Below are 57,671 nucleotides of genomic sequence, written 5' to 3'. Positions count from 1 at the left end.
CCGCAGACCAAGGCGATCGACATCGGGGCCGGGCAGGGCAGGCATTCGTTCGAGATGTTCCGACGCGGCGCCGACGTGATCGCCTTCGATCAGTCCGAGTCCGACATGGCCGATGTGGCCGAGATGTTCGACGCGATGATGGCCGAGGGGCACGTACCCGCCGAGGCGAAGGCCCGCGCCGAGGTCGGTGACGCGCTCCGACTTCCCTACGCCGACAACAGCTTCGACGTCGTGTTGATGTCGGAGATCCTCGAGCACATACCGACCGACGAAGGTGCCATCGCCGAGATGGTGCGGGTGCTGCGGCCCGGCGGCGTCGCCGCGGTGACCGTGCCGCGATACTGGCCGGAAAAGGTGTGTTGGGCGCTGTCGGACGCGTACCACGAGGTCGAGGGCGGTCACGTTCGTATCTACAAGGCCTCCGAACTGGCCGGCAAGCTCGAGGCCGCCGGCCTCGAGGTCACCGGCACCGACCACGCCCACGCCCTGCACGCGCCGTACTGGTGGCTCAAGTGCGCGGTCGGCGTCGAGAACAATGACAACCTGCTGGTCAAGGGCTACCACCAACTGTTGGTGTGGGACATGATGAGCAAGCCGTGGCTGACGCGGGTCGGCGAGCAGGTGTTGAACCCGGTCATCGGTAAGTCGGTCGCCCTGTATCTGCGCAAGCCGGAATGAGTCGGGCCACACCGGCGATCGCCGGTGTGCTGACGGCCGAGCAGGTCACCGCGACCGGGGCGGCCATCGTCGGCATGCAGGAGGACTCCGGCGCGCTGCCGTGGTTCCCCGGCGGACAGACCGATCCCTGGGATCACATCGAGTCGGCGATGGCGTTGAGCGTCACCGGCTTCCTGGCCGAGGCCGAGGCGGCCTACGACTGGTCACGGCGTCATCAACGGCCCGACGGATCGTGGCCGATCCGGACGGTGCGCGGGACGGTGACCGACCACGGTATCGATTCCAACTTCTGCGCCTACATCGCGGTCGGCGTCTGGCATCACTACATGATCACCGGCGACACCGCGTTCCTCGATCGGATGTGGCCGACGGTGTGGTCGGCGATCGACCTCGTCTGTCGCTTCCAGCGGCCCGACGGCGCCTTCCGGTGGGGCGGTGACCACCGCACGCACGCGATGTTCGACGAAGCCCTCGTCACCGGCAACGCGAGCATCCACCACGCCCTCGACTGCGCGATCAGGATCGCCGCGGAGATCGACCAGCCCGACGACGAGTGGGTGCGTGCGTTCGAGGCGCTCGGGGAGGCATTCCGCGAGCGGATCGAGGTCTTCGAGGACCCGTCGGAGCATTCGATGGACTGGTATTACCCGGTGCTCGGCGGTGCACTGCGCGGACGAGCCGGCCAAGAACTCATCGCTCGGCGGTGGGACGAGTTCGTGGTGCCCGGCAAGGGTGTGCGCTGCGTCGACCACCGGCCGTGGGTGACCGGGGCCGAGACCTCGGAGCTGGCCCTGGCCCTCGACGCGCTCGGCGACACCGCCGACGCCGTCGAACTGATCGCCTCGATCCAGCACCTGCGCGATCCCGACGGCTCGTACTGGACCGGCCTGGTCTTCGCCGACGGGAAACGCTGGCCGGTCGAGAAGAGTTGCTGGACCTCGGCGGCCGTGATCCTCGCCGCCGACGCGGTCAGCCGGGCGTCGGCGGCCAACGGGATCTTCCGCGACGTCGGCAGCTGGATGGCCGCTCGACGCTGAGGCGGTTCGCCCCCGAGGGGGTTGGCCCAGAGGCGTTTGCCCGGAGGGGTCCGCCCTGAGCGGACTGCCGCCTTCTCTCGAATGCGCTCTCGCCGCCGCCCCACGTCGGCGACGAGAGCGCATCCCCCGACACTCGACCCGGTGGTCGTGACACCGACCGGGGAGTGCCCTCAGTCAAATGGATTGCGCTGGGTCCATGCCACCCGCAGACCGGATATCGCCCGAAAACCGCTGCTAGAGTCATCGCACGAATATTCCGGACCGGAAAACCGGCACCGGATCGGCGGGCGTGACCAAACTCTGATTTGTCCTGTGCGTACCTGGTTCGTAGATTCGCAGGGAACCCGAGACCGGGGGAGGGGGAAGCACCAATGACGACGCGTCTGTCGGACGCATCCGCGGTCGACGGCCCCGGACGCTTCGGTTCCCAACTGCACGCGTTGTTCACCGCGGCCGGATCGCCGACACTGGCCGCGACCATCGCGGGCGCTGCCCGCATCGCCCCCGGGCGTGGTGAGGTGTCGGTGCAGCGCCTCTCGGACTGGCGTCGCGGACGTCACCTCCCGGCCCGGTTCGAGACCCTCGAACCCGTCCTCGCGTGGCTCATCCTGCAAGCGCAGTCGCGGGGTGCCGACACACCGTCGCTGAGTGACTGGCGACGCTGGTGGTCGGCGGCCAATGGCACCCGCACCCGTGACGCGGGTCCGTCGAAGCGGCGCACCGCCGAGCCGATCCCGACGCTCGCCTGCCCGTACCCCGGCCTCGGGGTGATGACCGCCGACGACCGCGACGTCTTCTTCGGCCGCGACCGCGTCCTCGACGAACTCGCGGCACTCATCGGTGCCGCCGACCGCGACCGCGAGCTCTCGCCGGCGATGGTGCTCGTCACCGGCGTCTCGGGGGCGGGCAAGTCGTCGTTGCTACGCGCGGGCCTCGCCCGGCTCGCCGAACGTCCGGAGAACCGCTGGGAAGTGCGTGCGCGCCCGGCCGTCGCGCTGCTCGACGACGCCGATGGCCAGGGTGCCGAGGGTGCGGGAGGCGACGAGCCCGCCGAACAACCCAACGCCGAAGAATCCAGTACCGATCATCCCGGCGCCGACCCCGACACCGGACTCGATGATCACGCCGCCGCGCCGACGCTGACCGTGCAGGTGGTCGACCAGCTCGAGCAGGTGCTCGTCGGGCAGTCGCGTCGCGCCCCGCGCGTACAGCAGCTGATGGAGGCGTTGGGCGGGCTCGCATCGGAGCCGGGAACCGTGGTCGTGGTCGGGGCCCGCGCCGACATGTACGAGATGGCGTCCACGCTCGAGCCGGTCGCCTCGGCGTGGCAACACCGATCTATCGTGGTGCCGCCGATGACCGACACCGAACTCGAGGAGGTCATCGCCGCGCCCGCACGGGTGTCGGGAATCCGCGTCGACAAGGGCCTCGCCCCGACCATCCTGTCTGATTTGCGCGGCCTGACCGGGCGGCGCGGCCCGGTCGAGGACCGCGCCGGGCAGCTCCCGCTGGTGGCCCACGTGCTGTCGGTGATGTGGGCGACCCGTGCGGGCGCCACGCTCACGGTCAGCGGCTATCACGCGGCGGGTGGGGTCTCCTCGGCCATCGCCGAATCCGCAGAGGCCATGTGGCAGGCCCTGACACCGGCCCACCGCGTCACCGCGCAGCGGCTGCTGCTGTCGCTGATCCACATCTCCGACGGGGTGACCGCGCGCCGGCCGCGCCCACTCGCCGACCTCGTCGCCCTCGGTGACGATCGCGCGGGCACGGTCGCGGTGATCGAAGCGCTGTCGGAGTCACGCCTCGTCACCGTCTCCGACCAGCAGGTCCAGATCATCCACGACGTCGTGCTCAGTGCCTGGCCGCGACTGAGCGAACTCATCGAACGCACCCGTGACAGCGCTCCGGTTCTCGAGCGCGTCACCTCCGATGCCACCGAGTGGGACCGTCAGGGCCGCGACACGTCGTTGCTCTACAACTCGACGCGCTACGAGTGGGCCGCGCAGGTGGCCGACGACCCGGTGCTCGGCTCGGTGGCTCGCGACTTCCTCGACACCGGCCGCCACCACATCGACACCCAACGCCGCCGCCGGCGATGGGCGATCGCCGCGGTCTCGCTGCTCGCGGTGATCTCGGTGGTCGCCGCGGGGGTGGCCATCTTCTCCAACGTCGCGCTGGCACGCGAGAGTGACAATGCGCGGTTCTCGGCGCTGCTGTCGTCGGCGGGGCGGCTGGCCCAGACCGATCCGGGCCTCGCCGCCCAACTCGCGGTGGGCGCGTGGCGCATCCACCCCGACAACCCGCTGGCGCGGATGCGGGTGCTGCAGACCCAACAGCTTCCGCTGCCGATCTCGGCGCGACAGGGCCACCAGGGGTCGGTGTACGACCTGGGCCTGACCTCCGGCGGCGCCGGTGGCACGGGTTCGGGGGGCAGATTGCTCGCGACGGCCAGTTACGACCGCTCGGTACGCCTTTGGCGGGCCGACAACCCCCGCGACATCGTGGCAGCCGGTCCGGCCCTGCGCGGGTACGGTTCCTTTGTCACCTCGGTCGATTTCCGGCCCGGCTCGCCGACCCTGGCCTCGGCCGACGGAGAGGGCAAGATCGCGGTGTGGGACATCGCCGACGTCACCCACCCGGTGCGGACTCAGACGTTGCAGTCGCCGTACGGCACCGGGACGTCGTACATCCTGCGCTACGACCGCACCGGCCGGGTGCTCGCGACCACCCATGACAATGGGGTCGTCACCTTGTGGGACACCACCGCACCCGGCGGGTATCGCGCGGTGTCGGCGATCCGTGATCACACCGGTCCGGTCCGCACGGTTGCGCTGTCGCCGACCCGACCGGTGCTCGTCGCCGGTTCCGACGACGGCACCATCAGTCTCTCCGACATCGCCGATCCGGCTGCGCCGGTGCATCTCTCGGACCTGCGGGACGGTATCGACAGTGGGTGGCATTCGGTGGCGATCTCACCCGACGGCACGCTACTGGCGGCCGGCCGGGACGACGGGACGGTCGCGGTGTGGAACATCGCCGATCCGCGCTCGCCGATCGCGTTGGGTCGCGTTCGGGCGCACGGCGCGGCGATCTGGTCGGTCGGATTCTCCGCGGATGGGCGGTCGTTGATCTCGGCCGGTCTCGACGGGTTCGCACGCCGTTGGGACGTCGGCACCGACGGGACATCGGCGTCGGCCGATCTGCTCACCGAACTCGGCGTGCCGATGCGGACCTCCGGCGGCGCGTTCTTCACCGCCCGCGAGATCGCGCCACAGGTCGTCCTCACCGCCGGTGGCGCAGGGACGATCCAGGCCTGGGCCATCCCGGCCTCACCGCAGCCCGCGCACTCGCTGCCCATCACCCAGACCTCGGTCAGCCCCGACGGAACGACCTTGGCCACCAGCGCCGCCGACCAGACGATCGCGCTGTGGAACCTGCCGCGCGGGCGGGCGCCGACAGAGCTGTCCCGCATCTCCGCGCAACCGCGACCCAGTGGTGGGTATGTGACCGCGTTCAACCGGACGGGCACCATTCTCGCCAGCGCGTTCACCGGCGGTGGTGAGGTGGATCTCTACGACATCTCCGATCGCCGGGCGCCGCGTCGTCTGGTGACGCTGCCGGTGCAGACCCGGCACACCTTCCCGCTGGCCTTCGACCCGACGAGGGATCTGCTGGTCACCGGCAGCAGCGACAACTCGGTCCAGCTGTGGGACGTCGCCGACCCGCATGCGCCACGGATGCTCGGACAGCCGTTCGCCACGGCGGACGGCTTCATCGAGGACGTCCAATTCGGTCCCGACGGTGGTGACCTCGTCGTCGCCGATGCCGCACATCGCATCACCCGGTGGGACATCGACGACCCGCGCAATCCCCTCCTGGCACAACAGATGACCTCGCACACGAGTGCGGTCAATGCGGCGGTGTTCAGTCCCGACGGGCGGTTCATCTACGGCGGCGCCGACGACCAGACCATCTCGGTGACCGCGGTCGGTTCCGAATCGGCTGCGCGCGTGCGTGTTCCGGCCGGGGTTCGGGTGACGTCGCTGTCGGTCTCGGCCGACGGCACAACCCTGGTGGTCGGCGCCGACCTGAGCGTGCAGCTCTGGGACATCTCGAAACCCGATGCGCCCAAACCGATCGCACGCGACGAGTCGATCACCGCAGAGTCCGTATACGTCCGCGAACCGATGATCGCTCCCAACGACGTCATCTACGCCGGTGGCCGTTCCGATCTGCAGTGGTGGACGATCGACGCCGGAGCCGTGGCGAGCCGCGTCTGCGCGGCCGACAATCACATCGATCGCGGCACGTGGGACGAGTTCGCCGAGGGGGTCCGGTACCCCGACATCTGCCCCGGCTGAGGCATGACGGGAACTCGGATAAAACGAGAACTTGTTCTAGACAGGTGTCCAGGCCTGTGTCTAAGGTGAGGGCATGGATTTCGGGATCGTTCAGTTCACCAGCGACCGCGGACTGACGCCGCAGGTTCTGGCCCCGCTCATCGAAGAGGCCGGGTTCGCGTCGTATTTCGTGCCCGAGCACGGGCACATCCCGACCCGCCGCGATACGGCCCATCCGCGGACCGGTGATTCCTCGCTGCCCGACGATCGCTACATGCGCACCCTCGACCCCTGGACCACGCTGGCCGCGGCCGCGGCGGTCACCGAGCGGATTCGGCTCGCCACGGCGGTCGCGCTACCGGTGCAGTCCGATCCGATCACCCTCGCCAAGACCCTGGCCACCCTCGATCACCTGTCCGGCGGACGGCTGACGCTCGGTGTCGGATTCGGTTGGAACCTCGACGAATTGGCCGATCACAAGGTGCCGCCGAAGCTGCGACGGACAATGTTGCGCGAATACCTCGAGGCGATGCGCGCACTGTGGACCGACGAGGAAGCCGAATACCACGGTGACTTCGTCGATTTCGGGCCCAGCTGGGCATGGCCCAAGCCGCAGGCGCACATCCCCACGCTCGTCGGCGCCGCAGGCAACGAGAAGAACTTCCGATGGATCGCCCGCAGCGCCGACGGCTGGATCACCACGCCGGGCGAAGAAGACATCGAGGGCTCGGTGGGCCTACTGCACCGGATCTGGTCCGACGCCGGCCGTGACGGCGCGCCGGAGATCGTCGTCCTCGACTTCAAGCCGGTCGCCGAGAAGCTGGAGAAGTGGCGCGAGATCGGCGTCACCACGGTCCTCTACGGGCTTCCCGACGACTCGGTGGAGCGTGCCCGCGGCTACCTCGCCAAACTCGCCGGCAAGCTCGGTCTCGCCCCTGCGGTGGTGTGACCCTCCCACGCCGACAGCGCTCGTCCCATCGCCGACAGCGCTCGTCTCGACGCCGACAGCGCCTTTGAGCGCTCCGGCTACGGCGCGGCCGCGAGCCCCGGAATGACGAAGCGCTCCACCTGTCGTCGCACCGACGCCGGGTCGTCGGCGTCGACGGTGGTGCCGGGAACGGTGCCGAGGCTGATGAGAATGCGTGCCACCCACTCCGATACCTCGACGGCGTCGTGATCGGGGTGTACCTGTCCGGTCTCGATCGCCGCATCGACGAATGGTCTCCAGAAAAGTGCGAGGTCGGGGACGAGGGCGCTGACGCCCACGCCCGCGCACGCGGCGAATTCCTCCGGCTCTTCCGTGCGCAGCCGCAGTAGTAACGTCCCGGGGTCGTCGTAGGCGCCGCGGCCGATCCGGACGCCTGCCACGAGTTGCTCGGTGAAGCCCCCAAGGGTTTCGAGTTCGACGCGCGCATCGTTCCAGAACGAATCGGTGAGCCGGACGATCGTCGCCCCGACCATCGACTGCTTGTCGGGGAAGTGTCGGTAGAGCCACGCGCGCGACACCCCGGCGACATCGGCGACCTGCTGCATCGTCGTGGCCCGAATACCCTTGTCGGCGAGCAACTTCTCGGCCGCATCGAGCAGGCGGTCGGCGACGCTCGTGGTCGGGGCGGGTGTCATGGACACCAACTCTAACAACCGGGCTGGACAGTTCCGTGAAAGTGTTCACTCCGAGCTCTTTCGTGCGGTAGACAGATTCAGAGATCTGTCAACTATCCAAAGGGGCTCCCATGCGCGATCTGCCGCGTACCGCCATCATCGGCGCCGGAATCAGCGGTCTGACATCGGGAAAGATGCTCACCGACTACGGCGTCCCGTACACCTGTTTCGAGAGTTCCGATCGGGTCGGCGGCAACTGGGCGTTCGGCAATCCCAACGGGCACTCAAGCGCCTATCGGTCGCTGCACATCGACACGTCCAAACATCAACTCTCGTTCCGGGATTTCCCGATGCCGTCGGAATACCCGGATTTCCCGCACCACACCCAGATCAAGCAGTACCTCGACGACTACACCGACGCCTTCGGGCTGCGCGAGAACATCGAGTTCGGCAATGGCGTGACCCACGCCCGCCGAGTCGACGGCGGCGGGTGGGAGCTGTCGACCCAGCGCGGCGAGACGCGCCGCGTCGACCTGCTGGTGGTGGCCAACGGGCATCACTGGGATCCGCGGTGGCCGGATTTCCCGGGCGAATTCGCCGGCGACGAGATCCACTCCCATTCCTATATCGACCCGCGCACCCCGCTGGACTTCGCCGGCAAACGAATCCTGGTGGTGGGCTTGGGCAACAGTGCCGCCGATATCGCCGTCGAACTGTCGTCCAAGGCGCTCGACACCACGGTCACCATCTCGACCCGGTCGAGTGCCTGGATCGTCCCCAAGTACTTCGCGGGTAAACCGGCCGACAAGTACTACCACACCTCGCCTTATATTCCGTTCTCGTGGCAGCGTAAGTTCACCCAGATCATGCAGCCGATGACCGCAGGGCGCCCCGAGGATTACGGCCTACCGACCCCGAATCACAAGTTCTTCGAAGCACATCCGACGCAGTCGGTCGAGCTGCCGCTGCGACTCGGCTCGGGTGACGTCACCGCCAAGGGCAACATCGAGCGACTCGACGGCCACACCGTGCACTTCGTCGACGGAACGAGCGCCGACTTCGACGTGATCATCTACGCCACGGGATACAACATCACCTTCCCGTTCTTCGACCCGGACGTCATCGGCGCCCCCGACAACCACATCGACCTGTACAAGCGCATCTTCTATCCCGGCATCGACGACGTCGTGTTCGCCGGGTTCGCCCAGTCCACGCCGACGCTGTTTCCGTTCGTGGAATGTCAGGCCCGGGTCATCGGTGCCTATGCGGTCGGACAGTACCGACCGCCGTCGGTGCCGCAGATGCGCGAGACCATTGCCTCCGACCAGCAGTACTTCACCGGGCACATGCTGCACACGGCAAGGCACACACAGCAACTCGACCACTATCTCTACGAACACAACATCCGCACCAAAGAACTGCCCGCTGGGCGTGCGCGTGCCGCCGAGCAAGGGCCCGTCCGCTGGGCGGGCGTCGACACCGCGCCACTGCAGGAGGCACGATGACCACCGCCGACACCGACCGTCGCACAGTACGTTTCGAGTCCGGGGGAACGAACTGTGACGCATGGTTCTTCACACCCACCGGGAACGCATTCACCACCGACGCAGGAGTGCCGGTGGTGGTGATGGCCCACGGCTTCTGTGGTACCAAGGATTCCGGGCTCGAGCCGTTCGCGCGACGCCTGGCCGACGCCGGTCTGGCGGTGTTCGCGTTCGACTACCGGAACTTCGGACTCTCCGATGGTGAACCGCGCCAACGGGTCTCGATGTCCGGTCAGGCCGCCGACTACCATGCCGCCATCGACGCCGCCGGCCGTCAGCCCGGTGTGGACGCCTCCCGGATCGTCCTGTGGGGGCTGTCGCAATCCGGCGGGCACGTGTTGATCGTGGCAGCCGAACGTGCACGGACGGGACGCGACGACGTGGCCGCCGTCATCTCGGCGGTGCCTCTCGTCAACGGACTGGCCGCGGGGGTTCTCCACTACCCGCAGGTGGGTGCGGTCTCGATGTTGCGATCCACAGCTGTTGGCATCGGAAGTGCTCTGGGCGCCAGACTTGGGCGTGACCCGGTGATGATGCCGGTCGTCGGCAAGCCCGGTGACAAGGCCGCGTTGACCAGCGACGGCTACCTGGAGAGTTACCTCGCGATCGCCGGCCCGAGCTGGCGCAACGAGGTCGATGCGTCGATCGGTCTGGAGCTCGGCTCATTTCGCGCCGACAAGGCCGCGCCGGATGTGGCGGCGCCGGTCCTCATGCAGATCGCCGACCTCGATCGGGGAGCGCCGCCCCACGCGGCGGCCAAGGCCGGATTCGCCGCGCGCGCCGAGGTCCGGCATTACCCGTGTGACCACTTCGGGATCTTCGCCGAGGTGGCGGATTCGTGGTTCGAGCCGGTCGTGTCCCACCAGATCCTGTTCCTGACACGCCATCTCGCCACCTTGGCGGTGACCGCGTGAGCACGGCACTGGTGGTCGGCGGTGCGTCGGGCATCGGAAAGGCCACAGCGCGAATGCTGCACGAGGAGGGCCATCGCGTGGTCGTCGCCGACGTCAATGCCGATGCCGCGGCGGCGGTTGTCGCCGAACTGGGCGGCACCGCGACCGCGGTGCACCTCGATGTCACCGACGAGGCTTCTGTCGCTGCAGGATTCGACGGTCTGGACGACCTCACGACCGTCGTCAACTGCGCAGGGCTGTCGATGCCCGGAGCGCTCACCGAACTGGAGTTGTCGGCGTGGCAGACAACCGTCGATGTCTGCCTGACCGGCACCTTCCTCGTGCTCAAGTATGCGGGACGCCATGTCGCCCAGGGTGGTTCGATCGTCTGTGTGGCCTCGCTGAACGGTCGCCAGCCCGGTGCCGGGATGGGGTCCTACTGTGCGGCGAAGGCCGGGGTGCTGATGCTCGTCGAGGTGGCCGCCCTCGAACTCGCCGAACGCGGTGTTCGCGTCAACGCCGTTTCGCCCGGACTCGTCGACACCCCGCTGACCGCCGGAATCGCCTTCGTCCCCGGGCTGACCGAGGAGTACATCGAGAACACGCCGTTGGGTCGGGCGGGTACTCCCGAGGACATCGCCGCGACGATCGCGTTCCTCACCTCCCCGGCGTCGGGGTGGATGACCGGTGCCGCAATCGATCTCAACGGCGGCGCGCACCTGCAGCGCTATCCGGACGTGTTGGGTAAGGTGCGGGCACTCGCAGGCGGGTAGATCCGGTGTTCGGCGACGGTCAACCCCGCGGCAACGGGGCCCCGACCTCGCCGGAGTCGCGTCGCAGGACGCGCAACGAACCCTCCGCGCGGACCTCGGTGAACTGTCCGGTCTCCAAGGCCTGGCAGTAGATCTCGTAGGGGGGACGGCCGCCGTCGGCGGGATCGGGGAACACGTCGTGGATCAGCAGCGCGCCACCGATGCGCACCCACGGTGCCCACCCGTCGAGGTCGTTCTGCGCGGCCTCCATCGAATGGCCGCCGTCGATGAACACGAAGTCGGCGGGTTTGCCCCAGGCCCGGGCCGCGACGGTCGACGGTGCGAGCATTCCGATCACGGTCTGCTCGAGGCCGGCGTCGAACATCGTGCGCCGAAAGCGGGCCGAGGTGTCCAGCGTGCCCGAATGCGGATCGACGAGAGACTCGTCGTGGTACTCCCAGCCGGGCTGGTGTTCCTCGGAGCCGCGGTGGTGATCGACGGTGACGATCACCGCCCCTGCCGCCTCGGCCGCCGAGCCGAGGAATACCGTCGACTTGCCGCAATAGGTGCCGATCTCCACGCCGACCTTTGTCGAATCCGGTTGTGTCAGATACTCACCGGCGATCTCGAACAGGGTTTGCGCCTCGTCGAGCGGCATGAAGCCCGGCGCGTCGTCGGCGACCTGACGACGTTCGGGTGAGGGAGCGGAGAGCGGCTGCGATGCCGGCGAGGCGGTCATGAAAACCGATCCTAGGGCATCTCTGCGGTTACCGACCGAGCGATTGTTCTCCCCGGCGTAGGGTGGACAACCATGAAAGCTCAGGTGCTCACCGCAGAGTCCGGACCGTCCGCCCTCGAACTGACCGACGTCCCCGATCCGACGCCCGCCGAGGGCCAGGTCCTCGTCGACATCAAGTCGTGCGGGATCTGTTTCCCCGACCTGCTGATGAGTCAGGGAAAGTACCAGCTCCGCATGCCGACGCCGTTCACGCCCGGCACCGAGGTCGCAGGCGTGGTGCGCCAGGCTCCCGAGGGGTCGTCGGTGAAGGTGGGCGACAAGGTTCTCGTCGCGTCCATCGTCGGCGGCTTCGCCGAACAGCTGGCCGCCTCGCCCGAGCAGCTGCTGCCCCTCCCCGAGGGGCTGACCTTCGATCAGGGTGCCGCGCTGGGCATCAACTATCAGACCGCGCTGTTCGCGCTGAAGTTGCGCGCACAGACCGCGCCCGGTGAGGTCGTCGGGGTGCTCGGTGCTGCGGGTGGCGTGGGGACCGCGTCGATCATGGTCGCCAAGGCGATGGGCGCCAAGGTCATCGCGATCGTGCACCGCAAGGGTGCCGAGGAATTGCTGCGCAGCGCAGGCGCCGACGAGGTTGTCCAGCTCGAAGAGGGTTGGGGAGCCGAACTGAAGAAGATCGCGCCCGAGGGTGTCGACGTGATGATCGACCCGTCCGGTGGCGAGGTGTTCGACGAGGCGCTGCGTCAGGTCGCTCCCGACGGTCGGTACGTGGTCATCGGCTTCGCGGCCGGTGGTATCCCGACCGTCAAGCTGAACCGCGTGCTGTTTCGCAACATCGCCGTCGTCGGCGCCGCCTGGGGTGAGTATGTGCGCACGCACCCGGGCGTGCCGGAGCTGCTGCACGACGAGCTGACCGAGATGATTGCGGCGGGGCTGAACCCGCAGGTCAACACCACCTACACCCTTGATCAGCTGCCGACCGCATTGACCGATCTCGCCGAGGGGCGGATCCTGGGGAAAGCCGTCGTCCACATCGCCGATTGAGAGGTCACCTCATGTGCCGCAACATCACCGAACTGCGCGGACTCGAACCCGCGGCGACCGAGGAAGAAATCGAGGCAGCCGCGCGCCAATACGTTCGCAAGGTGAGCGGCATCCGTCATCCGTCGGCAGCCAACGCCGAGGTGTTCGAGGCGGCGGTCATCGCGGTGACCGCCGCCACGCGCACCCTGCTCGATGAGCTCCCGGAGCGTCGCAAGCCGCCGAAAACCGTACCGCCGCTGCGGCGTCCGGAGGTCCGGGCGCGGATCGCGGCGCGGGGGTAGGGCTGCGGCGCAGTGATCGGAGACGGCGCGAGGTGATGATCAGGTGGATACCCCCACTCAACGAGGTAGGGGTCCGGGTACCGCTCGACGGCGTGATCAATCGTTGCGCCGACGTGGTGGTCTGGATTAACCAGACAGTGGCGTACACCACCGGGGTCGAGATGACCGTCGAGGTTCGAATCCGCAAGGACGCGATGACTTTTGACGGCGGACTGTGGTTCGGGCGCGATGGTCACCGCAGCTCCGTGGTTCCGTTGCTGGTCGGGTTCGAATGGGCCGACGGGACGACCTCGTCCAATCTGCCGTCGCCGGAGTTGAATGCGGGTGGACTCGGGCGGTTCCGCGGCACAGCCGGCGCCCACAACGCCTCCTTCGCCTTCGGCCTCGACCACCTGCCGCCTCGCGGCGAGTCTGTACTCGTCACTGCGGCACCTTTCCTCCGACTTTCGGAACGAAAGATCACGTTCGACGCGGGAATCATCCTCGACGCCGCATCCCGTGTGGAGGTGCTCTGGCCCGATGATCGCCGCCCGATCCCGTGTGAGCGCGGTGACCGCGACGCGGTCCCGCGAATCCCGTCGACCGGATGGTTCGCTGATCACTACGTGCAGGCGCCACCGAGGCCGGCGGGTGGGTATGCCGCCGTCGTCACACCGGCAAAAGGTGCGCCGAGGTATCCGGACGACTGGGTCGACGGCGCGCCGACCAACAGCACCGACCAGCCATGCGCAATCTGCGGAAGCGTCAATGTCGTCTGGGTACATCCACTCGACATCGACAGGACCAGCTATCGCGTTTATGGCAAAGGGCATTCGCTCCCCTCGTTTTGGGCATTGTGCGAGGACTGCGAACAGATGTACCGCGCAGGCAATGACGACGCCGTGGTCGCCGTCATGGAAAAGTACTGGATATTCCAAGACACCGACGAACAGCTTCATCAGGCGCTGACCGTGTTTCGCCGGGCAGACAAGGGAGCTCGTCGTTTCTCGAGTTGAGTCTTCCGAGAGGGGCTCAGTTCACACCGAACAACCCCGCCGCATTTCGATAGAGGACCCCGCGTACCCAGTCGTCGCCCAGATCCAGCCGCACGATCGCGTCGAGGGCGTGGGTGTAGGTGTAGGGGATGTTCGGGAAGTCGCTGCCGAACAAGATCTTTGGTCCCAGGTCGGCCAGCCGGGGTCGGAGCTCGGGTGGGTACGGTGCGTCGGCCTCGGAGAAGTCGGTGAACGACATCGTGGTGTCGAGTCGCACATTCTCGAATCGTTCGGCGAGGCCGAGGAATTGCTCGTATTCCGGTGTGCCCATGTGCGCGATGATGAGCGGCAACGACGGGAATCGCTTGAGGAGCCGGGCGATGGGCTCGGGCCCGGTGTAGGTGCCCGGTGCCGGTCCGGAGCCGCAGTGGATGATCACCGGGACCTGCCCGTCGGCGATCTGCGACCACACTCCGTCGAGCAGCGGATCGAGTGGTGAAAAGGCGCCGACTTGGATGTGGCACTTGAAGACCCGGGTGCCCGCGGCGATGGCCTTCGAGACGTAGGCGGTCGCCGGCTCCTCGGGGTAGAAGGTTGCGGTGTGCAGACAGTCGGGGTGGTGCGCGGCGAAGTCGGCGGCCCATCCGTTGAGCCACTCGGCCATGTTCGGCTTGTGTGGATACACGAGTGAGGAATACGCGCGAATGCCGAACGCCTGCAACGCAGCCACCCGGACGTCCTCGTCGGCTCGGTAGGTGATCGGCCATTCGCGTCCGACGAGCGGGCCTGCCGAGTCGAAGTACGCCCACACCTTGTCCATCACCGACCTCGGCATGAAGTGCGTGTGGACGTCGATCAGACCCGGCAGTCCCAACGTGCCCCAGATCGAGCGGACCCGTTGTGCCTCAGCCTCGCTGAACGGTGTCGGCGCGGAGGGATCTTGCTCGGGAACGACGCTGTTCATGCGTCGACGGTACCGCGCGTGACGCCACGGGTCACGGAGAGCCGATCACCGTGCGTTCCCCATCGAGGTGACCGCGGTTCGCAATGTCAGTCCTGCGTGTGAGCGGAGGAGTGGTCCTTGGACGCGCGCGGCATGCGCCCGGTCCAGTCGCGGGGAACGATGAACACGCCCTCGGCCTCGACGGTGACCCCCTCGGCGTCGGCGAGAGTGCCCCGGACGGTCTTCTTACGGCCGTCGCGACCGACGATCGACGCGCGTGCGGTCAGCGGCCCCAGTGGCGTCGGGCGCACGTAGCGCAGCGAGATCGTCCCGGTGTAGCACGGCACGCTGTCGACGCTGGCGGCCTCGCCGAGTACCTGATCGAGGATCATCGCGGCCACTCCGCCGTGCACATGGTCACCGGGACCCTCATAGGCGGCACCGAGGGTGAACTCGGCAGACACCTCGTGCCCGTCGTGGCGGGTCCGCAGAGGCGGCGCGATGGCATTACGCACGCCGACAACCGAATTGCCCCAAGGCATTCCGACGAAATCCGGCGTGTACCGAACGCCGTACGGACCGTCGATCTGCTCGGCGCGCAGGGTGTCGACGATGTCTTCGATCCGCTCGCGCGCCGCGGCCACCACGTCGTCGGGGACCTCGGTGCGAATCACCGCATCGATGAGCTGGCGCACGGAGTCGGTCAGCGGTTCGTAGATCGCGCGGCGGCGGGCGATCTCGTCGTCGGAGATGTCCTCGAGGGTGAACTGCATGCGGCGACTCCCGGGTCGTGCCGGCCGTGGTGAACCGCGGACCGAAACCAGACTAGAACGTGTTCTAATCTAGCGGAAGGCGTCGGCGTCGGCCACCAGATCGGTGCGGGCATCGGCGAGCACTTCGGAACGGTCGTCCGGGCGGACGAAGCCGGCCTCGATCGCCGTGTCGGCCGCCTCGGCGTAACGCTTGAGGTAGGTGTCCTGGTCCGGGTAGAGATCGGCGATGACCGTCGGCGGCAGGGGCGTCGTGACGCCGAACAGCACACAAATGCGGGGCACGTCGTCCTCGACCACGCCACTGAGGATCTGGGTCGGTACGTCCACGCACGGAGTGCGCACGCCGTCGCGCGCATTGCCCACCTGGTCGAGTTCGAACCGGTGGCCGTCCCCGGCGTCGACGACCAGCAGCGGGTCCGCGACCGGGGGCTCCGACTCCTCGTCGACCCACGACCGCAAATGGTGCAACGCCGAACGCAGCACAAAGCGCTGCTGACCGCGGTTCACCGGCGCCGGACAACCGAGCATCGACTCGTACTCGCCGATCTGAGCGAAATCGGCATGCGACGTCCCGGCCATCTCCCATACGCGCAGCAGAGACGAATCCGGTTGTCGGGCTTGCACATACTGAAAGTTGGTGAGAACGTCGGTCTCGGTTTGCACGACGAAGACCGGAACGGTCAGATCGTTGGATATCCGCACAGGTAACCCGCGATAGGCTTCGGTGATGTCGGCGGGGCCGTCGGCCTCGCCGAGCGGCAGAGCGCCAAGAGATCGGCTGTGAATCAGAATCCCGTGAAAGACGTTGTGTAGGTTGGCGAAATGATTCACGTAGGTCGTCAGTGCCATGGCCGATTGGGATTCCCCCGCGGCCAGTAGTCGGCGCACGGTGAGTCCGGCCAGTGGGTGGCCTTGAGTGTGGTTCGCGGCGAGTGCGCCACCGATGGCGCCGAAGATGTCGTAGCTGTAACCGTCACCCGGGTGGCGTAGTGACCCATATCGATCGGGGTCCTTGTCGGCGAGACGCGTGGGCGTGTCACCGTCGTCCATTCCGACAGATCCGGCACCGCCCTCGATGCCGGTGTACTGCGCCGAAACCCCCACCCAGGCACACCCCGATCGGACGATCTCCGGCGCGAGGTACGTGTACTCGGGTGCGGCGTCGGTTCCGCTGGACACGTTGAACCACTCGACGACGACGTATCCGTTGAAATCGGAGTCATTCTCGGGGCGCCGCACCAGGATTCGGGTGGTGAACTCCGCGGAGACGGCTTCGGCAACGTCTCCGGACGAGGTGCTCTCGAATCGGCGGGCTCGTCCGACAGCAGCATATTCGCGCTCGTCATATCGGTGGGCTGTCAGGTTCGGACCGGGGCTGGCGCTGAGGATGTTGTGACCTTTTCCGCCGGTCAGTTCGATGAAGGTCACTCGTGACGACATCTTTCGACCTTAACCCTCGTCCGCCGTTCGACGTGGTCTTCCTGATGTTTGACGTCGACGTCCTCGAGACGTCTTCCCCCGATGGTCGAGCAACTCGCCCTGCCCGATAGCCGGAACCTTCCCCGATGTCCCAGGCACCGGGCCTTCCCCCCCGATGGTCGCAACCCCCCGACAATCGAAGACCTTTCCTCCCGATGGTCGAGGTGCGAGCCGCGTGCGGCGAGCCTCGAGACTCGGCGAGACAACCAGCCTCCCAACCACATCCACCAACCACAGCGAAACCCGCACCCCTACCACACCCCACCGACAGAAAACCTCAGCCAGCCCACCAACGAAACCCGTTGTCCACAAGCACCTTTCCCTCCACAGAATAATCGAACACCCTTGCGCTACTCTGTATGTTCGAGTAGAGTGGAGTCATCTCACCGATCAGCCACCGGGGAGGGGCCCATGATCGACACCACTACAGTCCTCGACGCGGAAACCGTTGACGCCGAAGCAGTCTTCGCCACCATCGTCACCCAACTCAGCGACCTGCAATGGAATCCGGACATGACCGGACCACAAGCCTTCGGCGCGATGAAACAAGTCCTGTTGTTGCGGAACCTGGTTGATCATCACGCGACCACCCTCACCGGAGAGATGGATCGGCTGGGCGTGGCCGATCACAAGACCACGCGGCTACGGGAGTTGTTGATCAGCATGGGTTGCGCACCCGCCGTCGCAGGTCGGTATGTGCGGATTGCTGCCACCGGCGACATCGATCTGTTGTTGGCGCATGCCGCTGACGGGTCCATCTCGTCCGAACACACCGACGCCATCGTGCGCGGGTTGGCGCACATCGACACCCGATGCCCCGAACCCCTCGACACCGTCCAACGCTGTGAATACCTGCGGAAACTCCTGTCGCACTACTTCGCCGGCTTCACCCCCGCCGAGATCAACCTCTACGCACGACAGTTGGGCAACGAACTGGCCGCGGAGACTCCTGGCGGTTTACCTGCCGCCGAAGACAAGAGAATCAACTCCTACACCGACCGCATCACCGACGACGGCCGGTTGGAGATCTCGGCGAACCTCGACATCATCGCCGGGGAGAAAACCAGAACTCTGATGGAAACCTTGTCGACGCCCAAGCCCCAGCCCGACGGATCCCCGGATCCGCGGACACCCGAACAAATCTGCGCCGCCGCATTCGAAACGATCGTGGAGTTGGCGGCACAAGGATTGGCCGACACCACCTTCTCAGCCAAGCCCACCAACGGACTGTTGTGGACCTGGTCAGCCGACAACCCCGCACTCGGCGGCGATTTGCAGAACATGGGTGCCATCACCGAAGCCGCCGCCCGGATGTTGTCGTGTGACACCACCATCACCAAGATCATCCTCAACACCGATGGCGTACCCCTCGACGTCGGACGCCAGGAACGATTGTTCACTCCCGGCCAACGCAAAGCGTTGTTGGTGCGTGATCGTGGGTGTATCAAGTGCGGCGCCCACGCCGGACGCTGCCAAGGACACCACGTGCACCACTGGAGTGAGGGTGGTCCTACCGACCTCGACAACGGCTGCCTGCTGTGCAGTAGTTGTCATGATGATGTGCACCACCACGGTTGGGACATCATCATGGGATTCGACCGACATCCGTGGCTCGTTCCGCCCGCCAGCGTCGATCCGAAACGACAACCAGTGCCGTCGTATCACCGGCGGACTATGCGACTCGACGACGCCGCAGCCTGACCTGCGCTGCCCCACTGCCTGATTCCCTGCACCCGGCATCGTCGGAACCGCATCTGTTGTTTGAGAACTCCATAGAGATAATTCCCACCCGATGGTCGAGGTGATCGCGTGCCCGTGGACCGGATACCCATCGGTGCAACGGGTCTCGAGGCCCGGCGCCAGGGGCGCCGGACACCTCGACCATCGGGTGGGGAGGGTCCGAGTACCCGATCATCGGGCGGGAAAGCGTCAGCATCCTTCCGTGGCGAGTCGTCACCCCCCGATGGTCGAGGTGCGAGCCGCGTGCGGCGAGCCTCGAGACTGCCTGCGGCAGAGCTGGAACCGGATCACGGAGGACCGGATGCCGATCTTTGCAACGGGTCTCGAGGCCTCGTCCATCGGGATGGGAACACCGTCGGGCGGGAGGGCGTCAGCGCCCTTCGATGGTCGGCTATTCCTTCTGGGACTTTCGATGGTTGTCGATCACCTTGCCGAACATGAAGTGCATCTTGGTGCCCAGGGGCCAGCCGACGTAGTAGCAGAGGAACAGGGAGATCTCCTCCAGCTGTTCCGGAGTCAATTCGCCATTGGCCAGCGCAGAGGACGCCTGGATCTCGGCGACGTCGATCTGGCCGGACTGTGCAAGGGCACCGAGGAGTAGGAGTCGGCGGTCGCGGATGGAAAGCCCTTCGCGGGACCAGACTTCGCCGAACACCTGATCGGCGGTGTGGGCGAAGTAGTCGCCGGGTCCGTCGGACATCTCCCAGCCGTAGACTTTCGACATCATGTCGAGCGACTTCTGGCGCTGCTCGGACGTCATGAGAGCTCTCCTTCGTGGTGGGGGACGCCGAGCGCCTGGGCAAGGTCGCGGCGTGCCAACCGACCGAGCGGAAGGTCGACGCCCAAGTGATCGGCAAGGGCTAACGCCAGCGTGAGATCTTTCTCGCCCAGGGTTCGAACCGATGTGAAGATGTCGTACCAGAAATCGTCCGGTGCGATCTCGGCGGTGTTGTCGCGCAGCATGATTGCGCCGGCGCCACCGGTGATGGCATCGGTGTGGCGGACCACTTTTCCGAGTTTCACCAGGTCGATACCTGCTGCCTCGGCAAGGCGGGCGGCCTCGGTGGTGGCGGTGAACGAGATGAAGTGGAGTAGGTTTCGCGCGAGCTTCATCTTCGTGCCCGCACCGACGTCCGAGCCGGCGTGGACCACCATGTCGGAGGTGAGCGCGAATGGTTCCTTTATTCTCTCGTAGGCGTCGCGCGGGCCGCCGACCATGATCGCCAAACGGCCTTCGGCGGCGCCGGCCGCGCCACCGGAGATCGGGGCGTCGAGCACTGTCACGCCGCGCTCGGCGGCCGCGGCAGCGAGATCGACTGCCGTCTCCGGAGCGATCGTCGAGTGCACGGTGATGATCGTCCCCGGAGCCGCGGTGCTCAACAGCCCGCCGTCGCCGCTGACGACTGTGCGGACCTGCTCGTCGTTGAGCACGCAGACCCCGATGACGTCGGTGCGAGAAGCCAGGTCCGACAGCGATTCCGCGCGATCGGCCCCCTGATCGACGAGCTTGGCGACGGCGTCCTCGGACAAGTCGAACACCGTCATCCCGCCGGCCCACTTGGCGAGGCTGCCGGCCATCGGGCCACCGATGTTTCCCAGCCCGACATACCCGAGCCGCAGAGAGCCGGCAGCGTCGGTGCTCACGACCGGATCACCTGCCCGCCGTCGACATTGAAGATCTGGCCGGTGATCCAGCCGGCCTCGTCGGACAACAGGAACAGGCACATGCCCACCAGATCCTCGGGTGTACCGAAGCGCTTGAGGGGCAGGCGGTTCACGATGTCGTCGACCATCTCCTTCGGTGTGGTGCTGCGCGTCGCCTCGGTGTCGATGGGGCCGGGCGCAATGGCGTTGACCCGGATGTTCTGACCGCCGAGCTCGGTGGCCAACTGTTGGGTGAGCCCGTTGACGCCAACCTTCGCGAGGCCGTAGAAGCCGCTGTACAACCATGCCGCGGTGGAGGATTGATTCACGATCGCACCACCATCGGTCATGTGCGAGTACACCGCGCGGGTGACGTTGAGCGCGCCGTCGAGATTCACGCTCATGAACTTCTTGTAGTAGTCCCATGGGACGGTGATCAAGAAGTCCAGCTTCATCCCGCCGTAGATCGCTGCGTTGTTGACCAGACCGTCGATCCGGCCGTACGTGTCCACGGTGGCCTGCGCGAGTGCGGCCGCCGAGTCGGGGTCGGAGACGTCGGTGTGGACGTAGCGTCCACCGATGTCGGCGGCGACCTTCTCGCCGGCCTCGTCGTTGAGATCGGCGACGACCACATTGGCGCCCTCGCCGGCCAGTGCTCGTGCGTAGGCCTCGCCGATGCCTCCGGCGGCGCCGGTGACGATGACGGTCTTGTCGGTGAATCGTGAAGAAGTCATGTGCTGCTGCTCTTTTCGTTGAATGATGAGGTCAGGCGGGTCGGGCGACGGCCTTGGTCTGCAGATACTCCTCGAAGCCGGCGACGCCCATCTCGCGGCCGATACCCGACGCCTTGTAGCCGCCGAAGGGCACGTCGGCGGAGTACCAGATGCCGCCGTTGACGGACATGGTTCCGGTGCGAATGCCGTTGACAACCTTGTTGATCCGATCCTCGTCGGTACCCCACACCGCTCCGGAGAGTCCGTACGGAGAATCGTTGGCGATGCGGATGGCGTCGTCGTCGCCGTCGTGGGGGAGGATCACCAACACCGGCCCGAAGATCTCCTCCTGCGCGACCCGGGACGAATTATCAACCCCGGAGATCAACGTGGGTTCGACGAAGAATCCGGTGGGCTTGTCGGTGGGTCGTCCGCCGCCGATCTCGATGGTGCCACCCTCCGCACGTGCGAGTTCGATGTAGGACTCCACACGCTGACGTTGTCGAGCAGAGATCAAGGGCCCGCAGATGGTTCCGGCGTCGGCCGGGTCGCCCGCGGCGAGTCCGGCGAGGCTGTCGCGGGTGGCGGAGATCGCCTCGTCGAGTCGCTCACGGGGGACGAGCAGTCGGGTGGTGATGGCGCATCCCTGCCCGGCGTGGGTGACCACGGCGAACGCGGCCATCGAGCACGCGGCCGCGAGATCGGCGTCGTCGAGGACGATGAACGCCGACTTCCCGCCGAGTTCGAGGAAGACCTTGGTGAGCGATTCCGCGGCAGCGGCCATCACCTTCTTGCCGGTGGCGGTGGACCCGGTGAAGGACAAGACGTCCACGCGCGGGTCGCTGCCGAGTTGGGCGCCCACTGCGTGATCGCTGGAGGTGACGATGTTGACGACGCCGGGCGGGAAGTCTGTTTCCTCGGCGATCACCTTGCCGACCAGTGCCGCACACCATGGGGTGTCGGGGGCGGGCTTGAGGACGACCGTGCATCCGGCGGCAAGTGCCGGCCCGATCTTGGCGAAGTTGATCTGGTGCGGAAAGTTCCACGGCGTGATCGCGCCGACGACGCCGGCCGCCTCGCTGCGCACCTCGCGATGGTTCTTCAGTCCCATCGGCTTGGCCTCGCCGAGATCGGTGGTCCACGAATAATTCTCGGCGAGGTCTGCGAAGTAGCCGAGGTCGTTGATGGGTCCTTCCAGCTGCGGCCCGTGCGTCAGGAACACCGGGCAACCAACTTCGGCGACGGTGATCTCACGGAGTTCGTCGACGTGCGCGAGCAGGGCGTCGCGCAGCTGCCGGAGGCAACGCGCGCGAAATGAGTGGTCCCGGGACCACGGTGTTTCGTCGAAGGCGCGTCGAGCGGCGGCGATCGCGGCATCCATGTCGTCGGCGTCGGCGTCGGCCGCCTTGCCGATCACGGCCTCGGTGGCGGGGTTGATGACATCGAAAGTGCCACCCCCGCCGGGGATCAGCTTGCCGTCGATGAGTAGATCCGAGGCGGATACGGGTCTGAGTGACATGAACTGGAACTCCATCTGGACAGGTGTCTGGACTCAAGTTCAAACCTAGTGTAGCGTCGGTCACATGTCCAGCCCCGTATCCCAGGAATCGACCCGACGGCGACTCTCCGCCCAGCAGGCCGAAACCGTTGCCCGGCTGACCGACGCCGCGGTCGACGTGCTCAACGACGAGGGCTTCGACGGGTTGACGGTTCGGGTGGTCGCCAAGCGGGCCGGTGTCGCACCCGCCACCGCCTACACCTACTTCTCGTCGAAGAGTCACCTTGTGGCCGAGGTGTTCTGGCGCCGACTTGCCGACGGCGTGCCCGACCCCGACCCGGCCCTCGATCCGGCCGACCGGGTGGCCGCCGTGCTGCGGGATGTCTCCCTGGTGGTCGCCGGCGAGGGCCAACTCGGCGGCGCTGTCACCGTCGCGCTGTTGGGTACCGACCCTGACGTCGAACACCTGCGTCTGCGCATCGGCGGATTCATCCGCCAACGTCTGGCCCAGGCGCTCGAGGTGGACCCGGAGAACCCGGGGCCGGTCGTCGACGCGCTGGAGATGTTGTACGCCGGCGGGCTCGTGCACGCCGGGATGGGCCACCTCAGCTACGAGCAGACCTCCGAACGTCTGGTCGCCGCCGCCCACCTGCTGATGGAGAAGCAATCGTGATGATGGAGCACACCCGATGACCGACGCCGTTGCCGTGGCCGGGATGCAGGAGCACATTCCGTTCGATCCGTACGCCTATGGCTTTCATGAGGATCCGTATCCCACCTATGCTCGCCTGCGCCGCGAGGCGCCGGTGTATTACAACTCCGAGTTGGATTTCTGGGCGCTGGCCCGGCACGCCGACGTGCGCAGTGCGTTTCGTGACTCGGTGAACCTGTCCAACGCCTGGGGTGTGTCGATGGACCCGGCGTCGTACGGTCCGGACGCACACAAGTCGATGTCGTTTCTGGCACTCGACGACCCCAAACACATGCGCATCCGCAAACTGGTGAGCAAGGGCTTCACCCCGCGCCGCGTCAACGACCTCTCCGGCCGGATCACCGCCCTGACCCACGAACACTGGAGCCGGTGCCTCGACAAGGGCGAATTCGACTACGTCGCCGACTTCGCCGGGCTGCTCCCGATGGACGTCGTGTCGGAGTTGCTCGGCGTCCCCGAGAGTGACCGGGCGTTCCTGCGCAAGCAGTCGGATCTGCTGCTGCATCGCGAGGAGGGGGTGCTCGACGTCCCCGAAGCGGCCGTGTACGCGTATATCGAACTGCACAAATATTATTCGGCGTTGATCGCCGAACGCCGCACCAACCTCGGCGACGACCTCGTCTCGGCACTGCTCACCGCCGAGATCGACGACGAGTCGGGGGCCAAGACGGCGCTGTCCGACGACGAGATCGTCGGATTCATGGTGCTGATGGTGGTGGCCGGCAACGAGACGACCACCAAACTGCTTGCGAATGCCCTGTATTGGGCCTGGGGCAATCCCGACGAGATGGCGCGTGTCATCGCCGACCCCGACCTGGTGCCCGACTGGACCGAGGAGACGCTGCGCTACGACAACTCGACGCAGATGGTGCTGCGCCGGGTCGCCGCCGACGTCGACTACGGCGAGCACACCATCGCCGCCGGTCAACGGGTGTTGCTGCTGGTCGGATCGGCCAATCGCGACGAGGACGTCTTCGACGACCCCGACCGCTACCGGATCGGCCGGGACTGCGGTCAGGCGCTGATGAGCTTCGGCATGGGCACCCATTTCTGCCTCGGCGCCCACCTGGCGAGGTTGGAGGCCAACATCGGGCTGACCGAGGTGGCCCGGTCGATCCGATCGGTCGACATCGACATCGAGAACGCGGTGCGTGTGCACTCGGTGAACGTCCGCGGCTTCGCCGAACTCCCGGTACGAGTGACGGTGCGCTGATGGCCTTCCTCCCGCATCCCGCCCGACGCCCGGTCCTGGTGGCCGGCGCATCCTCCGGCATCGGCGCAGCCACCGCCGGATGGTTGGCGGCTCAGGGGCATCCGGTGGCCCTGGCCGCGCGCCGAGTCGACCGTCTCCAAGAACTCGCCGACAAGATCACCACCGCGGGCGGGGAAGCCGTCGCGGTGCCCCTCGACGTCACCGACGAGGCATCGGTCTTCGAGTGTGTCGCCAAGTCGCAGGCCGCGATCGGTGACCTCGAGATCGTCGTCGCCGGCGCCGGTGACCTCGCCGTCGGCCTGTCGTACGAGACCTCGTCGGCGGAGTTCGCCGATCAGATCAACATCCACCTCACCGGCGCCTACCGCCTCTACCGCGCTGTCATCGGCGGCATGATCGCGCGGACGCGCGGGGACTTCGTGTTCATCGGATCCGATGTGGCACTGCACCCACGGCCGTGGTCGTCGGCGTATGTGGCCGCCAAGTCCGGCATCGACGGTCTCGTCGCGACCATCCAACTCGAACTCGAGGGCACCGGCGTGCGCGCCGGGGTGGTGCGACCGGGCCAGACCCTCACCGGCATGGGCATGAATCTCGACCAGAAGACCACCGAGAACATGCTCAACGACTGGATCACGCACGGATTGGCGCGGCACGGCAATTTCCTTGCCCCGGAACACATTGCGCAGGCGGTCGCGGCCATGGTCGCGATGCCGCGCGGCGCGCACATGCGCAGCGTCGAGGTGGAGGCCGAAGGCGCCATCCCCAAGAGCAAACTCCCCCCGAAAGGATCCGATCAATGACCACCCTCACGACCCCGAAACGCGTGTCCGGCGGCGACGGTGAACACGGTCATCTCGACGAGCTCGCCACCGACCCGATCGGCCTGTTCTGGCGGGTTCGCGAGGAGTGCGGTGACGTCGGGCAGTTCCAGCTCGCCGACCGTGAGGTGGTGCTCGTCTCCGGTGCCGCGGCCAACGAGGAGTTCTTCCGCGCACCGGAGGAGGATCTCGACCAGGCGGCCGCATACCCGTTCATGACACCGGTTTTCGGTGAAGGCGTGGTGTTCGACGCGAGTCCCGAGGAGCGCTCCAAGGCGATTCACAACTCGGCGCTCAAGGGCACGCACATGAAGCAACATGCGGTGACGATTCCCCACGAGGCCGAGCGCATCATCGCCGGATGGGGCGATGAGGGTGAGATCGATCTACTCGAGTTCTTCGGCGAGCTGACCCTCTACACCTCCTCGGCGTGCCTGATCGGCCGCAAATTCCGCGAGCAGCTCGACAAGCACGTCTCCGAACTGTTCCACGACCTGGAGAAGGGCACCGACCCCATCGCCTACGTCGATGCCCACGCCGACATCGAGAGTTTCCGACGCCGCGACGCCGCACGCGCCGAACTCGTCGAGTACATCCAGGGCGTGATGGAAGAGCGCGTTGCGAACCCGGTGGCGGACAAAGAAGATCGGGACCTGATGGATGTCCTGATCCAGGTCGGCTTCGATGCCGACACCATCACCGGCATGTTCATCTCGATGATGTTCGCCGGCCACCACACCACCCAGGGCACGGCAGCGTGGACCCTCATCGAGTTGCTGCGCAATCCCGAATACCTACGTCGCGTCTACGACGAGCTCGACGAGATCTACGGCGACACACCGCCCGGCGAGCGTCCCGAGTACACCTTCGCCCACACCCGGCAGATGCCGTTGCTGGAGAACGCGCTGAAGGAGGCGTTGCGTCTGCATCCGCCGCTGATCATCCTGATGCGATTGGTGCAGAACGATTTCCACATCGAGGAATTCGAGGTGAAGGCCGGTCAGACGATCGCGGTCTCGCCCGCGGTGTCCAATCGGCTTGGCGACGACTTTCCCCATCCCGACACCTTCGACCCGGATCGCTACCTCAAGCCACGCCAGGAGGACCTGGTCAACCGCTGGACCTGGATTCCCTTCGGCGCCGGCCGACACCGTTGTGTGGGAGCGCAATTCGCGATCATGCAGCTCAAGGCGATCTTCTCGGTGCTGTTCCAGAACTACGAGTTCGAGATGGCCCAACCCGCCGACAGCTATCACAACGACCACTCGAAGATGGTGGTGCAGCTCGCGCAACCGTGCCGGGTGCGCTACCGCAAACGGGTCCGGGATACGGAGTCGTGATGCGCATCGAGATCGATCTCGACCTGTGCCAGGGCCACGGGATGTGCGAGATGGAGGCCCCGGAGGTCTTCGTCGCGCACCGCGATCACGCCGAGATCCTCGACAAGGAGCCCGACGAGAGCCTGCGCGAGCAAGTACTCGCCGCCGTGCAGTACTGCCCGACCCAAGCACTGAGAATCATCGACGACGACAACGAATGACGAGGACCTTTCATGCCTTTCGATCGTGCCGAACTGGACGAGATGAAGCAGCGCTGGCTGCAGGCCAACATCGACGCCGAGGCAGCCGGCGACTGGAAACCGTTGGCGGAGTTCTACACCGAGGACGCCACCTACGGCTGGAACTACGGCCCCGACAAGGATTTCATGGCCGTCGGACGCGACGAGATCCGTGAGATCGCGCTCGGGCAGGAGATGGAGGGCCTCGAGGGCTGGACCTACCCGTATCAGGAATGGGTGATCGACGATCGCACCGGCTCGATGATCGGACTATGGAAGCAGATCTATTCCGGCACCCGCGACGACGGTTCCCACTATGCGCTCGAAGGCATCCAGGGGAGCTGGTTCAAGTATGCCGGGAACTTCCAGTTCTCCTGGCAGCGTGACTTCTTCGACTACGGCAACGTCTCCGCCCTGTTCATCGAGATGCTGAAGAACAATGCGATGAGCGACGGCATGCTCAAACGGATCGAGAAGGCCACCGGTGATCAGCCGGGCTGGTATCCGTTCGGCAAGGCGCCGGTGCCCTTCTGGTGACCTGAACCCATGACCGATACAGCCCAAGAGATTCCGGCCCGCACCTACTCCGATCTGTCCGGCGACCAGCTCGCCGACCTCATCCCGGAGCTGCTGTTGTCGGGGCAACTCATCGATCGCAGCGGGATGGCGCACCTCATCAGCGCCTTCGGCCGGGACACGATGGCACAGGTGGCCATCGAGGAATGGATGGCCGCCAGCCCTGTCTACACCCACCGGATGCGGACCGCGTTGGGTATCGACGGTGACGGCGTCGAGGACATGTTCAAATGCCTGCAACTCGACATCGGGGCGCCCCCGCAGTTCATGGACTTCCGCTACGAGGTCACCGACCACCACCACGGTGCGTTCGTGCTGAATCACTGTGGCGCGCTGATGGATGTCGAGCCGCTCGGCGACGAGTACGTCACCGCGATGTGCCACGACATCGAGGACCCGACATTCGACGCGACCGCGATCGCCACCAATCGGCGGGCCCGCATCCGGCCGATCCATCGGCCGCCGCGTCGTCCGGCCGACCGGCACCCGCACTGCGCGTGGACGGTGACGATCGAACCCGACCGTGACGAACTCCCACTGCCGGCCGACGCCGAGACGATGTTCACCACACGTGCCGCGCAGATCGAGCTGGTGGCGATCGATCCGGACGCCGACGACGGGTTCGTCGACTATCGCGGACCGCTCGTCGCGGACCTGCAGTTCCGGGAGTGGTCGCACTCCGCGTTGGCGCGAATCGCCGAAGAGGTTGCCCTCCAACACCAATTGCTCGCATTGGGTTTCTGGACGAGCGTGCGTCGCCACGCCGACTCCGACGAGCAGGCGCGCGAGATCTTCGGCAAACAGTTCACCGGCATCGCGGGGTTGTCGGCGGATCGGTTGCGGCGGGCGCTGCGGCTGGGAACCGACGCCGCAGCGCTCGCGCAGGTGATCGCGTTGGTGCCGGTGCTCGGACCCCGCCGCTACACCGGGATCGAGGTCGATGTCGTGGGGGACGAGGTCGTGGTGACGATCCCCGGCGAGTCCGACGCACGGACCGACGGCGGATGGATCACCCTGCTGACCCACGACCGCATCGAACCGCTGCGCGCGATCGGTGTGGCCGTGGACCCGAGGTGGGTGGTCACCGAGTGCGCACGTACCGGGCGCACGTCCACCGGCAGCGGGCTCAGTGTGCGGTTCGCGCTCGGCGACGTCGAACAGCCCGAGAGCGGCGAGGTGGCGATCACCCGGTTCAGTTCCGGCGCCGACTTCGGCTTCACCGACCGCGGCCGCTCGGTCCCGGTCACCGCGCTGCCGATCACTCCGATCACCAGCGGGGTGTGATGGTCGAACTCGATCTGGCCGGCCGGGTGGCGATGCTCGCGGGTGCCACCCGGGGTATCGGCCTCTCGGTGGCGTACGCACTCGCCGGGCGTGGGGTCTCGCTGGTGATCAACGGACGCGACGACGAGGCCGTGGCCGCGACCGTCGAGGAGATCGTCGGCGGTGGTGGGCAGGCGGTCGGGGTGTGTGGGCCGGCCGGACACGCCGGCGTCGTGGAGAAGATGGCCGACGCCGCGCTGTCCGGGTTCGGCGCACTCGACATCGCCATCAACTGTGCCGGGATCGCCGAGCCGCCGGTCTCGACGGTCCTGACGATCACCGAGGACCAGTTCCGGGAACAGATCGACGCCCACCTGATGAGCGCTTTCCACGTCACCGCGATCGCCGGACGGGTGTTCGCCGAGCAACAGTCGGGATCGATCGTGCTGACGGGCTCGGCCGCGTCACTCGGAACCTTCGGTGGCAGTGGATATCCCGCCGCGAAAGGTGGGGTGAACGCACTCGCGCTCGCCGCGGCGGGTGATCTGCGCGATCTCGGTGTGCGCGTCAACGTCGTGATGCCGGGAGCCAAGTCGCGGTTGTCGTCGGGGCCAGAGTACGTGCGGCACATCGAAAGCCTGCATGAGCGGGGCATTCTCGACGAGTTCACCCGAGATGCCGCGCTCGATCCGGCTCCACCCGAGTACGTCGCACCGCTCTACACCTTCCTCGCCAGTGCGGCGGCGTCGGAGATCACCGGTCAGATCTTCAGCGCCGCAGGTGGTTTCATCGGACGATACGATCCGCACCAACCCACCTTCGTCGCCTATCGGGATCACGGCGCCACCGCGCCCTACGACATGAGTGAGCTCGCCGACCTGCTGACCTGACCGAGTGTGGTTGATCCCGGTGAGACTCATTGCTAGTTTCGTCTCATGACCGCTGTGGTGCCGCAGGATCTCCAACCACCCCGCCGATTCCGGGCGTCACCCGACCGTGGCCGGCGGATCGGGCGGCCGTTGCGCGCGTATTGGCGCCTGCGTGAGCCGACGGCCGAGGAGATGTCGCTGCTCGGCCGGCGGCTGATGATGCGCGACGAACCGGCGGCGGCGCTGGTCGCGGCGATGCGCCTACCTCGGGAACATCCCGATCGTGTCTCGATGCGCGCGGTCCACCGAGCCCTGCAGGACGGTGTCCCCGACGACGCACCCACCGCGTTGCGCGAGTTCTTCACCCGCGTCGAGGCCACGCCGTCGTGGGTCGACCCGGAACTCGTCGAGTATGGCGCACAGGTCTTCCGGCGGTTCGGACGCAACGCCAACGACGTCCTGCTCGCCCTGTCCCTGATCGGCGGTTACCGCTTCGGCGGGCCGGTCGACCTGCTCGCCGAGACCGGCGGGCTGGCCCGCAGTAGCGCGACACGTCGGCTCGGCGAGACCCAGACGTGGGCGATCGCGGTGGGCGCACCCGGCGGCATGGCCCGCGACGGCGACGGGTGGAAACTCACCGTGCACGTCCGGCTGATGCACGCGCTGGTCAACGAGGCCTTCGAGAAGAACGGGCGCTGGGATGCCACGCAGTGGGGGCTGCCGATCAACCAGACCGATCTCGCCTCCACCCTCAACCTCTTCAGTGGCGCGCTCATGATGGGCGTGCGATCCCTCGGTGTGCCCGTCGACGCCGAACAGTCCCGCGCGATCATGCACCTGTGGAAGTACGTGGGCTGGCTCATCGGCGTCGACGAGGACTGGTTGTTCGACCACGAACGTGATCAGCATCAACTCAGCTATGCGATCCTGTTGTGCCAGACCGGGGTCACCGACGCCGGAGGTGAGTTGTCCAGGGCGTTGGTCGACGCGCAATCCGAACTGCACTACCGGCACACTCCCGATCTCGCCGCGCGCTATACGCGGGAACGGTTGCTGAGCATGCTCGAAGGATTCCTCGGGCCCCGTGGCATGCGGGATCTCGGACTGCCGCAACGCCTTCCGTGGGCATTCGGTGCGGCGTGGGTGCGCAACACCGTCGGCCATCGGGTCCTCGGCCGGACCCCGGTGGCCGACCGCTACCTCGAATGGCGCGGACGCCGGGCCCGTGAACTCGCGACCTACCGGCATTTCGGCTCCGCCGATGCCGACATCGGTGCACTGCCCGTGTGAGGTGGTTCCGACCGGTCAGCGTGTGACCGCGCGTCGGGCGGCTCGACGCTGTACCCAATAGCGGGCCGCGGCCCGCACAGAGTCCTCGACAGAGCCCGGATGCCAATCGAATTCGTCGCTCGCCCGCCGGTGATCCATGGGCGACATGCAATGCATCAATCGCACCGTGTCCACCGACAGTCGTTGTGGTGTCCCGGTGATCCGCGATCGGAGATCGCCGCCGGCTCCGAGCGCGTACATCGCCGGGCGGGGCAACGTCGGTCGCGGGGGCGCGACGCCCGCCTCGTCGGCGGCGATCCGGATGATCTCCCCGAGGTCGAGGTAGTCGGCGCTGACGATGTAGCGTTCGCCGATCCGGCCGCCGCGGGAGGCCCGGATCAGTGCCTCGGCGGCGTCGTCGACGCCGACCGTTTCCGCGCACATCCCGCGCAGCCCGAACGGCAACTTGCCCAAGGCGGCTCCGGCCACGAAGGCCCCGTGCGGGGTGGGTTTGACGTCGCCGGGGCCGTAGGTGTTGGAGACACACATCGCGACCACCGGCACGCCACGCCCGGCGGCGTCGAGCGCCGTGCGCTCGCCCGCAACCCGCGACAGCACATAGGCATTCGCGGTCGAGGCCCAGTTGAACGCATCGCTCTCCGACGCCGGCCGACCCCGCACCCGACCGATGGTGCACATACTCGAGGTGTAGACGAACCGTTCCAGATCGTGGCGGGCGGCGACGTCGAGGACCCCGCGCAGGATCTCGACATTGGTGCGCCACAGCGGTTTCCGATCACGAATCCACGCGCGGGTGTCGACGACGGAGTAGATCACCCGAGCGGCACCCGACATCGCCCGCGACACCGCGTCGGCGTCGTCGAGTTCGCCGACGACGATCTCGACGTCGAGGTCGTCGAGCATCGAGGTGTCCGAGCCCGGCCGCACCATCACCCGCACCGCTGCGCCAGGCTCGGCGCCGGTCCGGCTGCTGCTTGCCTGAGCCAGGAGGCGACCGACCACCCGCGCACCGAGGAAACCGGTGGCGCCGAACACCGTGGTGAGGGCCGGGGTCACCGGGGCATCTCCGGCGCGAGGTCGGCGAGCGCGACGGCGGCGCGATGCGCCATGGCGGCGAACATGGCGTCACCGCGGGCGGTCGGGCGGGCGGCACCGGCTCCGAACACGACGATCAGCGGTGCCTGGATGAGATTGCCGAGATAGTCCGCCCAGCACGTCTCGGCGGTGTAGTCGCGCACCCCGAGTTCGACGAGACGTCGGTGGTAGGCGGCGACGATGTCACGTTCGTGCGCGCGGCGATCCGCCACGTCGAGGCTCGTGACGAGCAGGAAGGCGATGTCGCGCAACGCCGATCCGGTGGTGATGGTCTGCCAGTCGACGACGGTGACCGCGCTGTCCGGCCCGAACAGCACGTTGTCGATCCGTAGGTCACCGTGGATGAGTGCGGTGTGCGAGGTCGGTGCGACCAGCCAGGCGCCGGCATGCTCGACCAGCCAGTCCAGTAGCTCGTTCTCCGCCGAGCCCGGGTGGAATCGGTCGCGGAATTGTTCGGTCATCGGCGCGAGGACCGAGTCCATCAGCTCCCGGTCGTCGGACGTGGGCAGGGGAAAGCGTTGCAGCAGAGCGGGATCGTTCCATCGGGGAGCGTGCAGGCCCGCAGCCGCGAGGGCCACCGCCTCTGCCTGCCCGGCGGTGCAGCCGGCGATCTGGTCGCCCTGACGCGCCCCACCCATGTCCTCGAGCAGCACCACGAACTCGCTGCAGCTCTCCGACAGGGCCGCGGCGTAGCAGGCGGGGACGGGAACGGCGAACTCCGTGGCCAGTTCCCGATAGAACGTGACCTCGTTGCGGAACGCACCCGAGGCGAACTCGCGTTGGCCCGGATCCCCGGTCGCCAGTTTGGCGATCATGGTCGACGGCAGCTCGGTCGGGCCGTCGAATGTCATTCGGAGGCGCAAGGAGTCGGCCATCTGGCCGGTGCCGACCGGCGTGGCCTCGACGGTACGGACCACCGCGTGGTGACCGGAGTCGGCCAGCAATTCGGTGAGAAGTGCCGGCGTGAGGTGCTCGACGGCGGTGGGGATGTCGGTGACGGTCATGAATGGTGTCCTCGGCCGGGATTGGTGGGCAACGGGTGTCGCGGACGGCGGTCCAGCGTGCGATACGCGCCGACGATGTCGTCGATCTCGGTGGGGGCCACGCCATGCAGGATCACCGAGTCGACGCCGAGGTCGAACTGGTCGGCAACCGCGGTTGCGCAGGCCCGTGGCGAGCCGACCGCACAGTCGGCCACCCACGAGTCCGGGATTGCGCCGGCAAGTTCGTCGAGTTGCGCCTCGGTGGCGCTCGCGTCGATCGGCCCGCGAGCGTCGGTGAATGCGGCGGTGGCCCGGATGCGATCCAGATCCACGGTGTCCCAATCGTTCGCGCCGACGAGCACCTCCGGGTAGCCCTGCAGATAGGTGGCGAGACGCCCGTGGAGGCGGCGTGACCGGTCGTCGGCGTCGAGGTCGTCGGGGACGGTGGCCAGTACCGACCAGATGCGCACCGAGTCCGGGTCGCGGCCGGATGCCTCGGCGGCGGTGCGCACGCGGGTGACCGCGGCGCGGGTGGCGTCGGCGGTGAGAAAGGTGTGCAGGACAACGCCGTCGGCGATGCGCCCGGCGAGGTCGAGCGTCTTCGGCGACATGGTCACCAACAGCACCGGCGGCGGCGGATCGAGCGTGATGCCCAGGGACAACAGGGGATACGAGCCGGACGGTCCGTCGTGTCCGACGATCATCTCACCCGACCACAGCCGGCGCAGCACGCCGACCGCGTCCTCGATACCGGCACCGGTGATCGTCGGCAGGCCGAGGATCTGCCACTGCGGTGTGATCCCTCGTCCCAGCCCGAGCGCGAACCGCCCCGACGACAACTCGTCGAGCGTGGCGGCCATGGTGGCGGTGACGATCGGGTGGCGGGTGGTGTGATTGGTCGCCGCGGTGGCCAAACCGAGGCGGGTGGTCGCCGCCGCGAGCGCCCCGCTCAACACCGCGGCGTCCTTGACGTTGAAGCGTTCGGAGACGAATGCCGTTCCCAGGCCGAGGTGTTCGGCATGCGCTGCCTCGTCGACCAGTTCGGCCGGACGCACCGGATGCCGGGACAGCGCGTAGTAGCCGAGTTCGGTCAGCTGCGGACGGTCGGTGTCGGGGTCCGGGGTGGAAGGGCCTGGGGCGACAGTGTCTGGGGAGTCTGGAACCGCACCGGTCATGCCGGCGCCGGGGTCGCGGTCGACACGTGGTAGGTGCGTGCGCGGGCCGGGCGCACCCAGAGCGTTCCGTCGCCGGGGACCGCACCCTCGGACTTCAGTTGCCGTTTGACGATCTTGTTGGTGGCCGTCGTCGGCAGCGTCGTCGCGATCCGCACATATCGGGGCCAGGCCTTGGGGGAGAGATCGGGTTGGGCGGCGAGCGCGGCGGCGAAGTCGTCGGGATCGATGGACGCGTCGTCGTCGAGCACGATCGCCGCCATCACCGCGTCGCCGACCCGGTCGTCGGGGACCCCGTAGACGGCGACCTGACTGATCCCCGGAATACGTTGCAGGACACGCTCGATGGGTCCGGCTGTCATGTTCTCCCCGTCGACGCGCATCCAGTCGCCGGTGCGGCCGGCCAGATAGATCCAGTCGTTGTCGTCCTTGTAGGCGAGGTCACCCGACCAGTACATGCCGTCGCGGAGCCGTTCGCCGGTGGTGGCCTCGTCGTTGTAGTACCCGGTGAACATGCCTGCGCCCGAGGTGTTCACGAGTTCACCGATGGCCTCGTCGGCGTTGATCAGCGCGCCGCCCGCGTCGAAGCGTGCGCGTGCGCATTCGGTGGTGGTGGCCGGATCGTACACGGCTACACCGGGAAAGCCCTTGCCGATGGAGCCGGGTGGGGTGCCGGGTTCACGGGTGACGATGATGGCGAGCTCACTCGACCCGTAACCGTCCCACACGCTGCAATCGAAACGCCGGGCGAAGTCGGCGATGTCCTGATCGGTGGCCTCATTGCCGAAGGCCGCGCGCAGCGGATTGTCGGCTTCGTCGGGTTGTTCGGGGGTGGCGAGGATGTAGGCGAGCGGTTTGCCCACGTAATTCATGAACGTCACGCCGTGGCGGCGGACGTCGTCGAGAAAGGTCGACGCGGAGAACCGGGCCGGGACGATCGCCGCGCCCGCGGTGGCGGCGACGCTGTACCCGCCGAGCAGCGCGGCCGAGTGGAACAGCGGCATCGACAGATAGCAGATGTCATCGGAGGTGATGCCGAACTTGTCGACCAGGGGAGGGCCGGCGAAGGGAATCAGCATGTGCGCCAGCCGAACCGGCTTGGGGTTTCCGCTCGTGCCGGAGGTGAAGATGAGCATGAACGGGTCCATCGCGCCCGGCGTCGAGTAGGCAACCAGCTCGCCGGCCGCGTCGACGCGGTGCGACCAATCCGCGGTGGAGGTGTCGATGACGGTGACTCCGGGCAAGTCGAGCCCGGTGAGGAGATCGCGATGTTCGGCGTCGGTCAGCAAGATCTGGCAGTCGGCGCGGGCGATGTCGCCGGCAAGTGCCTCGCCGCGGCGGGTGTTGTTGATGCCCGCGGTGACGTAGCCGCCGAGGGCCCCGGCGGCCAGCGCGGTCAACATGGTTGGGGTGTTTCCGAGCAGTGTGCCGACGTGCATCGGCCGCTGCGGGTCGGCGAGGGAGAGTACCGCCGAGGCCATTCGGCGGGCGTCGGCGATGTGGTCGCGCCACGTACGGCGCGTGTCGTCGTCGATGATGGCGACGTTGTCGTCGTCGGCGCGTTCGAGGAGCAGCTGGGTCACGGTCTCGGCCATGCCCCAAATCTAGAACGTGTTCCAGCCCGGTGTTTACAGATTTCCAGAATTGTCTACTGGGACGTCGGACGGGTCGGGCCTCAACCCGCCGACGGCGCCCTCGGGTGTGCCGAGAGCGCCGTCGGGTGAGGTGTCAGCGCTGGATCGTCGCGGTGCCGGGGGAGAGGGTGAAGGTGTCGCCACCCGTGCCGAGCACGGTCACCGTGAACTCCAGGGTTCCCGGACCGGTCTTCAGCTCCGGACTGAGTGCGGGTTTACCGGCCGAGCACGCCGGGAAGGTGGCATCGTCGCTGGTGTGAGCCGAGGTGTTCTTCCAGCTCACCGCGACTTTCGCATCGCTGAGCGAGGTTGCGCACGCGTCCTTGGGCATGGGCTCGAGCCAGACGACGGTCGAGTCCGCGCCGGTTGCCGCTGCTGCGAGCGGTGCGACGAATCCGCCCGTCGGCATCGCGCCCGAGCGGCTGACGCCGATGGTCGGCGTCTGCTGCGACGCGTCGAGGGTGCGGACGTCCTGCGGGGTGGTCTGCGGAGCCGCCGCAGCGGTGCCCGCAGCCAGTGGAGCGAACGCGCATGCTCCGAGGGTCAGGCACGCGCCGAGTGCGGCGCGTCGGTGAGTGAACTTCATCTGCAACATTGGTAACATCAGCCCCTTTCGTGCCAAACGATATCAGTGCGATCAGCCGTCGACAACGGCGCGAACGCCCCGTCGTGCGCAGCGGATCAGCGGAAGTGGATGTCGGCGACGCCCTCGCACAGCAGCAATCCGTCGTGGGCGGTCATGCGCGCGGCAAGAGCCGCCACACGCCGGCCCGTCTTGACCGGGGTCACCTCGACGATGACGTCACCGCCGTGCACCGCGGGCGACCGGAAGAACCCGACCGACATGTCGGCGACCCGGTAATCGGCACCGGCCGGGGCCAGCGCCTGGCCGGCGAACGAGAAGGCCTGGCCGACGATGGTGGCGATGACGCCGCCGTGCATCGTGCCGAAGACATTGCCCATCCACGGCTCGGTAGTCGCCGTGAATCGAATGGCACCGTCGTCGCCGACGAGATCGACGCCGCCGTTGAGCAGGGTGGTCAGCGGGCCGGCGTCGCGGACCCGCGCCGAGATCTGGGCAACCACGTCGCGCCCGTCGAGCGTGGGCGGTAGCGCCTCGGGAAGTAGAACACCTTGGGCATCAGCACAATTCGGGACGTCGAACACCGGAGTCTCGGTGGTGCCGTCGGTGGTGGCACGACCGACGCGCATGTTCCGCGCCGTCCCGATGCAGCACAATTGGCCGGCCTCGGTCCGGATCTGTACCGGGGTGACGCCGGTGTGGTCGTCGTGCATGGCGATCTGCGCGTCGCAGGTGAGCCGGTCGTCGACGTCGACGTGTCCCAGCGCCGACATGGTCAGCCGTGCCTGCATGCTCAGTGCGCCCGACCGCGTGCCCGCGAGGTGGAAGGGGATGCCACCGATGTGGTCGAAGAGGACGCCGAACGCCGGGAGGTCGATTCGGCCCCGGTGGTCGGCGAATTGTGCGCAGAGTTGTTGTTGCGCGCTCGCCTGGGTGCCGGACACCGTCAGGCCGCCGACATGGAACACCGACAGTGGGTCGCGAACCGTCAAGGAGCTGGGTGACATATCGGTCATTGCTCAGTCCTATCACCCGATCTCGGTGACGTCCGTGCGGCGTTCACCGGGTGTGACGCAGGTCGCGAACCGGTGGCGATGCGACGAGGAAGGCGCTGTCGAAGATCTGGCGAGCGCTGTCGGCGAAGAGAGGAGCGCCGTCGCGGAGAAAACAATCATGCGCGCTTGATTTTTTGATGGTCGCGTGTGACGCTGGTCGCATGTCGCTCGTGCAGGAGGTCGTCGCCGACCTCGCCGCCGCCTCGGCGGAACTCGATGACCTGGTCGCCGACCTCGACGCGGACGGGTGGGCGACCCCCACGCCCGCGCCCGGGTGGGCCATCGCCCACCAGATCGCGCATCTGGGGTGGACCGATGAGGTGGCCGCGGTCGCCGCCACCGATCCGGAGGCTTTTGCCGAGATCGCCCGCGAGGCGATGAAGGATCCGGCCGGTTTCGTCGACGCGGCCGCGGAGAAGGGCGCACAGATGTCTCCCGCCGACCTGCTCACGCAGTGGCGGACGGCGCGCGAGTCGCTGGGCCGTGCGCTGCTCGCGGCGCCCGAGGGGACGAAGATCCCATGGTTCGGGCCGCCCATGTCGGCGACCTCGATGGCCACCGCACGGCTGATGGAGACGTGGGCCCACGGCCTCGACGTCGCCGACGCGCTCGGCGTGACGCTTCCGCCCACCGACCGCATCAAGGCGGTCGTGCACATCGGCGTACGCACCCGTGACTTCGCCTACGCCGTCAACGGAAGGACGCCGCCGGCCACGCCGTTCCGCTTCGAGATCACCGCGCCGTCGGGGGACCTGTGGACGTGGGGACCCGCCGACGCCACCGATGTGGTGCGCGGCCCGGCTGTCGATTTCTGTGAACTGGTCACCCAGCGTCGTGCCCCGGCCGACCTCGATCTGGAGATCGTCGGGGACAATGCCCGTGAATGGTCCACGATCGCACAGTGTTTCGCCGGACCGCCCGGCGCCGGGCGCGAGCCTTCGAACATTCCCGCACCCTCGACGGAAGGTCGATAGATGACTCCGAATCCGGTCCGTATCGGTAATGCGTCGGGGTTCTACGGCGACCGTTTCTCGGCGATGCGGGAGATGCTCGAGGGCGGTGAACTCGACTACCTCACCGGCGATTACCTCGCCGAGCTCACCATGCTCATCCTCGGCCGCGATCGCATCAAGGACCCGAAAACCGGCTACGCCAAGACATTTCTGCGTCAGATGGAGGAGTGCCTCGGCCTCGCCGTCGACAAGGGCGTGCGCATCGTGTCCAACGCGGGTGGCCTCAATCCGCACGGACTCGCCGTCGCCCTGCGAGAACTCGCCGAGAAGGTGGGCGTGAACGTCGGCGTGGCCTTCGTCGACGGCGACGACCTCCTCGACCGGGCCGCCGAACTGGGTCTGGGAAAACCGTTGACCGCCAACGCCTACCTCGGTGCCTTCGGGATCAAGACCGCACTCGACGCCGGCGCCGACATCGTCGTCACCGGCCGTGTCACCGACGCCTCGCTCACCGTCGGTCCGGCCGCGAGTGCCTTCGACTGGGGATATGACGACCTCGATGCACTCGCCGGCGCGGTCGTGGCCGGACACGTCATCGAATGCGGCGCCCAGGCCACCGGCGGCAACTACGCGTTCTTCACCGAACTCGGCCTCACCGACTCCCCGAGTGCCGGGCATCTGGGCTTCCCGATCGCCGAGATCGGCGCCGACGGTTCTTCGGTGATCACCAAACATGCCGGTACCGGAGGTGCGGTGACCGTCGGAACGGTGACCGCACAACTGCTTTACGAGGTCGGCGGTCCGCGTTATCTCGGCCCGGACGTCACCACCCGACTCGACACCGTCGCCCTCACCCAGCAGGGGGACGATCGGGTCGCGATCACCGGAGTGCGTGGTGAGGCGCCGCCGAACACCACCAAGGTCTCGCTCAATCACCTTGCAGGTGTGCGCAACGAGATCACCATGATCCTCACCGGCCTCGACATCGAGGCCAAGGCGGAGTTGTTCAAGAGTCAATTCCTCGCGGCCCTGCCCACCGAGCCCGAACAGATCACCTGGGAGCTCTCGCGACTCGACCGCGACGACGCCACCACCGAGGAGCAGGCCTCGGCGCTGCTGCGTTGTGTCGCCCGCGACCCCGACGCCGCCACGGTGGGCCGCGCGTTCTCCTCGGCCGCAGTCGAACTCGCGTTGGCCAGCTACCCCGGATTCAGCATGACCGCACCACCCGGACACGGCTCGCCCTACGGCGTGTTCGAACCCGGATATGTCGACGCAGCGGCCGTCGAACATCGGGTTGCGTTGCCCGACGGTGTGGTCGAGCGCATCGAGCCCAGTCCGCTGCGCACGACGGTCGAGGCCGACGAGCCGGTCAACCGTGCGCCCGGCGGCGCCGCACCCGACCCCGAGCCCACCGGGATGATGCCTCTGGGCACCCTGGCGGGCGCGCGCAGCGGCGACAAGGGTGGCAGCGCGAACATCGGTGTGTGGGTGCGTGATCCGGATCATTTCGAGTGGCTCGACGCCACACTCGACACCGATCTGCTGACGACCTTGCTCCCCGAGGTCGCCGACCTCACCGTGCATCGGTATCGGCTGCCCAACCTGCTGGCGGTCAACTTCGTCATCGAGGGCGTGCTCGGGCGCGGGGTCGCCGACAACGTGCGCTTCGATCCGCAGGCCAAGGGGATGGGGGAGTGGCTGCGCTCGCGGCCGGTGCCGATCCCACTGAGATTCCTCGAGAATGCCACCAGCCCAACGACAACCGGTCAGGACTGAACACATGCCGATCACCAGTGACCTCTGGGACAGCGACGAACGACGCGCGTTGCGGGAAACCGTGCGCGGCTTCGTGACCCGTCATGTCCTGCCAGCCCAGGACGAGTGGGAGAGATCCGGCGAGATCCCGCGCGAGATCCACCGGGAGGCAGCGAAACTCGGCCTGTTCGGGCTGGGCATACCCGAGGAGGTCGGTGGCAGTGGCGGCGATCTCGTCGACGCCTCGATCCTCGGCGAGGAACTGCATTACGGGGGTGCCGCAGGTGGGGTGTTCGCGTCGCTGTTCACCCACGGCATCGCCCTGCCGCACCTGATCGCGGCCGGAGACCCCGCCCAGATCGACCGATGGGTTCGCCCCACCCTGGCCGGTGAGATGATCGGGAGTCTCGCGATCACCGAACCCGGTGGCGGCAGCGACGTCGGGCACCTGACCACTCGCTCCGAGCGCGACGGGGATCACTATGTGGTCAACGGCGCCAAGACCTACATCACCTCCGCGGTGCGTGCCGACTTCGTGGTCACCGCCGTCCGCACCGGCAGCCCCGGCGCCTCCGGCGTGTCGCTGCTGGTGATCGACAAGGGCACACCGGGATTCACCGTCACCCGCAAACTCGACAAGATGGGCTGGCGCTGCTCGGACACCGCCGAACTGTCCTTCGTCGACGTACGGGTGCCGGTGGAGAACCTGGTCGGACCGGAGAACTCGGGATTCGCCCAGATCGCCGCGGCCTTCGTCACCGAACGGTCGTCGCTGGCGGTTCAGGCCTACGCCAGTGCGCAACGTTGCCTGGATCTCACCCTGGACTGGGCGCGGCAGCGCGAGACCTTCGGCAAACCGATCATCGCGCGACAGTCGGTGCAGGACACGCTGACCGAGATGGCCCGGCGGATCGACGTGGCCCGCACCTACACCCGGGCCGTCGTCGAACGCAAGATCGCCTCCGGCGACGACCTCATCGCCGAGGTGTGCTTCGCCAAGAACACCGCGGTGGAGACCGGTCAGTGGGTGGCCGACAAGGCGGTTCAGCTCTTCGGCGGACTCGGTTACATGACCGGCACCGAGGTGGAGCGGCAGTATCGCGACATGCGGATCATCGGGATCGGCGGTGGCACCACCGAGATCCTGACCGGCCTCGCGGCCAAACGACTGGGTTATCAGCAGTGAGGGGAAGCATCCGATGACGGCGATCCGTTCCACGCTCGACACGGCGGGGCAGGCATATCAGGCCAATCGGGAGGGTCTGCTCGGCAAACTCGACGACCTGCAGGCCGAACTCGACAAGGCGCTCGCCGGCGGCGGTGAGAAATACGTCGCACGACACCGCAAGCGCGGCAAGATGATCGCCCGCGAACGCATCGAGATGCTCGTCGACGAGGATTCGGCATTCCTCGAACTGTGCCCGCTCGCGGCGTACGGTTCGGACTTCACCGTCGGTGCCTCGGTGGTGACCGGGATCGGGGTGGTCGAGGGTGTCGAATGCATGATCGTGGCCAACGACCCCACCGTCAAGGGTGGTACCTCCAATCCGTGGACACTGCGGAAGATACTGCGCACCAACGACATCGCCCTGGCCAATCGGTTGCCGGTGATCTCCCTGGTGGAGTCCGGCGGTGCCGATCTGCCGACCCAGAAAGAGGTCTTCATCCCGGGCGGGCGGATGTTCCGCGACCTGACCAGACTCTCGGCGGCCGGAATCCCCACGGTGGCCATCGTCTTCGGCAACTCCACTGCCGGCGGTGCGTACGTGCCGGGGATGAGTGACCACGTGGTGATGATCGAGAACGCGTCGAAGGTGTTCCTCGGCGGCCCGCCGCTGGTGAAGATGGCCACCGGTGAGGACAGCGACGACGAATCCCTCGGCGGCGCGCAATTGCACGCACGACAGTCGGGCCTGGCCGACTACTACGCCGCCGACGAGCAGGACGCGCTGCGCATCGGACGACGCATCGTCGCCCGCCTGAACTGGCGCAAATCCGGTCCCTCGCCGGTTGCCGAGATCCGCGAACCACGCTACGACGCCGACGAATTGCTGGGCATCGTGCCGGGTGACCTGAAGATCCCGTTCGATCCGCGCGAGGTGATCGCACGCATCGTCGACGACAGCGACTTCGACGAGTTCAAACCCGAATACGGCAACTCGCTGTGCACCGGGTGGGCGCGCATCCACGGCTACCCGGTCGGCATCCTGGCCAATGCGCAAGGCGTGTTGTTCAGCCAGGAATCGCAGAAGGCGGCCCAGTTCATCCAGCTCGCCAACCGCTCCGACACGCCACTTCTGTTCCTGCACAACACCACCGGCTACATGGTCGGCAAGGAGTACGAACGCGGCGGCATCATCAAGCACGGTTCGATGATGATCAACGCGGTGTCGAACTCCAAGGTCCCGCACCTGTCGGTACTGATGGGTGCCAGTTACGGTGCCGGGCACTACGGGATGTGCGGACGGGCCTACGATCCGCGGTTCCTGTTCGCCTGGCCCAGTGCGAAATCCGCCGTCATGGGCGCAGCGCAACTGGCCGGGGTCATCTCCATCGTGTCCCGCGCGGCCACGGAGGCGCGCGGCGGTGTGGTCGACGAGGCCGCCGATGCGGCGATGCGGCAGATGATCGAGGCGCAGATCGAGGCGGAGTCGGTGCCGGCGTTCCTGTCCGGAATGCTCTACGACGACGGGGTGATCGACCCGCGTGACACCCGCACGATCCTCGGGCTGAGCCTCTCGGCGATCCACAGTGCACCCGTCGAGGGGACGTCGAACTTCGGCGTCTTCCGGATGTGAGGACTTTCATGACCGTACAGCACGACATGACCGGCACCATCTCGCGCGTGCTCGTCGCCAACCGCGGCGAGATCGCCTGCCGCGTCTTCACCACCTGCCGGGCGATGGGTATCGGTACCGTCGCGGTGTACTCCGACCCCGACGCCGGCTCACCGCACGTCCGCGCCGCCGACGTGGCGGTCCGGTTGCCCGGATCGACCTCGGCCCAGACGTATCTGCAGGGTGAGACGATCATCGCCGCCGCCCGCACCGCGGGCGCCGACGCGATCCACCCGGGATACGGATTCCTCTCGGAGAACGCCGACTTCGCCCAGGCCGTGCTCGACGCGGGCCTGATCTGGATCGGACCGCCGCCCGCGGCGATCTCGGCGATGGGCTCCAAGGTCAACGCCAAGAAACTGATGGCCGATGCCGGTGTGCCGGTCCTCGGGGACATCGATCCGGCCGCGGTCGCCGACTCCGACCTGCCGCTGCTGATCAAGGCGTCCGCCGGTGGCGGTGGCCGTGGCATGCGGATCGTCCGCGATCTCGCCGACCTGACCGAGCAGGTGGAGGGCGCCCGACGCGAAGCCCAATCGGCGTTCGGTGATCCGACGGTGTTCTGCGAACCGTATGTCGAACGCGGACACCACATCGAGGTGCAGGTGCTCGCCGACACCCACGGTGCGGTGTGGGCGGTCGGAGAGCGGGAATGCTCGATCCAGCGCCGCCATCAGAAAGTGGTCGAGGAGGCGCCGGCCCCGCTCGTCGAGCGGGTGGGCGAGGCGATGCGTGAGAAGCTCTATGCCGCAGCCCGAACCGCGGTCGAGGCGATCGGTTACACCGGCGCCGGAACCGTCGAGTTCCTCGCCGACGAGTCCGGTCGCTTCTACTTCCTGGAGACCAACACCCGCCTGCAGGTGGAACATCCGGTGACCGAACTGACCACGGGCACCGATCTCGTCGAGTGGCAGCTGCGGATCGCGATGGGCGATCACCTCGACGTCCAGGCGCCACGCGCCACCGGTGCGGCGATCGAGGTGCGTCTCTACGCCGAGGACCCCGCCGCCGGGTGGCAGCCGCAGTCCGGGCGGGTACACGCTTTCGATATCCGTGCCGCAAGCACTTTCGGGCCGCTGCTGCGGCCCGGTGTGCGTGTCGACTCGTCGATCGCCGGCGGCTCGGAGATCTCCACCTTCTACGATCCGATGCTGGCGAAGGTCATCGCGTGGGCGCCCACCCGGGGGCGGGCGGCGGCGATGCTGGCCGGAGCACTGGCCGACGCCACGATCCACGGTCCGATCACCAACCGCGACCTGCTGGTCAACATCCTGCGCGATGCCACCTTCCTGTCCGGGCTCACCGACACCGCCTATCTGGACACCGTCGGCCTCGACACGCTGGCAGCACCGTCGGCCGGCGCCGACGAGGTGGCCATGGCGGGGATCGCGGCCGCACTGGCCGATGCCTCAGCCAACCGCGCTGGCGCCCGGGTGCAGGCGAGTCTGCCCAGTGGGTGGCGCAACATGGCCTCGGGGTATCAGACCAAGACCTACCTGCGCGCCGACGACACCGAGGTCCGGGTCCGATACCGCCACGGCCGCAACGGTATCGAGCTGCCGGATACACCGGGGCTGTCGGTGCTCACGGCCACACCCGAAGCCGTTGTGCTCGCCGACCGCACCGGACTACGACGCGAACTGCGCGTGGCCCGGTACCGCGACGGGGCCGATCGGACCGGAGCGGATCAGGACGAGGTCTTCGTCGACGGACCCGGATGGTCGGTGCATCTGCGCCGCGCGCCGCGCTTCATCGATCCCACGGCGGTGCAACGTCCGGGCTCACTGTTGGCGCCGATGCCGGGTGCGGTGATCAGAGTGGCTGTCGCCGAAGGGGATCGGGTCACCGCCGGACAACCGCTGATCTGGTTGGAGGCGATGAAGATGGAGCACACCATCTCCGCGCCCGCCGACGGCGTCGTCACCACGCTGGCCGTCGAACCCGGCCGCCAGCTCGCGGTCGGCGACGTCCTCGCCGTCATCGGCGAGGAGACGGGCCCCGATGACACCGGCCCAGAAGACATCAGCCCAGGAAACACCGGCCCAGAGAACACCAGCACCGACACCACCGTCACACCGATCGAATCCACCGAGGGGAACACGCCATGAGTTTCATCGAAAGCCCCGAGCGGGCCGAACTACGCGCAGCGGTCGCCGGTCTGGCCGGCAAGTACGGCCAGGAGTACTTCCGCGAATGCGCCCGCGAGGGCCGCAAGACCGACGAGTTGTGGCGTGAGGCGGGCGAACTCGGATTCATCGGGGTGAACCTGCCCGAGGAGTACGGCGGCGGCGGTGCCGGGATGTACGAGCTGTCGATCGTGATGGAGGAGATCGCCGCCGCGGGTACCGGCCTGCTGATGCTGGTCGTGTCACCGGCCATCTGCGGCAACGTCATCGCCCGGTTTGGCACCGACGAGCAGAAGCAGCGGTGGCTGCCGGGTCTGGCGGACGGTTCGATCACCATGGCGTTCGGAATCACCGAACCCGACGCCGGTTCCAACTCGCACCACATCACCACCACCGCGCGTCGCGATGGCTCCGACTGGATCCTCAACGGACGCAAGATCTACATCTCCGGCGTCGACCAGGCGCAGGCGGTCCTCATCGTCGGGCGCACCACCGACGCCAAGACCGGCAACCTCAAGCCGTCGCTGTTCATCGTGCCGACCGACACGCCCAACTTCGAGTACAAGCAGATCGACATGGAACTGCAGAACCCGGAGAAGCAGTTCCTGCTCTACCTCGACGACGTCCGGTTGCCGTCGGACGCACTCGTCGGCTCCGAGGACGCCGCCCTGAGCCAGTTGTTCGCCGGACTGAACCCGGAACGGATCATGGGCGCGGCATCGGCCATCGGGATGGGACGTTTCGCGCTCGGCAAGGCGGTCGAGTACGTCACCGACCGCACCGTGTGGAAGACCCCCATCGGCGCGCATCAGGCAATCGCACATCCGTTGGCGCAGGGAAAGATCGAGCTGGAGATGGCCAAGCTGATGATGCAGAAGGCCGCCACGCTCTACGACGCGGGCGACGACTGGGGTGCGGCCGAACCGGCGAACATGGCCAAATACGCCGCGGCCGAGGCGTGTGTGAAAATCGTCGATCATGCCGTGCACTCGCTCGGCGGGAACGGCTTGACCACCGAATACGGCCTGGCGCCGATGCTCTCGCTGGCCCGGATCGCCCGGATCGCCCCGGTCAGTCGTGAGATGATCCTGAACTTCGTGTCCCAGACCAGCCTGGGCCTGCCCAAGTCGTACTGACCCGACACACCCGAACCGAACCGACCGACACCGCCGACGAAAGACCCGACGTGACCGATCAGCAAACCGAAGTCGTGCACCTCGTGATCGAGGACGGCATCGCCACCCTCACCCTGGACTCGCCGGCGAATCGTAACGCCCTGGGCACCGCGCTCGTCGGCGAGCTTCTCGACGGGCTCGCACACGCCGGAGGTGATCCCGATGTGCGTGCGGTGGTGCTCACCCACACCGGCAACACGTTCTGTGCCGGAGCCGATCTCGGTGAGGCGCTGGCGCGCGGTGCGAGTGTGGAGGAGGCATCGGCGGCCGGTACCGAGGCGATGCTCGGGGTGCTCCGCACGATCCTGGAACTGCGCAAGCCGGTCATCGCCCGCATCGACGGGCACGTGCGGGCCGGCGGGCTCGGGCTGATCGGTGCCTGCGACATGGTGTTCGCCGGTCCCGCATGCAGTTTCGCGCTCACCGAAGCCCGGCTGGGGCTGGCGCCGTCGGTGATCTCGGTGGTGCTGCTACCGAAGATGACCGCACGTTCCTCGGGCCGCTACTACCTCACCGGGGAGACGTTCGACGCCACCGTCGCCGAACGCATCGGGCTGATCACGCAGGCGCACAACGGTGCCGACGACCTCGACGCCACACTCGGGGAGGTACTGAGAGGCATCCGCAAGGCCTCGCCGCAGGGGCTGGCCGCGTCGAAGGAACTCACCACGGCGCCGATCCTGGCGGTCTTCGACCGCGACGCGCAGCGGCGGGCAGCCGAGTCGGCGGCGTTGTTCGGCAGCGACGAGGCGCGGGAGGGCATGACGGCGTTTCTGTCGAAACGGCGTCCCCCATGGGATCTCACCGACGGCCGGGCGCCGTGACCGCGGGGGCACGGGCGGCCGGTCCGCGCGAACCACAGCAGGAGCGCTCGAGGCTGACCCGGGAACGGCTGCTCGACGCGACCATCGACGCGTTGGCCCGTGACGGGTGGTCGGCGGCCACGGTGGCGGCCGTCGCCGAGCGCGCCGGGGTGTCCCGAGGCGCGGCGCAACACCACTTCCCGACGCGGGAGGCGTTGATCACCGCCGCACTCGAGCAGATCTTCGAGGACATGACCGAATCGGCGTCTGCGGCCAAAGCCGAACTGCCGGAGGGTAACGCGAGGGTATCCGCCGCGATCGACCGGGCCGTCGAGCTGTACACCGGCACCGTGTTCAAGGCGGCCCTGCAGGTGTGGGCCGCTGCCGCGTCCGATCCGGCACTGCGTCGACTGATCCTGCCGATGGAGGACAAGTTCGCCCACGCGGCGCACCGCATGACCACCTCGATGCTCGATCCCGACGGCACCGATCCGCGGGTGCACCGGATCGCGCAGGTCACCCTCGACCTCGCCCGCGGCCTCGGTCTGGCCGACACCCTCTCCGACGACTCCGCACGACGTGCGCAGGTCGTCGCCGCATGGACCGAGATGGTCTCGGCGGCCCTGCAGACCCCGAACTGAACTGCGCACCCCGAACTGAATTGCGCCGAGCGGGCGCCCGATTCCGTCGACCGGGTGCTGGAAATCGTCGACCGGGCTCAACCCCGCTCGACATCGAGCAGGTACTCGCGCACCCGCTCGCGGTGGCGGCGAACCCAGCCGACCGCGAAGCGATGCGCCAGCGTCCACATCAGCGCGGTGATGATCACGGCCATCGTGACACAGACGAGGAAGTCGATGGTGGACAGGTCGCGGTCCCATCCGAGGCGCCGGGACAGACGCCAGATCGTCACCGGCAGCGCGACGATCAACCCGAAGGCGACCGGATAGAGCGTGTAGGGCAGGACCAACAGGACGAGCCACCGCAGGATGACCTGCTTGAACTGTCGGCGGTGTTCCCACCGCCAGCGCAGGGACCGCAGATGGTAGGGGAACATGATGCCCACCAGGCTCGTCATCGCCAGGGCCCCAAGGGGAACGACGGCGACGGCGAGGACCACCTCGGTGGTGAACTGCCAACTGCGATTCCACACGAGCGAGATGATGATCGCGAGCGTCGCGCACGCCGGTCCGACCAGTAACCACAGCCCCAAGGCCTTGGAGCGCAACAGTTCGGCGAACGCACGCGGGTCGTCGAGACTCGACAACACCCGCTCGCGGTCGGGGGCGAGCACGTTGGTGGCGCACACGTCGGCGTACATCCAGCCGGCGAGTGCGTACGGAAGGCCCTCGGGGCCGGTGAAGGTGAAGAACCAGGTTCGCGGGAGCGCGAACCACAGGACCAACACCATCGCCGAGTTGAAGGCGAGCATCAGCAGCGTGTCGGTCGGATTGGTCCGGATTCTGCCGAGTTCGGTGCGCACCGCGGCGAGCGTTCCCGGACTGATCACGCGATCAGCGTACCCAGGGCTCGACGGTCACCGACATGGAACGACCCGGACGCACCAGCGGGGGCGTGGTGCGTCCGGGTCGGGTCGGCGGACGCCGAATCACTCAGCTGTCGTGGATGATCACTCCGCGAATGTTCTTGCCGTCGCGAAGATCCTGGTAGCCCTCGTTGACCTGATCGAGTGTGTAGGTGGTGGTGATCAGTTCGTCGAGCTTGAGCTGCCCGGCGTCGTAGAGGCGCAGCAGTTTGACGATGTCGTACTGCGGGTTGGCCGAGCCGAACAGCGACCCCTTGATGGTCTTCTGATTCAGCGTGAGGTCGGTGCCGGAGACGTGCACGGTGAGCTTGGTGGGGTCGGCCAGTCCGGTGATGACCACCGTGCCGCCCTTGCCGATGACCGCGGTCGCACTCGAGACGACCTGTTCGTCGACGGTGCCGACGAGGATCAGAGCCTGATCGGCGCCTTGGCCCCAGGTCAGCTCATTGACCTTGGCCGCGGCCTCCTCGGCGTCGGCGAAGGCATGCGTCGCCCCGAACTTGATGGCCGTATCCCGCTTCAGCGCAACCGGATCGACGACGACGACATACTTGGCGCCGGCCGACACCGCACCCTGCACGGCGTTGATGCCCAGGCCGCCGATGCCGTAGATGACGACGGTGTCGCCGGCGCGCACCCCGCCCGCGTAGACCGAGGTGCCCCAGCCCGACGGGACGCCGCAGCCGACGAGGACCGCCTTCTCCAACGGCAGCCAGTCGTCGACCTTGACCACCGAGTGCTGGCTGATGGTGGCCCGCTCGGAGAAGGTGCCGAGCATGCACATCGCACCGAAATCGTCCTTGCCGGAATGGAATCGGAACGATCCGTCGGGCATGGAGCCCTCCAGGATGGTGGCGCCCATGTCGCAGAGGTTCTGCCGGCCGGTCGAACAGTAGCGGCAGGTGCCGCAGTTGGGGATGAAGCTGCAGACCACGTGGTCGCCGACCTTGACCTTGGTGACGCCGGGCCCGACCGCCTCGATGATGCCCGAACCCTCGTGACCGCCCACGATGGGATAGCGCGGCGGCAGGTCACCGTCGGTGAGGTGCAGGTCGGAATGGCACAGTCCCGCAGCGGTGTACTTGATGAGTACCTCACCCTCGCGGGGCTCCTCGAGGTCGAGTTCGACGAGTTCGAACGGTTTGCCCGGGCCGGTGAGGACGGCGGCCTTGGTGGTGATGGTCATCGACTACTCCTATGTGAGTGATGAGAATTGATCATGGAGAAAAGTGTTGGGAGAGAGCGGAACTGTCACAGCGTGGAACTCTCACAGGGCGACGTTGACGGCCTTGGTCTGGGTGTACAGATCGATCGCCGAGCCGCCGAGCTCGCGGCCCCATCCGGACTGCTTGTAACCGCCGAAGGGCATCGCGGTGTCGAAGCCGTTGTACTGGTTCACCCACACCGAGCCGGCCTTGATCGCCCGGGCGGTCTTGTGGGCCTTGGACAGGTCCTGGGTCCAGATTCCGGCGGCCAGGCCGTAGATGGAATCGTTTGCCGCCGCGGCGACACCGGTGTCGGCGTCGAAGGGCAGGGCGGCGACGACGGGACCGAAGATCTCCTCGCGCACGATCGAGAAGTCCGGTTCGACGTCGACGAAGACGGTCGGCTCGATGAAGAACCCCTCATTGCCCCAACGCTTTCCGCCGGTCAATGCGCGAGCTCCGTCGGCGAGGCCGGCCGCGAGATACCCCGAGACGCGATCGAACTGCTCCTGGCTGACCAGCGGTCCGAGCTCGGTGGTGGGGTCCAGACCCGGCCCGATCTTGGCCTGCGATGCGGCCTCGGCGACGGCGGCGGTGAAGTCGTCGAAGATGGGGCGCTCGACGAACAGGCGGGTACCGGCGACGCAGCATTGGCCGTGATTGAACATCCACGCGGCCACCGACCCGGCGACGGCCTTCTCGAAGTCGGCGTCGGCGAACACGATGTTGGGGCTCTTGCCGCCGAGTTCCAACGACACCTTCTTCAGGTTGCCCTTGGCGGCGTCGACGATCTTCTTGCCGACCTCGGTCGAACCGGTGAAGGCGATCTTGTCGACGTCGTCGTGCGCCGAGAGTGCCGCGCCCGCATCGCCGAAGCCGGTGACGATGTTGACCACGCCGGGCGGGAAGCCCGCCTCCTGGAAGACCTCACCGAGCAGCAGGGCGGTGAGCGGGGTCTGCTCGGCCGGCTTGAGGATCACGGTGTTGCCGGCGGCGAGTGCAGGTGCCAGTTTGAACGCCGCCATGAGCAGCGGGAAGTTCCACGGCACGATGAGTCCGCAGACCCCGACCGGCTCGCGCAGCGTGTACGCGTGGAACTCGCCGCCCGGGACGAACGGCATCGAGACGTTCACGGTCGAGCCGGTGATCTTGGTGGCCAGACCCGCGTTGTAGCGGAAGATGTCGGCCGACCAGTTGGTGTCGACGGCGGTGGCGATGGTCGCGGCCTTGCCGTTGTCGAGCGCCTCGAGCTGGCCGAATTCCTCGGCGCGTTCGGTGAGGATGTCACCGACCCGCCACAGCAGACGTTCCCGCTCGTTGGGCTTCATCCGGACCCACGCGCCCTCGTCGAACGCGGCACGGGCCGCGCGCACCGCACGGTCGATGTCGGCGGCACCGCCGTGGGCGACGCTGGTGATGGGGCGGGCGGTGGCGGGATCGATGGTCTCGAACGTCCGCCCGGACTCAGCCGATACCCACTCACCCCCGATCAGCATCTTCTTCTCCGACGAGATGAAATCCCGTACCCGGGGGAGGAGTTCGGTTGCGACGGCGGTCATGAGGTCTCCTGCTCGACTCAGTGATGAAGGAATTGGGGGATGAAGGAATGGCGGATGAGGGACACGGGGCGAACATGGCGGTGTCATCAATGACGGATCAGTTGTGACGGGGGTCATATTCGGTCCTGCTTCTATTTCTGCCACCGCATGGGTCGGTCGAGATGTACAGAAACTGAACACCGTGCTGTACAGGTGCCGACCTCGGCGCCGGAGAGCCGCTGACCTAGCGTGATGAGGTCACACTCACCTCAACCCGGGAGGTCGGCGATGCTGCCGAGGATCACCGGTGCCCTCGGTCGGGCCGCGCACGGGCTCGGGCCGGCGACCGGCGCCGGTTCGCCGCGTGAGGCCCTGCGCGCCGGGCTCGGATCGTGTCTCGGTCTCGGGGTGCTCGGCGTCGTGATGCTGTCCTCCGGGGTGGATCTGCACCTCGGGATGTATCTCATCGCGCCGTTCGGTGCGACGACGGTGCTCGTGTTCGCCGCGCCCAACAGCCCACTCGCCCAGCCGTGGGCAGTCGTCGTCGGCAGTGTCGTCTCGGCGGTGGTCGGCGTCGGGATCACGCTGGTCGTCGACGAGCCCACGGTGCGGGTGGCGTTGGCGGTCGGGGCGGCCGTCGCGGCGATGATCCTGTGTCGGGCAGTGCATCCGCCTGCGGGTGCGGTGGCGATGAGTGCGGCTCTGGCGCCCGACACCGTGCGTGAGCTCGGATTCCGTTTCGCCCTGGCACCGGTCGCCGTCGGCGCCGTGCTGCTGGTGGTGACCGCCGTGGCATTCGGTCGGCTCACCGGGCGTCGCTACCCGTTCCGGCAGTTCGATCCGGTTGCCGACCCCGCCGAACGGGTGGGACTCCGTGAGGACGAACTCACCGACATCCTGGCGCGCTATCAGCAGTCACTGAACCTCGGGGTCGCCGACCTCGCGCGACTGGTCGGAGCCGCCGAACTGCAGGCGGCCGGGCACGTCACCGGCCCGGTGGAGGTGGCGTCGGTGATGTCCCGGGATCTCGTGACGGTCGCTCCCCGGACCGGTCGGGCGGAACTCGCGCATCTCTTCGGTGAGCACGGATTCACCTCGCTGCCGGTCGTCGGTGCCGACGGTGCGTACGTGGGAGTGGTGTTCCAGATCGATCTCATCGAGTCCGGACTGACCCCGACAGTTCCGGAGGTGCGCGGCACCCCGGAGGAGTTTGCCGCTCCGGAGGTGTTCGCCGCTCCGGAGGTGTGTGCCACCGACATCATGACCACGGATCTGCCGGTGGTACATCGGGATACGCCGATCGCCGCGTTGCTACCCCAGCTCGCCGAACGTGGCTGTGACGCGGTGCCGGTGCTCGACGGGCCGGCCATCGTCGGCATCGTGACCCAGACCGATCTCATCACGGTCCTCGCTCGTCACGCCCTGCGCAACGGCGGGAACGCGGTCACCGGGTAGGCCGACGTTCCCGGGAGTATGCGGTGCTCTGGCTCAGATCCCGAGCGCTCTCATCCGCGCGTACAGCGTGGTCCGGGAGATCCCGAGTTCCCGGGCGGCCTGAACCTTGTTGTGCGAGCAGTGTTCCAGCGCGTCGATGATCGCCTGTCGCTCGGCCTGTTCGCGGCCGGCGAGGTGCGCGGCGCGGCTCGTGGTGCGGTACCGCTCGGGGAGGTCGGCGACTTCGACCGTGCGCGCCGACCGGGACCGGCAGGTGGCCACCGCCTCGTCGAGCACCGCCACCAACTCGGTGAGATTGCCCAGCCACTCCTGACTGAGCAGGCAGTCGGTGGCCCCGCTCGACAGTGCGGTGTCCGGCGCGAGGTCGGCGACGATGCCGCTGGCGATCGCGGCGAGCTCGGTGCTGCGTTGGCGCAGCGGCGGCAGGTCCACCCGTCGCGGGCAATGCCCGATGAGAGCCGCCGCCCCGGCGCCGAGTTGCGCCGGCGGACCGGTCACCACGATCACCGGCGCGGCCGATGTGGCCCGGCCCGCGGCATGGCGGAGCAGCGTCAGCGACCGGTCGTCGAGGAGTTCGGCGCCGTCGACGACCAGCGCCACCGACTCCGCGCGACTCCGCGCGAGCACCGCCGCGATGTCCGGCGCGGCGCCGTCGATGAGGGCGTCGGCGACGTCGACGACGATCGGGGGTCGGTGATCACCGCCGAGGTCGGCGGCCAGCGAGCGGGCCGTCGTGCTGCGTCCGGTACCCGGCTCACCGGTGATCGCGATGCCCGCGGCCACCGATGCCGGGCGTGCGGGTGTGGGGGGCGAGGTGGCTCCGACGGTCAGCGGCCGCAGATGGAACAGTGCCGCACCATGGGTCCCCGCCACCGGCTCGACGAGGATCTCCACGGCGGTCCCGCCGGCCAGGGTCAGGGACAGGGTGGTCGGGTGCAGCGCCGGGTCGGCCACCACGGCCCGCAGCGCGCCGAAGTCGGATGCGCAGAGTAGTTCGGCGGCAAGGGTATTGGTGAGCTGGATGTCGTCACCGATGGCGGCGACCGCCACGTCGCGGCGCGGGGCGGCGCGCTGGAACGCGTCGAGCACCCGTCGTTGATGTGAGCGGGAGCGATCGAGGAGCCGATCGGCGATGTCGGCGACGATCCCGTTGACGAACGGCACCGCCAACGGGTTGGTGTTGTCGGCGACCTCGGTCATGCACAGACTGCCCACGAGGCGTCGGGTGGCCGGGTGGATGATCGGCTGACCGAAGCAGCTGAGTCGCTTGAACTTCTCGAGGTAGTGCTCGGAGCCGTTGACCATCACGCCGCGACGGATCTCGGCGGGCGTGCCGAGCGCGGTGGTGCCGACCGCGGCTTCGCCGAAGGGCACCCCGCTGGCCGCGCCGGCGCCGTCGAGTGCGCGCTCGATGGTGGTGCCGCCGGTGACGCGGGAGACCATGCGGCATTCGTGGTCGACGAGCAGTAGCGACATCTCGCTGCCGACGATCCGCGAGGCGGCGTCGTCGAGGACGGGCCGGGCGGCGTCGAGGAGCGGGTCGGCCGACGAGATGTCGACCGGCGCGGGCAGTACGTCGCTGTCGGGGCGGATTCCGGACATCGCTGATCGCCGCCAGGACGCTGCGATGACCTGTCGGCCGGGAGTCCGATGGCGGGGATCGGGGTGCGCTGCCGCTGTTGTGTCGATGGTCACAACGATGGCACATGTCGGGGTGCACGCGAAAGGCGCCGGTCCGCCCTCGGGAGGTCCAGTGCTGGTGGGGTGTCCGTCACCCGGTGGATTCGGCCGTTCGCCACGGCAGCCGCGTCCCGAGCCAGGACACCGCGAACGCGAGCCCGGCCATCCCGATGACGATGACGATCATCGACATCGTCATCGACAGGTAGCCCTGTGCGCGCGGGTCGATGAACGGATACGGATACCAGTCGACGACCGTGCCCCGGGTGAGCGTGTACACGCCGTAGAGCAGGGGGATCGCCAACCAACTCCACCAACTCCACGCGGGCAGGCGGCGCGGTCGCACCACGATCCAGTCGACGAGCAGGACCAGCGGCAGGACACGGTGCAGCACCGAGTTGATCCACTCGATGTTCAGGTTCACGTCGATACCCGAGAGCAGCAGTGCGTAGACGATCCCGGTGATCGCCATGCATGTGGTCGCTGCTCCCCTGATCCATTGCCACACAACGGATTCCGGTGCGAATACGGCGCCGATCGTCAGCACGCAGACGGCGGCGATGTTCGACAGCACGGTGAAGTAGCTCAGGTAGTTGCCGAGGGTGAAGCCGGCGACGTCGGCCTGCCGGATGGGCAACAGGATCAACGCCGCCGCACCCAGGGCCGCAAAGCCCAACCGCACGAGTCGAATCCACCAGAGGCGTTCGTCGATCCGGGACAGGACGGGGAATTCCGACATGACGCAATCCTGTCACGCTCGTCGTTCCTGTCATGCTCCTCGACGCGAGGTGGTTGGCGAGCCGACGATCGCGGCCACGATCGACACGACGACGCCGACCGCGGCGCTCGCGGCCACCATCCACAGGCCGGGACCGACGGTGGCCGCGTCGAGCCACTGCCGAAACGGGGTGAGTGAGGGATCGGTCGAGGCGACCGCGCGCCACGGGTCGCGGATCGCGCGTGCGGCGAAGAATGCACCGGCCCCGCCTGCGGCGACACCTGTCAGTGCGCCGACGATCACCAGACGGCGCACACAGAGCGCGCCGGCGGCGAGCACGAATATCGCGCCGCAGATGACCGTCGGCGCGCCCGCTGCGGTGTAGTGCGCGACGGAGAGCGGATCGAAGTCGCCCGCAGCACCACCGTGGCCGACGGTGCCGAGTCCGCTGATGGTGTAACTCCGTTGCAGGCCGGTGGTGTCGGTGAACGAGATCGTCGCCCAGCCGAGCAGACTTCCGGCGATCATTGCGGCGCCGGCAAGGGCAAGGATCGCGGCGCAGAGCGTGGCGGTGGTTCCGAGGGTGCGTCGTGCGGGACCGGGCGGCGGGGGCGGTATCGAAGTGGGCGGAGTCGGCGCCGGTGGGATCGGAGCGAGCGCTCGGGCCCGGGCGACTGTGCGCTCGTCGGTGGTGGGGTGAGTGCGCGGGGGCGGGGTTCGAGGCGGTGGGGTACGCGGTGGTCGAGTGCGCCACTGGGTGTGGGGCACTCGGGGCAGCGCGGTCGTCGTCGGGTCCGGAGTCGCGATGGTGCTGGTGGCAACCGTGCTCGTGGTGGCGGTACTTCTTGCGGCAGTGCTCGACGCGACGAGCGCGGCGGCGAACGATCGGCAGTCGCGGTGGCGATCCTCGGGGTGTTTGGCCAGGGCGGTGGCGAAGGCCGCATCGAGCCCTGCGAGGTCGGGATGTGCGAGGCCGAGAGCGGGGGCGGGTCGGGCGAGATGGTCGCGGATCAGAGCGGCGGGCTCGGCCGCGTGGAACGGTGTGGTGCCGGTGAGGAGCTGATAGGCCGTGCACGCCAGGGAGTACTGATCCGAGAGTGCGGTCGCCGCGCCGCCCTCGATGATCTCGGGCGCGCAGTAGGCCAGGGTGCCGATGATGGCGTTGGTTGCGGTCAGTGGTGTGGCGTCGCCGCCGGCGAGCTTGGCGATCCCGAAGTCCAGGACGATCACCCGGTCGATCTCCTGGGTCGATGCCGCGCGGGTGACGACGATGTTCGCGGGCTTGATGTCGCGGTGCACCACTCCTTGATGGTGGGCGTGGTCGAGGGCGTCGGCGACGCGGCCCACGATGTGCACGACCTCGTCGGGCGTGAGGTCCGCGGCGCTCAGGTCGGCGCCGTCGATGTAACTCATCGTGAACCACGGTGTCTCGTCGACGATCCCGAAGTCGTGCACCGTGATGATGCCCGGATGGTCCAGGGCCGCGGCGGTGCGGGCCTCATGGAGGAAGCGACGCGCGAACTCGTCGTTACCCGCCCCGAGACGCGAGATGACCTTCAACGCCTGCCGCCGCAGCAGGTGTGGATGCTCCACCAGGTAGACCTCGCCCATGCCGCCGGCGCCGAGCGGGGCGAGCACGGTGTATCCGGCGAAGGTCGAGCCGACTCGTAATGTCATGGTCTCGTGCCCTTGCTCGGATGGCGGGTCGGTGATCGACCGGGTCTGTGATTGACGATGTCACACCCGACCGGTGGTGGTCACGTGCTCGGTCCTCCATTCGGCGGATCGGATCTGCGGGGTGGGATGCCGCGAGCGCGACGTGCACCGGCGATACCGTGGTCGCATGCGTGTGGCGACCTGGAACGTGAACTCGGTGAAACAGCGGATTCCCCGGCTGTTGCCCTGGCTGGATGAGCGGTGCCCCGATGTGGTGTGCCTGCAGGAGACCAAACTCTCCGACGACGTCTTCGACACCGTCCTCGGGCCCGAATTCACCGACCGCGGTTACGAGTTCGCCCACGTCGGGCAGGGGCAGTGGAACGGGGTCGCGATCCTGTCCCGGGTCGGTCTGTCCGAGGTGCGCCGCGGATTCGCCGGTGCGCCAGGCTATCCCGACCCCGAGTCGGCGCCCGAGGCGCGTGCGGTGTCGGCGATCTGCAGGGGAGTGCGCGTGTACTCCCTCTATGTACCCAACGGCCGCGAGCCCGACTCCGATCACTACCGCTACAAGCTCGCGTGGCTCGACCGGCTCCGGGAAGTGGTCGCGCCCGAGGCGGCCACGACGATGCTGTGCGGCGACATCAACATCGCGCCCGCCGACGCCGATGTGTTCGACCCCAAGGCCTATGAGGGCCACACCCACGTCACCGAACCCGAGCGCGC

51 protein-coding genes (2 of these 51 cut by a window edge) are annotated in these 57,671 nt (G+C 67.5%); 30 read left to right on the top strand and 21 right to left on the bottom strand.

Annotated features, from left to right (window positions below):
* From P3L18_RS17575 to P3L18_RS17560, 4 genes are all read left to right on the top strand, one after another.
* On the top strand, positions 1–678 hold the 3' portion of the coding sequence (locus tag P3L18_RS17575) for a class I SAM-dependent methyltransferase (RefSeq protein WP_014361079.1). Its footprint begins 36 nt before the window's first position; 678 of the gene's 714 nt are visible here — the last part of the coding sequence; its start codon lies off the left edge, out of view; its stop codon occupies positions 676–678.
* On the top strand, positions 675–1,715 hold the full coding sequence (locus P3L18_RS17570; RefSeq protein ID WP_079929018.1) for a prenyltransferase: 1,041 nt from the start codon (positions 675–677) through the stop codon (positions 1,713–1,715). The genes P3L18_RS17575 and P3L18_RS17570 overlap by 4 nt, the downstream gene beginning before the upstream one ends.
* Before the next feature lie 371 nt (positions 1,716–2,086).
* Entirely contained in the window at positions 2,087–6,076 is a 3,990-nt protein-coding gene (locus P3L18_RS17565) for an AAA family ATPase (RefSeq protein ID WP_276114800.1), read from the top strand.
* A 73-nt stretch (positions 6,077–6,149) separates the two neighbouring features.
* Positions 6,150–7,004 (top strand): LLM class F420-dependent oxidoreductase, encoded by an 855-nt coding sequence (locus P3L18_RS17560; RefSeq protein ID WP_079929020.1) that lies wholly within the window; start codon positions 6,150–6,152, stop codon positions 7,002–7,004.
* Positions 7,005–7,081: 77 nt separating this feature from the next.
* Here P3L18_RS17560 and P3L18_RS17555 read toward each other — a convergent pair whose 3' ends face one another.
* Positions 7,082–7,678 carry a TetR/AcrR family transcriptional regulator gene (locus P3L18_RS17555; RefSeq protein WP_276114799.1) on the bottom strand — a complete coding sequence of 199 codons (597 nt, stop codon included), beginning with the start codon at positions 7,676–7,678 and terminating at the stop codon, positions 7,082–7,084.
* A gap of 110 nt (positions 7,679–7,788) precedes the next feature.
* Between P3L18_RS17555 and P3L18_RS17550 the strand changes: the two genes are divergently transcribed.
* Genes P3L18_RS17550 through P3L18_RS17540 form a run of 3 tightly spaced genes read left to right on the top strand, consistent with a single transcriptional unit; the run spans position 7,789 to position 10,867 of the window.
* Positions 7,789–9,162: an NAD(P)-binding domain-containing protein gene (locus P3L18_RS17550; RefSeq protein WP_276114798.1), complete on the top strand. Its 1,374-nt coding sequence runs from the start codon at positions 7,789–7,791 to the stop codon at positions 9,160–9,162.
* Positions 9,159–10,115: an alpha/beta fold hydrolase gene (locus P3L18_RS17545; RefSeq protein ID WP_276114797.1), complete on the top strand. Its 957-nt coding sequence runs from the start codon at positions 9,159–9,161 to the stop codon at positions 10,113–10,115. Before P3L18_RS17550 ends, P3L18_RS17545 begins: the two co-directional genes overlap by 4 nt.
* Entirely contained in the window at positions 10,112–10,867 is a 756-nt protein-coding gene (locus tag P3L18_RS17540) for an SDR family NAD(P)-dependent oxidoreductase (protein WP_276114796.1), read from the top strand. The genes P3L18_RS17545 and P3L18_RS17540 overlap by 4 nt, the downstream gene beginning before the upstream one ends.
* A 19-nt stretch (positions 10,868–10,886) precedes the next feature.
* Here P3L18_RS17540 and P3L18_RS17535 read toward each other — a convergent pair whose 3' ends face one another.
* Positions 10,887–11,585, bottom strand: coding sequence for a class I SAM-dependent methyltransferase (locus P3L18_RS17535; protein ID WP_006367791.1), 699 nt, complete (start codon positions 11,583–11,585; stop codon positions 10,887–10,889).
* Between the two features lie 72 nt (positions 11,586–11,657).
* Here P3L18_RS17535 and P3L18_RS17530 point away from each other — a divergent pair, with 72 nt between their 5' ends.
* From P3L18_RS17530 to P3L18_RS17520, 3 genes are read left to right on the top strand one after another with little or no spacing between them, the layout of a single operon-like run.
* Positions 11,658–12,626 (top strand): NADPH:quinone oxidoreductase family protein, encoded by a 969-nt coding sequence (locus tag P3L18_RS17530; RefSeq protein WP_276114795.1) that lies wholly within the window; start codon positions 11,658–11,660, stop codon positions 12,624–12,626.
* 11 nt (positions 12,627–12,637) lie between these two features.
* The gene (locus tag P3L18_RS17525) at positions 12,638–12,907 is read left to right on the top strand and encodes a DUF2277 family protein (protein WP_276114794.1); all 270 of its coding nucleotides are present in this window, start codon (positions 12,638–12,640) and stop codon (positions 12,905–12,907) included.
* A gap of 35 nt (positions 12,908–12,942) precedes the next feature.
* A complete protein-coding gene (locus P3L18_RS17520; protein WP_276114793.1) occupies positions 12,943–13,902 on the top strand; it encodes a hypothetical protein in 960 nt (319 codons plus the stop codon).
* A gap of 16 nt (positions 13,903–13,918) precedes the next feature.
* Here the strand turns inward: P3L18_RS17520 and P3L18_RS17515 are convergent, their stop codons facing one another.
* The 3 genes from P3L18_RS17515 to P3L18_RS17505 all read right to left on the bottom strand — a co-directional run bounded on the left by P3L18_RS17515 (position 13,919) and on the right by P3L18_RS17505 (position 17,037).
* On the bottom strand, positions 13,919–14,845 hold the full coding sequence (locus P3L18_RS17515; RefSeq protein ID WP_276114792.1) for an amidohydrolase family protein: 927 nt from the start codon (positions 14,843–14,845) through the stop codon (positions 13,919–13,921).
* A gap of 86 nt (positions 14,846–14,931) precedes the next feature.
* Positions 14,932–15,597, bottom strand: coding sequence for a PaaI family thioesterase (locus P3L18_RS17510; RefSeq protein ID WP_276114791.1), 666 nt, complete (start codon positions 15,595–15,597; stop codon positions 14,932–14,934).
* A 69-nt stretch (positions 15,598–15,666) separates the two neighbouring features.
* A complete protein-coding gene (locus P3L18_RS17505) occupies positions 15,667–17,037 on the bottom strand; it encodes an alpha/beta hydrolase domain-containing protein (protein WP_276114790.1) in 1,371 nt (456 codons plus the stop codon).
* A gap of 450 nt (positions 17,038–17,487) precedes the next feature.
* Between P3L18_RS17505 and P3L18_RS17500 the strand changes: the two genes are divergently transcribed.
* Positions 17,488–18,777: an HNH endonuclease signature motif containing protein gene (locus tag P3L18_RS17500; protein WP_276114789.1), complete on the top strand. Its 1,290-nt coding sequence runs from the start codon at positions 17,488–17,490 to the stop codon at positions 18,775–18,777.
* 430 nt (positions 18,778–19,207) lie between these two features.
* On the opposite strand, the gene P3L18_RS17495 is transcribed toward P3L18_RS17500, so the two are convergent.
* From P3L18_RS17495 to P3L18_RS17480, 4 genes are read right to left on the bottom strand one after another with little or no spacing between them, the layout of a single operon-like run.
* The gene (locus P3L18_RS17495; RefSeq protein WP_006367798.1) at positions 19,208–19,576 is read right to left on the bottom strand and encodes a carboxymuconolactone decarboxylase family protein; all 369 of its coding nucleotides are present in this window, start codon (positions 19,574–19,576) and stop codon (positions 19,208–19,210) included.
* On the bottom strand, positions 19,573–20,460 hold the full coding sequence (locus P3L18_RS17490; protein WP_079930740.1) for an NAD(P)-dependent oxidoreductase: 888 nt from the start codon (positions 20,458–20,460) through the stop codon (positions 19,573–19,575). The genes P3L18_RS17495 and P3L18_RS17490 overlap by 4 nt, the downstream gene beginning before the upstream one ends.
* Entirely contained in the window at positions 20,457–21,194 is a 738-nt protein-coding gene (locus tag P3L18_RS17485; protein ID WP_006367800.1) for an SDR family oxidoreductase, read from the bottom strand. Before P3L18_RS17485 ends, P3L18_RS17490 begins: the two co-directional genes overlap by 4 nt.
* A 31-nt stretch (positions 21,195–21,225) precedes the next feature.
* The gene (locus P3L18_RS17480; RefSeq protein WP_276114788.1) at positions 21,226–22,692 is read right to left on the bottom strand and encodes an aldehyde dehydrogenase; all 1,467 of its coding nucleotides are present in this window, start codon (positions 22,690–22,692) and stop codon (positions 21,226–21,228) included.
* A 64-nt stretch (positions 22,693–22,756) separates the two neighbouring features.
* On the opposite strand from P3L18_RS17480, the gene P3L18_RS17475 reads away from it, so the two are divergent.
* The 9 genes from P3L18_RS17475 to P3L18_RS17435 are packed head-to-tail and all read left to right on the top strand — an operon-like array spanning position 22,757 to position 30,973.
* Positions 22,757–23,344: a TetR/AcrR family transcriptional regulator gene (locus tag P3L18_RS17475; RefSeq protein WP_006367802.1), complete on the top strand. Its 588-nt coding sequence runs from the start codon at positions 22,757–22,759 to the stop codon at positions 23,342–23,344.
* A 16-nt stretch (positions 23,345–23,360) separates the two neighbouring features.
* Complete coding sequence (locus P3L18_RS17470) at positions 23,361–24,596, top strand: cytochrome P450 (protein WP_276114787.1); 1,236 nt, start codon at positions 23,361–23,363, stop codon at positions 24,594–24,596.
* Complete coding sequence (locus P3L18_RS17465; RefSeq protein ID WP_079930738.1) at positions 24,596–25,399, top strand: SDR family oxidoreductase; 804 nt, start codon at positions 24,596–24,598, stop codon at positions 25,397–25,399. Before P3L18_RS17470 ends, P3L18_RS17465 begins: the two co-directional genes overlap by 1 nt.
* On the top strand, positions 25,396–26,757 hold the full coding sequence (locus P3L18_RS17460; protein ID WP_079930737.1) for a cytochrome P450: 1,362 nt from the start codon (positions 25,396–25,398) through the stop codon (positions 26,755–26,757). The genes P3L18_RS17465 and P3L18_RS17460 overlap by 4 nt, the downstream gene beginning before the upstream one ends.
* The gene (locus tag P3L18_RS17455; protein WP_079930736.1) at positions 26,757–26,957 is read left to right on the top strand and encodes a ferredoxin; all 201 of its coding nucleotides are present in this window, start codon (positions 26,757–26,759) and stop codon (positions 26,955–26,957) included. Before P3L18_RS17460 ends, P3L18_RS17455 begins: the two co-directional genes overlap by 1 nt.
* Before the next feature lie 12 nt (positions 26,958–26,969).
* Positions 26,970–27,512 (top strand): nuclear transport factor 2 family protein, encoded by a 543-nt coding sequence (locus P3L18_RS17450; RefSeq protein WP_014361063.1) that lies wholly within the window; start codon positions 26,970–26,972, stop codon positions 27,510–27,512.
* Positions 27,513–27,521: 9 nt separating this feature from the next.
* Entirely contained in the window at positions 27,522–28,835 is a 1,314-nt protein-coding gene (locus tag P3L18_RS17445; RefSeq protein ID WP_079930735.1) for a hypothetical protein, read from the top strand.
* Positions 28,835–29,704, top strand: a complete 870-nt coding sequence (locus tag P3L18_RS17440; protein ID WP_276114786.1) for an SDR family oxidoreductase — start codon at positions 28,835–28,837, stop codon at positions 29,702–29,704. Before P3L18_RS17445 ends, P3L18_RS17440 begins: the two co-directional genes overlap by 1 nt.
* Before the next feature lie 45 nt (positions 29,705–29,749).
* Positions 29,750–30,973 carry an oxygenase MpaB family protein gene (locus tag P3L18_RS17435; RefSeq protein ID WP_265076851.1) on the top strand — a complete coding sequence of 408 codons (1,224 nt, stop codon included), beginning with the start codon at positions 29,750–29,752 and terminating at the stop codon, positions 30,971–30,973.
* A 15-nt stretch (positions 30,974–30,988) separates the two neighbouring features.
* Here the strand turns inward: P3L18_RS17435 and P3L18_RS17430 are convergent, their stop codons facing one another.
* From P3L18_RS17430 to P3L18_RS17405, 6 genes are all read right to left on the bottom strand, one after another.
* Positions 30,989–32,029 carry an NAD-dependent epimerase/dehydratase family protein gene (locus P3L18_RS17430; RefSeq protein WP_276114785.1) on the bottom strand — a complete coding sequence of 347 codons (1,041 nt, stop codon included), beginning with the start codon at positions 32,027–32,029 and terminating at the stop codon, positions 30,989–30,991.
* Entirely contained in the window at positions 32,026–33,072 is a 1,047-nt protein-coding gene (locus P3L18_RS17425) for a phosphotransferase (RefSeq protein WP_014361059.1), read from the bottom strand. Before P3L18_RS17425 ends, P3L18_RS17430 begins: the two co-directional genes overlap by 4 nt.
* The gene (locus tag P3L18_RS17420) at positions 33,069–34,226 is read right to left on the bottom strand and encodes a TIGR03857 family LLM class F420-dependent oxidoreductase (protein ID WP_276114784.1); all 1,158 of its coding nucleotides are present in this window, start codon (positions 34,224–34,226) and stop codon (positions 33,069–33,071) included. Before P3L18_RS17420 ends, P3L18_RS17425 begins: the two co-directional genes overlap by 4 nt.
* Entirely contained in the window at positions 34,223–35,818 is a 1,596-nt protein-coding gene (gene fadD1, locus P3L18_RS17415) for a fatty-acid--CoA ligase FadD1 (protein ID WP_276114783.1), read from the bottom strand. Before fadD1 ends, P3L18_RS17420 begins: the two co-directional genes overlap by 4 nt.
* Before the next feature lie 133 nt (positions 35,819–35,951).
* On the bottom strand, positions 35,952–36,443 hold the full coding sequence (locus tag P3L18_RS17410; protein WP_253194054.1) for a hypothetical protein: 492 nt from the start codon (positions 36,441–36,443) through the stop codon (positions 35,952–35,954).
* A gap of 95 nt (positions 36,444–36,538) precedes the next feature.
* Positions 36,539–37,456, bottom strand: a complete 918-nt coding sequence (locus P3L18_RS17405; protein WP_276114782.1) for a PaaI family thioesterase — start codon at positions 37,454–37,456, stop codon at positions 36,539–36,541.
* 200 nt (positions 37,457–37,656) lie between these two features.
* Here P3L18_RS17405 and P3L18_RS17400 point away from each other — a divergent pair, with 200 nt between their 5' ends.
* Genes P3L18_RS17400 through P3L18_RS17365 form a run of 8 tightly spaced genes read left to right on the top strand, consistent with a single transcriptional unit; the run spans position 37,657 to position 47,788 of the window.
* Complete coding sequence (locus tag P3L18_RS17400; protein WP_079930727.1) at positions 37,657–38,469, top strand: TIGR03084 family metal-binding protein; 813 nt, start codon at positions 37,657–37,659, stop codon at positions 38,467–38,469.
* Positions 38,470–40,227, top strand: a complete 1,758-nt coding sequence (locus P3L18_RS17395) for an acyclic terpene utilization AtuA family protein (protein WP_276114781.1) — start codon at positions 38,470–38,472, stop codon at positions 40,225–40,227. It begins immediately after the preceding gene.
* 4 nt (positions 40,228–40,231) lie between these two features.
* Entirely contained in the window at positions 40,232–41,392 is a 1,161-nt protein-coding gene (locus tag P3L18_RS17390; protein ID WP_276114780.1) for an acyl-CoA dehydrogenase family protein, read from the top strand.
* A gap of 13 nt (positions 41,393–41,405) precedes the next feature.
* The gene (locus P3L18_RS17385) at positions 41,406–43,004 is read left to right on the top strand and encodes an acyl-CoA carboxylase subunit beta (protein WP_079930725.1); all 1,599 of its coding nucleotides are present in this window, start codon (positions 41,406–41,408) and stop codon (positions 43,002–43,004) included.
* An 8-nt stretch (positions 43,005–43,012) separates the two neighbouring features.
* A complete protein-coding gene (locus tag P3L18_RS17380; protein WP_276114779.1) occupies positions 43,013–45,151 on the top strand; it encodes a biotin carboxylase N-terminal domain-containing protein in 2,139 nt (712 codons plus the stop codon).
* Positions 45,148–46,305, top strand: a complete 1,158-nt coding sequence (locus P3L18_RS17375; protein WP_006367832.1) for an acyl-CoA dehydrogenase family protein — start codon at positions 45,148–45,150, stop codon at positions 46,303–46,305. Before P3L18_RS17380 ends, P3L18_RS17375 begins: the two co-directional genes overlap by 4 nt.
* A gap of 50 nt (positions 46,306–46,355) precedes the next feature.
* Positions 46,356–47,168 (top strand): enoyl-CoA hydratase family protein, encoded by an 813-nt coding sequence (locus P3L18_RS17370; protein ID WP_276114778.1) that lies wholly within the window; start codon positions 46,356–46,358, stop codon positions 47,166–47,168.
* Positions 47,165–47,788, top strand: a complete 624-nt coding sequence (locus P3L18_RS17365; RefSeq protein WP_006367834.1) for a TetR/AcrR family transcriptional regulator — start codon at positions 47,165–47,167, stop codon at positions 47,786–47,788. Before P3L18_RS17370 ends, P3L18_RS17365 begins: the two co-directional genes overlap by 4 nt.
* 77 nt (positions 47,789–47,865) lie before the next feature.
* Here P3L18_RS17365 and P3L18_RS17360 read toward each other — a convergent pair whose 3' ends face one another.
* From P3L18_RS17360 to P3L18_RS17350, 3 genes are all read right to left on the bottom strand, one after another.
* Complete coding sequence (locus tag P3L18_RS17360; protein ID WP_006367835.1) at positions 47,866–48,657, bottom strand: hypothetical protein; 792 nt, start codon at positions 48,655–48,657, stop codon at positions 47,866–47,868.
* Positions 48,658–48,760: 103 nt separating this feature from the next.
* Positions 48,761–49,879: an NDMA-dependent alcohol dehydrogenase gene (locus P3L18_RS17355; protein WP_006367836.1), complete on the bottom strand. Its 1,119-nt coding sequence runs from the start codon at positions 49,877–49,879 to the stop codon at positions 48,761–48,763.
* 81 nt (positions 49,880–49,960) lie between these two features.
* Positions 49,961–51,457, bottom strand: coding sequence for an aldehyde dehydrogenase family protein (locus P3L18_RS17350; RefSeq protein WP_006367837.1), 1,497 nt, complete (start codon positions 51,455–51,457; stop codon positions 49,961–49,963).
* A gap of 267 nt (positions 51,458–51,724) precedes the next feature.
* Between P3L18_RS17350 and P3L18_RS17345 the strand changes: the two genes are divergently transcribed.
* Positions 51,725–52,891, top strand: a complete 1,167-nt coding sequence (locus tag P3L18_RS17345; protein WP_276114777.1) for an HPP family protein — start codon at positions 51,725–51,727, stop codon at positions 52,889–52,891.
* Positions 52,892–52,924: 33 nt separating this feature from the next.
* On the opposite strand, the gene P3L18_RS17340 is transcribed toward P3L18_RS17345, so the two are convergent.
* The 3 genes from P3L18_RS17340 to P3L18_RS17330 all read right to left on the bottom strand — a co-directional run bounded on the left by P3L18_RS17340 (position 52,925) and on the right by P3L18_RS17330 (position 56,966).
* Positions 52,925–54,586 carry a helix-turn-helix domain-containing protein gene (locus tag P3L18_RS17340; RefSeq protein ID WP_014361048.1) on the bottom strand — a complete coding sequence of 554 codons (1,662 nt, stop codon included), beginning with the start codon at positions 54,584–54,586 and terminating at the stop codon, positions 52,925–52,927.
* 76 nt (positions 54,587–54,662) lie between these two features.
* Complete coding sequence (locus P3L18_RS17335) at positions 54,663–55,310, bottom strand: Pr6Pr family membrane protein (RefSeq protein WP_276114776.1); 648 nt, start codon at positions 55,308–55,310, stop codon at positions 54,663–54,665.
* Positions 55,311–55,340: 30 nt separating this feature from the next.
* Complete coding sequence (locus tag P3L18_RS17330) at positions 55,341–56,966, bottom strand: serine/threonine-protein kinase (protein WP_276114775.1); 1,626 nt, start codon at positions 56,964–56,966, stop codon at positions 55,341–55,343.
* Positions 56,967–57,132: 166 nt separating this feature from the next.
* Between P3L18_RS17330 and P3L18_RS17325 the strand changes: the two genes are divergently transcribed.
* On the top strand, positions 57,133–57,671 hold the 5' portion of the coding sequence (locus P3L18_RS17325; protein WP_276114774.1) for an exodeoxyribonuclease III. Its footprint extends 367 nt past the window's final position; only the first 539 of its 906 coding nucleotides appear in the window; it begins with the start codon at positions 57,133–57,135; the stop codon falls past the right edge of the window.

The organism is Gordonia sp. N1V (genome assembly GCF_029269935.1).
Classification (GTDB): Bacteria; Actinomycetota; Actinomycetes; order Mycobacteriales; family Mycobacteriaceae; genus Gordonia; species Gordonia polyisoprenivorans.
Note: the sequence above shows the minus strand (reverse complement) of the source record. Positions and strands in the feature narration are given on the sequence as shown.

Coding starts and splice junctions, on each gene's coding strand:
- P3L18_RS17435 (WP_265076851.1), top strand. CDS start 29,750: ATGACCGCTGTGGTGCCGCAGGATCTCCAACCACCCCGCCGATTCCGG.
- P3L18_RS17385 (WP_079930725.1), top strand. CDS start 41,406: ATGACGGCGATCCGTTCCACGCTCGACACGGCGGGGCAGGCATATCAG.
- P3L18_RS17475 (WP_006367802.1), top strand. CDS start 22,757: ATGTCCAGCCCCGTATCCCAGGAATCGACCCGACGGCGACTCTCCGCC.
- P3L18_RS17550 (WP_276114798.1), top strand. CDS start 7,789: ATGCGCGATCTGCCGCGTACCGCCATCATCGGCGCCGGAATCAGCGGT.
- P3L18_RS17345 (WP_276114777.1), top strand. CDS start 51,725: ATGCTGCCGAGGATCACCGGTGCCCTCGGTCGGGCCGCGCACGGGCTC.
- P3L18_RS17525 (WP_276114794.1), top strand. CDS start 12,638: ATGTGCCGCAACATCACCGAACTGCGCGGACTCGAACCCGCGGCGACC.
- P3L18_RS17460 (WP_079930737.1), top strand. CDS start 25,396: ATGACCACCCTCACGACCCCGAAACGCGTGTCCGGCGGCGACGGTGAA.
- P3L18_RS17480 (WP_276114788.1), bottom strand. CDS start 22,692: ATGTCACTCAGACCCGTATCCGCCTCGGATCTACTCATCGACGGCAAG.
- P3L18_RS17425 (WP_014361059.1), bottom strand. CDS start 33,072: ATGACCGTCACCGACATCCCCACCGCCGTCGAGCACCTCACGCCGGCA.
- P3L18_RS17470 (WP_276114787.1), top strand. CDS start 23,361: ATGACCGACGCCGTTGCCGTGGCCGGGATGCAGGAGCACATTCCGTTC.
- P3L18_RS17570 (WP_079929018.1), top strand. CDS start 675: ATGAGTCGGGCCACACCGGCGATCGCCGGTGTGCTGACGGCCGAGCAG.
- P3L18_RS17505 (WP_276114790.1), bottom strand. CDS start 17,037: ATGTCGTCACGAGTGACCTTCATCGAACTGACCGGCGGAAAAGGTCAC.
- P3L18_RS17500 (WP_276114789.1), top strand. CDS start 17,488: ATGATCGACACCACTACAGTCCTCGACGCGGAAACCGTTGACGCCGAA.
- P3L18_RS17440 (WP_276114786.1), top strand. CDS start 28,835: ATGGTCGAACTCGATCTGGCCGGCCGGGTGGCGATGCTCGCGGGTGCC.
- P3L18_RS17450 (WP_014361063.1), top strand. CDS start 26,970: ATGCCTTTCGATCGTGCCGAACTGGACGAGATGAAGCAGCGCTGGCTG.
- P3L18_RS17555 (WP_276114799.1), bottom strand. CDS start 7,678: ATGACACCCGCCCCGACCACGAGCGTCGCCGACCGCCTGCTCGATGCG.
- fadD1 (WP_276114783.1), bottom strand. CDS start 35,818: ATGGCCGAGACCGTGACCCAGCTGCTCCTCGAACGCGCCGACGACGAC.
- P3L18_RS17405 (WP_276114782.1), bottom strand. CDS start 37,456: ATGACCGATATGTCACCCAGCTCCTTGACGGTTCGCGACCCACTGTCG.
- P3L18_RS17485 (WP_006367800.1), bottom strand. CDS start 21,194: ATGACTTCTTCACGATTCACCGACAAGACCGTCATCGTCACCGGCGCC.
- P3L18_RS17410 (WP_253194054.1), bottom strand. CDS start 36,443: ATGAAGTTCACTCACCGACGCGCCGCACTCGGCGCGTGCCTGACCCTC.
- P3L18_RS17390 (WP_276114780.1), top strand. CDS start 40,232: ATGCCGATCACCAGTGACCTCTGGGACAGCGACGAACGACGCGCGTTG.
- P3L18_RS17375 (WP_006367832.1), top strand. CDS start 45,148: ATGAGTTTCATCGAAAGCCCCGAGCGGGCCGAACTACGCGCAGCGGTC.
- P3L18_RS17335 (WP_276114776.1), bottom strand. CDS start 55,310: ATGTCGGAATTCCCCGTCCTGTCCCGGATCGACGAACGCCTCTGGTGG.
- P3L18_RS17420 (WP_276114784.1), bottom strand. CDS start 34,226: ATGACCGGTGCGGTTCCAGACTCCCCAGACACTGTCGCCCCAGGCCCT.
- P3L18_RS17530 (WP_276114795.1), top strand. CDS start 11,658: ATGAAAGCTCAGGTGCTCACCGCAGAGTCCGGACCGTCCGCCCTCGAA.
- P3L18_RS17355 (WP_006367836.1), bottom strand. CDS start 49,879: ATGACCATCACCACCAAGGCCGCCGTCCTCACCGGCCCGGGCAAACCG.
- P3L18_RS17495 (WP_006367798.1), bottom strand. CDS start 19,576: ATGACGTCCGAGCAGCGCCAGAAGTCGCTCGACATGATGTCGAAAGTC.
- P3L18_RS17330 (WP_276114775.1), bottom strand. CDS start 56,966: ATGACATTACGAGTCGGCTCGACCTTCGCCGGATACACCGTGCTCGCC.
- P3L18_RS17520 (WP_276114793.1), top strand. CDS start 12,943: ATGATCAGGTGGATACCCCCACTCAACGAGGTAGGGGTCCGGGTACCG.
- P3L18_RS17400 (WP_079930727.1), top strand. CDS start 37,657: ATGTCGCTCGTGCAGGAGGTCGTCGCCGACCTCGCCGCCGCCTCGGCG.
- P3L18_RS17510 (WP_276114791.1), bottom strand. CDS start 15,597: ATGCAGTTCACCCTCGAGGACATCTCCGACGACGAGATCGCCCGCCGC.
- P3L18_RS17445 (WP_079930735.1), top strand. CDS start 27,522: ATGACCGATACAGCCCAAGAGATTCCGGCCCGCACCTACTCCGATCTG.
- P3L18_RS17515 (WP_276114792.1), bottom strand. CDS start 14,845: ATGAACAGCGTCGTTCCCGAGCAAGATCCCTCCGCGCCGACACCGTTC.
- P3L18_RS17560 (WP_079929020.1), top strand. CDS start 6,150: ATGGATTTCGGGATCGTTCAGTTCACCAGCGACCGCGGACTGACGCCG.
- P3L18_RS17465 (WP_079930738.1), top strand. CDS start 24,596: ATGGCCTTCCTCCCGCATCCCGCCCGACGCCCGGTCCTGGTGGCCGGC.
- P3L18_RS17395 (WP_276114781.1), top strand. CDS start 38,470: ATGACTCCGAATCCGGTCCGTATCGGTAATGCGTCGGGGTTCTACGGC.
- P3L18_RS17350 (WP_006367837.1), bottom strand. CDS start 51,457: ATGACCGCCGTCGCAACCGAACTCCTCCCCCGGGTACGGGATTTCATC.
- P3L18_RS17565 (WP_276114800.1), top strand. CDS start 2,087: ATGACGACGCGTCTGTCGGACGCATCCGCGGTCGACGGCCCCGGACGC.
- P3L18_RS17545 (WP_276114797.1), top strand. CDS start 9,159: ATGACCACCGCCGACACCGACCGTCGCACAGTACGTTTCGAGTCCGGG.
- P3L18_RS17380 (WP_276114779.1), top strand. CDS start 43,013: ATGACCGTACAGCACGACATGACCGGCACCATCTCGCGCGTGCTCGTC.
- P3L18_RS17535 (WP_006367791.1), bottom strand. CDS start 11,585: ATGACCGCCTCGCCGGCATCGCAGCCGCTCTCCGCTCCCTCACCCGAA.
- P3L18_RS17455 (WP_079930736.1), top strand. CDS start 26,757: ATGCGCATCGAGATCGATCTCGACCTGTGCCAGGGCCACGGGATGTGC.